This window comes from Phytohabitans flavus (genome assembly GCF_011764545.1).
GTDB lineage: Bacteria > Actinomycetota > Actinomycetes > Mycobacteriales > Micromonosporaceae > Phytohabitans > Phytohabitans flavus.
The window spans coordinates 3,023,715-3,081,385 of sequence record NZ_AP022870.1; the positions used below are offsets into that span (position 1 = coordinate 3,023,715).

A 57,671-nucleotide genomic window follows, 5' to 3' on the forward strand; every position below is an offset into this window, starting at 1 on the left:
TACGGCCCGCTGTCGCCGGCCCAGCGCCTCGCCTTCGTCCGGGGCGCGCTGGCACTGCGCCGGGTCGACCCGGCAGACCCGAGGACCGACGAGCAGAGCTTCGGCGCCTGGCTGGCCGCGCACGGCCAGGGCGAGCGGGCGGTCACCGCGCTGTGGGACCTGGTCGGCGTGGCCACCCTGAACGCGCGGGCGGCGGAGGCCTCGCTGGCCCTGGCCGCCACCGTCTTCCAGATCGGGCTGCTCACGGAAACCGCGGCCGCCGACATCGGCTGGTCCGCCGTGCCGCTGTCGCGCCTGCACGAGGAGCCGGCCCGGGCCCACCTGGCCGCGGCCGGCGCGCGCGTGCTGACCGGCGCGAAGGTACTGGCCATCACGCCGCACGGCGATCGATGGCTGATCCAGTCGCGAGAGGGGGACCACATGGTCGACCAGGTCGTGCTCGCCGTCCCGCCGGAGGCGGCCGAACGCCTGCTGCCACCGGGTAGCGCGCCGCTGCCCGACGGGTGGGCGCGGCAGTTGGGCAGCGCACCGATCGTCAACGCGCACGTGGTGTACGACCGGGCAGTGCTGTCCGCGCCGTTCGTGGCCGGGATCGACACCCCGATCCAGTGGGTGTTCGACCGCACCGCGCAGTCCGGCCTCGCCACCGGGCAGTACCTGGCCGTCTCGATATCGGCCGCCGACGACCTCGTCGACCTGCCCACCGCCACCCTGCGCGAGCGGTTGCTGCCGGCGCTGGCCGCGCTCCTGCCGCGGGCCCGGCAGGCCACCGTCACCGACTTCTTCGTCACCCGGGAGCGGCACGCCACGTTCCGCCCGGCACCCGGCAGCGCCCGGTCGCGGCCGGGCGCCGTGACCGCCGCGCCGGGGCTCTTCCTCGCCGGTGCGTGGACCGCCACCGGCTGGCCGGCCACGATGGAGGGCGCGGTGCGCAGCGGCGAGACGGCCGCCGAAGCGCTGCTGGCCAGACACTCACCCAGCTTTCGCCCACGGAAGGTCACGGCTTGATGCACCCCACGAAAACGCAGGGCAAGGCGGGGCGTTTCCGCGGGGACCCCGCGACCGCGCCGCCGACCACGCTTCGGCAGAGCCGGGACATCGTCACCCCGGCACTGAGCGCGGCGCTGGAACGCCTCGACGAGACAAGCCGCGCCCAGGCCCGGTACCACCTGGGCTGGACCACCGCGGACGGCGAGACGTCCACCGGCGAGGGCGGCAAGGCGGTACGGCCGGCGCTGGCGCTGCTGTCCGCCCGAGCCGTGGGTGCCCCCGCCGAGGTGGGCCTGCCCGGTGCGATCGCCGTCGAGCTCGTACACAACTTCTCGCTGCTGCACGACGACGTGATGGACGGTGACACGCTGCGCCGCCACCGCCGCACGGTGTGGGCCGTGTGGGGTACGCCCAGCGCGATCCTGACCGGCGACGCGCTGCTGGCGCTGGCCCAGGAGGTGCTGCTGGAGTCCGGTTCGCCGTACGCGGCCGACGCCGGCAGGCTGCTGGCGTCCGCGACCCGCGACCTGGTCCGTGGCCAGGTGCGGGACCTCGCCTTCGAGAGCCGCACCGACGTCACCTTGGACGAGTGCCTGGACATGGTGGCCGGCAAGACCGGTGCCCTGCTCTCGGCGAGCGCGGCGATCGGCGCGGTCCTGGCCGGCGCCCCGGCCGCCACCACCGGCGCCCTCGCCGCCTTCGGCGCCCACGTGGGCATCGCCTTCCAGATCGTCGACGACCTGCTGGGCATCTGGGGCGACCCGGCGCTCACCGGCAAGCCGGTCTTCTCCGACCTGTGCGCGCGCAAGAAGACGCTGCCCATGACGTACGCGGCCAGCCAGCCTGGCCCGGCCGGTGAGCGGCTCGCCGAGTGGCTGGCCAGCGCCGAGAAGGCGGACGAGGCGGCGCTGCCCGAGATCGCCGCGCTCGTGGCAGCCGCGGGCGGGAAGGACTGGGCCACCGAGGAGGCGGGGCGGCGCCTGCGCCTCGCCGAGTCTGCGCTCGCCGCCGTACCGATCCCGGATCCGCCGCGCGACGAGCTTGTCGCGCTCGGCCGTTTCATCGTCACCCGGGAGGCGTGATGACCCAGGATCTCGTTTCGGCTCCCGCGGTTCCGGCGGACGACCGCACCACGGTGGCGCTCGACCGGGCGGTGGCGCACCTGCGCGGCCTCCAGGACGACGCCGGCTGGTGGAAGGGCGAGCTGGAGACCAACGTGACGATGGACGCCGAGGACCTGCTGCTGCGCGAGTTCCTCGGCATCCGCGGCGAGCGGGAGACGGCGGAGGCGGCCCGGTGGATCCGGTCCCAGCAGCGGGACGACGGCACCTGGGCGACCTTCTACGGCGGCCCGGCCGACCTGTCCACCACGGTCGAGGCGTGGGTGGCGCTGCGGCTCGCCGGCGACCCTCCCGACGCGCCGCACATGAAGCGGGCCAGCGGCTTCGTCGTCGCGTCCGGCGGGCTGGAGCGCAGCCGCGTGTTCACCCGGATCTGGCTTGCCCTCTTCGGGCTGTGGCCGTGGGACCAGCTGCCCGAGCTCCCACCAGAAATGATCTTCCTGCCCAGGTGGTTTCCGCTCAACGTCTACGACTGGGCCTGCTGGGCCCGGCAGACGGTCGTGCCGCTGACCATCGTCGGCGCGCTGCGCCCGGTGCGGCCCCTGCCGTTCGGCATCGACGAGCTGCGTACGGGCAGGACGGTGCCCGCCGAACTTACGTGGACCGTCGCCGGGGCGTTCCACCGCCTGGACCGGGTACTGCACCTGTACGCCCGCCGCCCGATCCGGCCGCTGCGCCGGCGCGCCCTGCGCCGGGCCGCGCAGTGGATCCTGGCCCGCCAGGAGTCGGACGGGTCGTGGGGCGGCATCCAGCCACCGTGGGTGTACTCGCTGCTCGCCCTGCACCTGCTCGGCTACCCGCTGGACCATCCCGCGCTGCGGGCCGGCCTCGACGGCCTCGACGGCTTCACCATCCGCGAGGAGACGCCGGACGGATGGGTACGCCGGCTGGAGGCGTGCCAGTCGCCGGTCTGGGATACCGGGCTGGCCATGACCGCTTTGCTCGACGCCGGCGTACCGTCCGACGACCCGGCGGTCGTACGCGCCGCCGACTGGCTGCTGGACGAGGAGATCCGGGTGCCGGGCGACTGGGCGGTACGCCGGCCGCGGCTGCCCACGGGCGGCTGGGCGTTCGAGTTCGCCAACGACGGTTACCCGGACACCGACGACACCGCCGAGATCGTGCTGGCGCTGCGGCGCACCGCGTACCCGGACCGGGTCCGGTTGCGCGCGGCCGTCGACCGGGGCGTGGCCTGGACCGTCGGCATGCGCTCGCGGGACGGCGGCTGGGCGGCGTTCGACGCGGACAACACCCGTACGCTGGCGAACAAGCTGCCGTTCTGCGACTTCGGCGAGGTCATCGACCCGCCGTCCGCCGATGTCACGGCGCACGTGGTCGAGATGCTCGCCGCCGAGGGCCGGTCCGGCGGGGCGGCGTGCCGTGGCGGGGTGGCCTGGCTGCTGCGGGCGCAGGAGCCGGACGGGTCGTGGTTCGGCCGCTGGGGGGCCAACTACCTGTACGGGACCGGCGCCGCCGTACCCGCGCTGGTGGCCGCCGGCATCGACCCGGCCTTAGCGCCGGTGCGCCGCGCCGTACGGTGGCTCGAAGCGCACCAGAACCCGGACGGCGGCTGGGGCGAGGACCTGCGCTCGTACGCCGATCCCGCCATGGCCGGCCGCGGCACGTCCACCGCCTCGCAGACCGCCTGGGCACTGCTGGCCCTGCTCGCCGCCGGGGAAACCTCGTCCACAGTGGAGCGCGGCGTACGCTTCCTCGTCGACACCCAGCGACCGGACGGCACGTGGGACGAGCCGCAGTTCACCGGCACCGGTTTCCCCGGCGACTTCTTCATCAACTACCACCTGTACCGGCTCGTCTTCCCGGTCTCCGCGCTCGGCCGGTACCTGGCGGGGCGCCCGTGACCGGCACGGCCACCGTCTACACGCCGCTGCTCGTCGAGCGGGCGGCCCTGCTCGGCGCCCCCGCGAACCTGCGCGTCGTGCGTACCGGCATGGGTCCCAAGCGCGCGCGGGCGGTGCCCGCCCCCGCCGGACCGACCGTCGTCGCCGGGGTTTGTGGCGGCCACACGTGGGAGCTCGTGGCCGGCGACCTGGTGGTGGCGAGCGAGGTACGCGGCGGCGACGCCGTCGTGCCGTGCCCTTCCGCGCCGCTGCTCGCCGGTGCACTGCGCCGCCTCGGGCTGGGAGTCCACACCGGACCGATCCGGTCCAGCCCGCATGTGCTCAAAGGTCCGGCGGGCGCGGACGCCGTCGACATGGAGTCGGCCTGGCTCGCGCCGCCCGGGGAAACCCCGTTCACCGTCGTGCGCGCGGTGGTCGACACGCCGGAACATCCACTGTGGAGATTCGGTACCCCGGCACGGGGCGTGCGGGCCCTGCGCGCGCTGCGCCGCGCGGTACCGGCACTCCAGCAATGGGCGGCGGCGACCGGCTACCGGGAGCTGCGGGTGGCCGACCAGCCCTCGTTCGACGGCGCCGACCTGGTCCTTGTCGCCGGCCGGGCAAGCTCGCCGGAGACCCGGCGGCTCGTCGCGGCCGCCCTGCACGACCGCCTGCCGGTACACCTCGTGGACGACGTCCGGCGGGTGGACCTGCGCTGGCTGGCCGGCGCCCGCCGGGTGGACATCACCGCCGCGGCGTCGGCGCCGCCGGGGCTCGTCGACGACCTCATCCGCTGCCTGTCCGGCCTCGGGCCGGTGACAGTGCGTTTCACGCTCTCCAGGGAGGTGATTTGACGATGGCGATGCCGCTGCGTCAGACGATCCGGCTCGGTAGCTACCTGCTCAAGCAGAGGCTGCTGCGCAGGGACAAGTTCGCCCTGCTCGTCGAGCTGGAACCGCTGTTCGCCTGCAACCTCAAGTGCGCCGGATGCGGCAAGATCGCTCAGCCCGCGTCACTGCTCAAGCAGCGGATGCCGGTGGAGCAGGCGGTCGCCGCGATCGAGGAGAGCGGCGCGCCGATGGTCTCGATCGCGGGTGGTGAGCCGCTGATGCACCCCCAGATCGACGAGATCACCCGCCAGCTCCTGGACCGCAAGAAGATCGTGTTCCTCTGTACCAACGCGCTGCTGCTGCCCAAGCACATGCAGAGGTTCACGCCGCACCGCGACTTCGCGTGGATGGTGCACATCGACGGGCTGCGCGAGCGGCACGACGCCTCGGTCGCCAAGGAGGGCGGCTTCGACGCCGCGGTCGCGGCGATCCGGCAGGCCAAAGCGGCCGGCTTCCGGGTGATGACCAACACGACGTTCTTCAGCACCGACACCCCGCAGGACGTGGTGGGCGTGCTGGACTACCTCAACGACGAGCTCGGCGTCGACAACATGCAGATCTCGCCGGCGTACGCGTACGAGAAGGCACCCGACCAGGAGCACTGGCTCGGCGTGGACGAGACCCGGGCGCTGTTCCGGAAGGCGTTCGGCGACGGGCGGCGCAAGCGGTGGCGGCTCAACCACTCCCCCGTGTTCCTCGACTTCCTGGAGGGCAAGCGGGAGCTGGACTGCACGGCGTGGGGCATCCCGTCGTACTCGCTGCTCGGCTGGCAGCGGCCGTGCTACCTGCTCGACGACGGGTACGCCAAGACGTACCGGGAGCTGGTCGAGGAGACCGACTGGTCCGCGTTCGGCCGGGGTAAGGACCCGCGGTGCGCCAACTGCATGGCGCACTGCGGGTACGAGCCGACCGCCGTGATCGCGACGATGGGCTCGCTGAAGGAGTCGCTGCGCGCCGCCGCGGGCTAGGCTGGCGCCGCGTCCGGACGCTCACTGTCGGGTTGGAGGGCGTACGGCACCGGGGCGCCGGGGATCAGCCACCGGGCGAGCACCGCGGCGGCGGGCAGGACCGCGAGCAGGACGCCGGGCTGGAACGACGCCGCCGTGCTGTACGGGTCCGCGCCGACGAGCGCGCGCAGCAGCATGCCGGGCACGATCCCCGCGTAGAGCGCGACCGGGGCGAGGACGAACGGCGCCAGCACCGCGGCGACGGCCCAGCCGCCCCGGTGTGCCGCGCGGCCCGGCTCGGCCAGGGCGAGCGCCCCGGCGCCGACCGCGAAGAGTCCGGCGCCGGCCGCCCCGGCCAGGAGCATGACGCCCTGGCCGACCCCTGTGGCGGACGTGGCGAAGCCGGCGGCGGCGGTCGCGGCGGCGGGCACGACCGCGAGCCTGGCGGCGAGCGCGGGGCGGACGGGTCGACGGCGGGCCGCTGCCGCCGCGAACGCGGCCAGCACGACGAACATCGCGGGCACGACGCCGAGGACGACCGTGAGCCCCGCCGGGACCGCGATGTCCGGCCGGAGGTCGGCCTGGGCGACGAGGAGTGGTCCGCACGCGGCGGCCACCACCGCGGCCACGGCGAGTGACCGCCGTACGGCCGTCGCTTCCGTTGCGCCGAGGTGGGCGTGTGGACCGGGGACCCACCACGCGAGCCCGGCGGCGATCACCGCGGCGGCGGCACCCGGGCCGATCGACAGCAGCACATCGTCCACGACGGCCTGGCGGGCGAGCACGAGCTGGGCGGCGAGCAGCCAACCGCCGACGAGGAACGCGGCGAGCGTGGCACCCCGGCGGCGGGCGGCGGCGACCCGTACGCCCAGGACCGCGAGGATCACCGCGGCCCAGCGCAGCTCGTCGCCGGTCTCGGGGGTCACCACCGACAGCGACCGCAGCAGCGAGGACGCGTACACCCAAGCGGCGAGCCCGACCACGACGGCGACGCACCCGACGGCGGCCGTGGTGCGGGCCGGCGCCCAGCCGGGCGAGTCCGCCGTTGGGATCCCGGCGGATACGCGCGAGCGAGCGGCGAGGCCGAAACCGTATGCGGTCACCATGGCGCCCAGGAGGAGCAGGGCGCCCACGAGGCTCTCCTCGGCGTTGATCTCGCCGATGCCGAACGGTCCGCGGTCGAAGCGGGTATCCATGACGGTGGTGAGCGGGTCGAAGAACATGCCGTCGTAGTCCCGCCCCGGGGAGACCGCGCGACCCACGGTCCACGAGAGGACGGCCATCAGCGGCAGGCCGAACGCCACGAGCGGGATCGCCGCGACCCAGCCCCGCCGGGCCGTAACCAGCAGGACGCCGGCGAGCAGCGGGGTCGTCAGCGCGACGAACACCAGCGAGGCGCCGACATAACCCTGCGGCAGGGTCGGCCCCGAGAACGCGAGCAGCGGCACGGTCCGGTAGGCGAGGTAGCCCAGCGCGGCACCGGTCGTGACGACGCCGGCGACGGCTACAGGGTTTGCCGTGGGCACCGTCGACCGCCGGCCGATCAGGTAGCACAGCGGCACGAACGCCCAGGCGAGCAGCATGCCCAGGGGCAGGTTCGGCGACGCGGAGAAGTCGGAGACCTGGTTGGACAGCGAGCGGCCGCTCTCGCTCACGTACCCGAAAAGGTTGAACCGCACCGGCCACAGGTGCATGACGAGCAGGCTCAGCACCGCGAACACGGCGGCCGGGCGCAGCCGCGCACCGAACCCCGGCAGCAGCTCCCGCCAGCCGCGCAGCCCGCTGCCGTCGTCCGGCGCCGGGCTCAGCGCGAGGCTCAGCGCGAACGTGAACCGCCGCAGGCCGGATCCCGGCTCGTCGCGCAGCACCGCCAGCTCGGCCGTCCACTCACGACACTGCTCCTCCCGCAGTGCCGGCGGCCAGCGCCGCGCCGCGCTGTGCACCAGCGCTCCGACGAGGCCGTCGAGGGCGTGGCGCTCCCCCGCGCTCATGCCGGACCCGGATTCACACTCGGCCGCGGGGCCACGCGCCGCCCGCGGCCGCCGGTCGCGATGCCGAGCTTCTGGTACAGCTCGGCGACGCCCTCGCGGGCCACGACGACGCCCTCCGGGGTGAGCCGGTAGTAGCGGCGGGCCGGCCGCGACGCGTCGGGGTCGGGCTGCTCCCACTCCGCCCGCACCCAGCCGGCGTCGCGCAGCCGGGCGAGGATCGGGTAGAGGGTGCCGCTGGGCATGTCGGTGGCCTTCATCAGGTCCAGGCCATACCGGTCGGCCGCCGGATCCTCCAGGAACGCGGCGAGCACCTTGGCCACGCCGGCGGTCACCCGCACCTCACCGGCCATGGACGTCACCCCGTCGAGGGCCGCTCCGTATCCGAGACATGTCGGTATTCTACATAGCCCCTTGACGTTCGCCAGCCCCCTCTTCCCGGTGACGCCTCGGCCCGCCGGGCCGGCTCCGGCGCGTCGTGGAAGCGCGCCGGGTGCGCAATTCGCCCCGGCCTGCCGGTCGCGGAAAATAGCCTGGGCGGATGGGCCGGGTAGGGATGCTGGCCAGGCAGACCCCGGCCGGGCGGGAGCGGTACGTCGACTTCCTGCGCGCGCTGGCCATCTGCCTCGTGGTGCTGGGCCACTGGCTGGTCACCGTCATCGCGTACGGCGCCTCCGGGAAGGTCACCGGCTTCAACGCGCTGGTCGACCTCGTCTGGGCCCGGCCGCTGACCTGGCTGTTCCAGGTGATCCCGGTGTTCTTCCTGGTCGGCGGCTTCGCCAACGCCGCCTCGCTGACCAGCGGCCGGGCCCGCGGGACTACCGCCACGCAGTGGCTGCTGGACCGCAGCGGCCGACTGGTCCGCCCCACCACAGTGCTGGTGGTCATCCTCGCGGTGGGCGCCGCGGTGGGGTCGCTGGCCGGCGCGGACCGGGTCGAGATCCGTACGGTCGTGCAGTTCGCGACGATCCCGCTGTGGTTCCTCATCGCCTATTTCGCGGTGGTGGCGCTCACGCCGGTCATGTACCGGCTGCACCAGCGCTTCGGGTTCGCCGTCGTCGCGGTGCTGGTGGTGCTCGTCGCCCTGGGTGACGTCGCGCGCCTGGTCCACCACGGCGCGCTGGCCGGGGGCGGCTACATCTTCGGGTGGCTCGCCCTCCACCAGGTCGGGTTCGCCTGGTACGACTCCCACGCCGGTGAGACCAGAAAGGTCCGCCGGCTTCCGATGAACCGGACTGCCGCCGTCCTCATTCTCGTCGTCGGCGCCGCCGCAGTATCGCTGCTCACCTTCGCCGGCCCGTACCAGGTCAGCATGATCAACATTCCGGGCGAACACCTGCACAACACGTCGCCGCCCACGCTGGCGCTGCTCGCCCTCGCCGCCGCCCAGCTCGGGCTCATCCTGCTGCTCCGCGAGCCCGCCGAACGGATGGTGCACCGGCCCGGCCCGTGGCGTGCGGTGGTCGCCATGAACGCGGTCGTCCTCACCGTCTTCCTGTGGCACATGAGCGCCGTGGTGCTGCTCGTCGGCGTGTTGAACCTCGCCCACTGGCTGCCCCCGACCTCGGTCGGGACCGGTACGTGGTGGGCGTGGCGGGTGCCCTGGCTGCTCGTGCTGGCCGTGATCCTGGCCGGACTGACCGCGATCTTCGGGCGGGTCGAGGCCCGCGCCACCCATCCGCCCTCGGGGCAACGAGCCGGGTGGCCCGCGCCCACCCTCCGTACCGTCCTGACGGTCGCCGGCTACGCCGGTGTGGTGGCGGGCCTGGCCATCAACAGCGCCGCGTCGAGGTCCACCCCCGAACCGCTCGGCCTACCGCTCGCCGCGCTTGTCGCCTACCTGGCCGGCGCGGCAATCCTGCGCCTGCTGAGATCGGGCAAGCCCCGCCGACCGTAACGGCCTCTTGTTTGGCACTGAACCGGGATGACCACTGGCGACCGGCCAGTGGATCATGGTGCTGAGGTCAGGACGTGTGGCGAAGGGTGAGCGATGACCACGATCGACCTGCTGATCGAAATCGGACTACCGGCCGTCAGCCTCGGGGTCTGGATACTCGCCAACACAGCCGCCCGGATCTACACCCGCCCAGCCGCCGTCGCACCGGCGCCGGCGACGATGGATTTCCCGGGCCCGGAGTCTCCGGCCGTGGTCGGCCTGATCGCGGACGGGTGGCGGATCAGCACCGGCGACGCCGCCGCGGCCACCCTGCTCGACCTGGCCGCACGCGGGTACGTCGAGCTGCGCCAGAACAGCGCCGACGCCCGCCACACCACCGTGCACCTCACTCGCCGTGAGCCCGGCGACCTGAACGAGTACGAGCTACAGGTCTACAACTGGGTCGCGCAGCGGTCGACGAACGGGGTCGTACCGCTGACCGCCCTTGCCTTCACCGACGCCGGCCGTTACGCCACCTGGGCGCGGCGGGTCAACCGGTACGTGGTCGAGGAGGCCCAGCGCCTCGGGCTTTCCCGCCCCCGCTACTCGCGGGCGATGATCGCCGCGCTCGTCGTGCTCGCCGGCCTGGTAGCGGCGGGCATCGCGGTGAGCGCCATGCACGTCGCGGTCCGGCTCGGCGACCCGGCGGAGCGCACCGGGCAGTACCTCTCGGGGCTCGGCGCCTGGGTCATGGCCTTCGCGATCATCAGCGCCGGCGCGCGGAGCAAGGGCGGCCAGCGGGACACCACCGCGGGGCGGGCCGCCGCCGCGCGCTGGCTCGGCGTACGGGAGTGGCTGGCCGGGCACGAGTCGTTCGCCGACCTGCCGCCCTCGGCCGTCGCGGTCTGGCACCGGTACCTCGCGTACGGCGTCGCGCTCGGCAAGAGCCGGGTGGCGTCGGAGGTCATCGACCTCGGGATGTCGGACCACCGGCGGATCTGGTCGTCGTACACCGGCCGGTGGCGGCAGGTCGACGTCAGCTATCCCCGGTACGGGCTGCGGGTCGGGCAGGCGCTGGGCTGGCCGATCGGCCACGTGATCATCACCGCCTGGATCGGCATACCAATGCTCGTGTACGGCCGTGAGGTGTCCGCCGCGTTCCAGCTCTTCGGGCTCGCCCTGCTCACCTACGGTGCGTACCTCGTCGTGCGGGTGACCGTCGCGCTCGCCACACCGGTGTCCGTCACGGGCCAGGTGATCTGGCGCGGGACCTGGAAGACGAAGCAGGTGGGCGGCGGCGACAGCGAGCCCAGCCGGACGGTCCCCGCGAACTACCACCTGGTCATCGACGACGGCCACAGCGACCGGACCCGGGCCTGGATCCTGCCGGCCGAGCTCGCGGACGGGTTCCGCATCGGGGACGTGGTCACCGCGAAAGCGCGGCTCTGGACCCGCCGGGTCGTCAAGGTCACGCAGCTACGCGCGGAGCGGCGCGGCCCGCACGACGACCTGCCGGAGACCGGCGAGGTGGTGGCGCGCGCGACGGTCCGAACCCGCGCCGTTCCCCCGCCGCAACAACTGCTCACCACCGCCGAGGTCGGCCAGGCATTCGGGCAGGCGGTGACCGTGGAGTTCAAGCGTGCGTCGAAGGACAACCCGGTGCGCACGGCCGAGTTCAGGGACGGCAGCGGCCGCAACATCCTCAACGTCGAGGTCTTGGAGGGCGCACCGGGCGACATGACCATCGGCATGAGCCGGATGATGGACAAGCCCCTGCCCGGGATCGCCGACCAGGCCTACGCCGGCACCAACCGCCTCGTCGGCCGCCGCGGCGGCGTCACGGTGATCCTCCGGCTCAAGGGCCACGCCAAAGGCAACGACCCGGCCCGCCTCTCCGGCCTGCTCGTCACCGCCCTCAGCCGCCTACAGACCACCGCTCCGATCACGTAGAGACCTTCGGGAGTCGGGGCCGTCTGGGTCCGTCCACAATGGTGAGTGCCGGCTCACAGCTTGATGAAAGATATGAGCTACCGCGACGCCCGCGGTGGTCCGGACCACAACGGACATCGCGGTAGCTCAAATGTCCATTGTGGAACAGCTCACCGCGAGGCGGCGGGGCCCCACCCCGCAGAGGTAGTACGGATGCCATCCGGACAGGCGGCGGAAGACCGGACGGACACGACGGGGCGGACGCGACGTGACGCGGACGCCCGTATCGCCCGGAAAAATCCGGCTATGAACGGTGTTGTGCGGCCCGTGCTCGGGTAGCTGACACAAGACCGCAGAAAGCTAGCCGCTTACTGGAGGTGAGTGAAATGGCTAGCATGTCGCGCTACGACACGGGCATGCAAGACCACCCGGACGTAGCCGAGATGCGGGACCGATACGAACGCATGACCGACAGCAGTCCGGCGTCGATAGTTGACGGGCTTGTACTGCTTGCGGGTGCGTGGCTGGCGATCTCTCCATGGGTCGTCCACTTCGATACCACCACGCCGGACCTGCGGATCAGTAACCTGATCCTCGGCCTGATCGTGGCGGCCATCGGACTTGGCCTCACCATCGTGCCTCGACGGATATTCCGGCTTAGCTGGGCGGTATTCGTCATCGGCGCGTGGGTTGTCGTATCGCCCTGGGTGATCCAGCAGTCCTCTGTTCCAGTGGGGAACTGGCTCAACAACGTCATCACCGGTGGCGTGACCGCCCTGCTCGGTATCGCCGCGGCCGTCATGATGGCCGCGTCGCGCCTGCAGAGCCGACCGCAGACCAGCGGTCGGCGGTACGAGGGCGCTCCGCGCTCTCAGGCGGGCCCGCGCTACGAGTCTGCCCAGCGCACCTCTGAGGCTGGTCAGCCCACTGCGGCTGGACAGCGCTCCGAGGCTGGTCAGCGAGCAGAGGCCGGCCAGCGGCGTTGACCGGTGGCCGCGGGGAGGCGGTGTACCACAGCCGCCTCCCCGCAAGCCCACCGTCCCGCGACCTGCCCGCTGCCTTACCCCCACAGGGCAGCGAGCAGGTCACGGCGAAGGTGGTCGATGTGACCCGCGGCTCCGGTGCCGTAGACGAACCGGTCCGGGCGCAGGATCACGAGCTGGCTGCGATGGTGGTGCAGCCATTCGGTGACGGCGCCGGTCGCGTCCACCACGTCGATGTGCTCGACCGCATCGCCGAGCCGGCCGAAGGGCAGGCTCTCCGGGTCGGTACCGCTCGGATGCACCGTGACGAACCGGACCGGCAGGCCGCGCCACGGGGCACCGAACGCGCCGGGTGGGCCGAGGACGGCGAACCCGGCGCCCAGCTCCTCGTCGAGCAGGTGCGGGTCGGGACGTTTCGCGCTCGCGACGTACGGCTGGGGAAACATCGTGCCGACCGGGTCGCGCCGGCGCCCGCCCGCCATGAGCCCGCGCTGGTACGCCGGCACCGGCTTGAACTCGAAGTGACGCACGAAGCGCCGTACCCGGGGAATCGCCTGCACCGCGCGCAGCGCGGAGTCCCGCGCCCAGGCGGCGAACCGGTTGCGGGCCAGGAACACCCGTCCGAGCCGGACGCTCGTCTGGGCCATCGCCACGGTGTGCGGGCGGCGTTCGGTCTCGTACGTGTCGAGCAGGCGCGCGTCCGCGCCACCGGAGAGCACCAGCGCCAGCTTCCAGGAGAGGTTGGCGGCGTCGCGCAGGCCACTGCACAGGCCCTGCCCCATGAACGGCGGCATCTGGTGCGCCGCGTCGCCGAGCAGGAAGACCCGCTCGTGCCGCCAGCGCTGGGCGATCAGGTGGTGGAAAACGTAGGTAGCGGCCCGGGTGACGGTGAACCCAGCCGGGTCCACGTAGGGCTCGAGGAGCGGTGTGACCGCCTGCGGCCGCGAGAAGGTCTCCTCGGTCTCGCCAGGGCGGAGCATGAACTCCATGCGGTAGCTGCCGCGCGCCCCCGGCGACACGAAGGCGGGCCGCTGCCAGTCGCAGACGAACGTGGTGTGCGGCACCCGTACCGCATCCGGTACGACGTCGCCGGAGACGGCCAGCCACGGCTCGGCGTAGCTGGCGCCGTCGAGCGGGATGCCGGTCGCCTGGCGGGTGGTGCTGCGGGCGCCGTCGCAGCCGAGGACGTACCGCGCTCGCACCGTCCAGCTCTCTCCCGTGCGCACACCGCGCAGGGTCAGCGTGACCCACTCGTCGTCCTGCCGCAGGCTGACCAGCTCGGTACCCTGGCGGAACTCGACGTGCGCGAACCGGTCCAGGCCCCGGCGCAGGGTCTGCTCCAGCAGCGGCTGGTCGAAGAAGTGCAGTGGGCGGTGCCCGTAGCCGAAGTCGATCTCGGAGAGGGCGACGCTGGCGAAGACGCGCCCTGCCCGGTTGACGTACTCCACAAGGGACGGCGGGTACGTGTCCCGGCTGATCTGCTCCAGCAGCCCCGCCTGCTGGTAGATGCGCAGCGCCTCGTCGTCGCAGGAGAAGGCGCGGGGCTGGCCGTGCGCTGCCTCGCTGCGCTCGACGACAAGCGTGCTGATACCGCGTACGCCGAGCAGGTTGGCGGTCAGCGCGCCGACCGGGCCGCACCCGATCACCGCGACGTCGACCTGCCGGACCGGTTCGCCGGCCGGCGGCGGAGCTGTGGGCATGGTGGTGTCCTCTCGACGTGGGCACCACCACCACATCAGCCGGGCGCGGAAGGTTCGTGGAGATCTCGTGGAGGCCGGTCGGTGAAGCGGGCGCCCACCAGCGCGTTGCCCTGTTCCGCCGCGAGCCGGGCACCGGTCTCGAGCGCCGCCGGATCGCCGGTGGCGAGGCCGCGGATCCGGTACAGCTCGGCGGCCAGGACCCGCTCGCCGACCCGATCGGCGACGGCCAGCGCCTCCTGCGCCACCGCCGCCGCGGCCGCGGTCTGTCCGGCGGACAGGTACGCCTCGGCGGTCGCGCAGAGCGTGATAGTGCGGGTGGCGCGCAGCCCGAGGCGGTAGATGTCGTCGGCCGCGGCGCGCATGGCGGCCAGTCGACTGTGGTCGCCGCTGTGCACGGCGACCCATTCGGCCAGAAACGCGCCGACGGTCACGAAATGCGGCAGCCCGTCCGCCGCACCGATCCGCCGGCACCGCAACGCCGCGGCCTCCACCGCGGGGACGTCGTACTCCTGCATGCCCATCCAGCCCGCGTAGAGCACCGCGTTCGCCCGCCCGTACGGGTCGTCGAGGCGCTCCGCGAGCCGCTCGGCCTCGGCGAGGTCGGCCCGACCACCGGCGGTGTCGCCGCGCAGCGACCGCACGAGCGCCCGGAACTCGTAGGTGGCCAGCACCGGTCGCCGGCCAAGCTGCCGGCCGAGCACGGCGGTGTCGACGGTACGAAGGTGGTCGATCGCGGTGGTGAGGTGCCGCTCCGCCTCGACAAGCCGGCCGGTGAAGTAGCCGACCGAGCCGAGCAGGTACTCCCCCGCCGCGACAAGGCTGGCGTCGTCGGCCGTGTCCACGAGGCGCCGCGCCAGCTCGCTACACGTCGCGTACTCGGCCCGGTTGGCGGCCAGCTCGCCCAGCGCCCACAGCGCCGGCCGCACGTCGGCCTCGGGCCCGACCAGACCCAGCAGCTCGCGGGCCCGGGCGCAGGCTTGATCCATCGCGTCGCTGCCGACCCCGGCGGTCATCTGGAGCAGGGAGGCGCGGTGCAGCTGTACCTCGAGCTCCGTCCGCGCGTCCGAGGGCGCGCGGGTGGCGAGCCGCTCGGCGGCACGGTCCAGGTGGGCGAGGGCATCCTCGTACGCCAGCCGCCGGGTCGCGTCGTCCGCGGCGGTCAGCGTCCAACGTAGACAGTCCTCACCGTGGCCGAGACCCGTCGCGCACCCGTAGTGGTAGGCCAGCTCCGCCGGGGCCGCCCCGCCCAACCGCTCGTACACCGTGGCCAGCCGGGCGTGCAGCGCCGCGCGCCGGGGTGGCGGCAGCTCGGCGTAGGCGACCTCGGCGAAGAGCGGATGGCGGTACCGCACCTCGCCCGGCCCGGCCTCGGCCACAAGCTCGGCGGTGTACGCGGCGGCCAGCGCCTCGGCGACGTCGGGTCCGGCCAGCGCCAGTACCTCGGCCAGCACCTGCGCGGGAAGCTCGTGACCGGCGACGGCGAGCAGGTCGAGGCACTTGCGCGCCGGGCCGGGCAGGGCATCGAAGCGCAGCCGGACGGTGTCCCGGATCGTCGACGGCGGCCGCGTGTCCGCGGGGTCGGTGCCGGCGCGGAGCAGTTCGGTGATGAAGAACGGGTTGCCACCGGTGCGCTCCCGCAGCCGGGTCGCCACCCCGTCGGCCGGTACCGCGCCGGTGCGGTCGCGCACGAGGGTGGCCACGGCGGCGGTGTCCAATCCGGACAGTGCGAGCCGGGTGAAGCCGGGTACGCGGGCCAGTTCGGCGAGCGCTGCTCCCACGGCGGCGTCGTGTGCGTACGGCCGGAGCGTGGCGACGACGAGCGCCCGGGTGCCGGCCATGACCGTGGCGAGGAACCGCAGCAGCAGCAACGAGTCCGGGTCGGCCGCGTGCAGGTCGTCCAGGACGATCAGCAACCCGCGCTGCCCGGCCACCGCCCGTACCAGCGCCGCCACCGCCTCATACGCGCGGTATCGCGCCGCCGGATCGGTCCCGGATCCCTGGCCCGGCTCGATCGCGAAGCTGTCCAGAGGGCTCGCCGAGCCGGCGGCGCCGGCCTGCGGCATGGCACCCAGCTCGCGTACGACCTGGCGCCAGAGCCAGAACGGCGGTGTCCGGCCGGCGTCCGGGCAGCGGCCCCACACCACCGGTACGCCCCGCGCCGCCGCCCGCTCGCCGACGGCTGTGGCGAGGCTCGTCTTGCCGATCCCCGGCTCACCGACGATCGCGGCCACCCGCCCGGTACCGCCCGACGCGGCGTCCAGCTCCCGCGCCAGCAGTGCCAGCTCGCCGTCCCGCCCGACCTGCGCTACTGCTACCGCTGCCGCGGGCCGCGCCGGAGGTTCCGGTGCCGCCTGCGTGAGGATCAGCTGGTGCGCCTCGCGCAGCCGCTCGCCGGGGTCGAGCCCGTACTCGCCGGCGAGGATCCGCCGCCCCTCGTCGTACGCCGCCAGCGCCTCGGTCTGCCGCCCGGACCTGTAGAGCGCCAGCATCAGCTGCGCTCGAGCGCCCTCCCGCAGCGGATGCGCCACGACGAACCGCCGCAGCTCGGCTAGTAGCCCAGCGTCCCGGCCGGCCATCGCGGCCGCGGTGAGCCGCCCCTCCTCCGCGCTGATCCGGGCGTCGGCCAGGCGGCGCGCCTCGGGACGCAGCGCGGCGAGGTCCGCCACCCCGGCCATCGGCTCCCCGCGCCACAGCGCGAGGGCCGCGTCGTACCCGCGCTCAGCCGTCGTCGCCTCCCCGCCGGCCAGGGCGGAGGCCGCCGCGGTGACAAGCCGGTCGAACCGGACCGCGTCGATCTCGTCCGGGGCGACGCTCAGCTCGTACCCCTGGGGATGCCGGCGCAGGACCTGGCCGCCTCCCTCGGAGCGGTCCGGCTCCACAGCGCGGCGCAGGCCAGCGACGTACGTGCGCAGCGTGGTCGGGCCACTCGCCGGCGGGCGGCCGTCCCACAGCGCGTCCACCAGCCAGTCGGTGGAGACGAACTGGTTCGGCCGGAGCAGGAAGAGGGTCAGCAGGGCCCGCTGCTTCGGCCCGCCCAACGGCACCGCGCGCCCGTCCCGGACCACCTCCGGCAGACCCAGCACCCGAAACTGCACGCCACCCACCAACGCCCCGACCAAGATCCGGTCCCTGAGTATGGCACTGTCCGGGATCGGACAGTTGATCTGCCGTACGCGGCCTGGTGTGTAGTTCGTGCAGCTACGATGCTGCAACAGTGCCGAGCAGCACCGACGACACTGCTGTCCTCATCGTGCCCAGTTGGCCGGAGCCCAAAGACGGAAACGGCCAGGAGCCGTGGACTCCGACGGCTCACGACCTTCCCGCCGAGCCGGAGCCACTGACCAACCCTCGACTGACCACGCTGGCCTGGCTGGCACCGGCGCTGGTGGCGTTGGGCATCGGGGCGTTCCGCCTCGGCAACCCCGCGCTGAGCGAAGACGAGCTGGCCACCTGGGGCATGGTCACCGCGTCGTGGGCCGACTTCCGCAGCGTCGTGGCCAATGTGGACCTCACCGTCGCGCCGTACTACGCGCTGCTGCACCTCTGGGTCGCCCTGGTCGGCGACGCCGACTGGCTGCTGCGCCTGCCGTCGGTGCTCTTCGCCGCCGGGGCCACCGGCCTTGTCGCGGCGATCGGCATCCGGCTCGGCGGCCGCCGCGTCGGGCTGAGCGCCGGGCTGCTCTTCGCGGTGCTGCCAGGCGTGTCCCGGTACGCCCAGGAGGCCAGGCCGTACGCGCTGGTGCTGCTGGCCGCCGCCGGGTCGACGTACCTGCTGCTCCGGTTGCTCGACCGTCCTCGCTGGCCGGTCTACCTCGGTTACCTCGGGATGGTCGTGCTGCTCGGGCTCGCCCACGTGGTGGCGCTCCTGCTGCTGCTCGCCCACGGCCTCCTCGTCGCCGGGGAGCGCTCCTGGCGTTCGTTCCTGGCGTGGCTCGGCGTCGCCTCGATCGGTGGCGCGCTCGTGCTGCCACTTGTGCTCGCCGGGCGCGCGCAGAGCGGCAGCCAGCTCGGCTGGGTGCCGCCGCTGACCTGGGCCCGTCTGGCGGAGACACCAGAGCGGCTGTTCGGCACCACGGTCATCGCGGGCGCCGTCATGGCACTGGCGCTGACCGCGATGTCCATGCGGCCGCTCGTGCGGGCGGCGACGCTGTGGGCGCTGGCGCCGGCGGCCGGCCTGGCCGCGGCCGCCCTGATCACCCCGCTGTGGGTGCCGCGCTACCTGCTCTTCGTCCTGCCGGCCTGGGCGCTGCTCGCCGCGCTCGCGTTGCACCGGCTCACCATCCTCCGTTGCCTGGTGGTCGTGCTGGGCATCGGCCTGCTGGCCGCGCCCGCGCAGGCCACCATCCGCACCGGGTACGGCCACGACTTCGCCAGCCGGGACATCGCCCTTGTCATCCGGGCCAACCGGCTGCCCGGTGACGCCGTCCTCTTCGGCCCGTTCTCGGACGGCGACCAGCGGACCAGCCGGGACGCCTTCATGCGGTACCTCGACGGGGACGAGCGGCCGGACGACAAGCTGATGGTGCGTCCACCTCGGACCCAGGGCAGCCTCGGCGCGCAGGAGTGCCCCGACCTGGACGTCCCCTCCTGTTTCGGCAAGCCGGACCGGGTGTGGGTGGTGCGCAAGGGCACGTACAGCAACGTTATGGTGGACATCGGCGCTGCCAAGGAGCAGCTGCTCCGCCAGGACTTCGTCCAGTCGAGACTGTGGCCTCTCAAGGGCTTCACCGTCGCCCTCTACACCCGCAAGCCGGCCCTCTAGCGTTCGGGACACCATGACGGCGACGCGCGACGACCCGTTCATCGACGAGATGCCCACCGTCACGCTCCCCCAGGTCGGCTCGCCCGCCGACACGCTGGTCCTCGAAGTGTCCACTTCGGAGACCGCCACGGCGGGGGGTGGCGACGAGAGCCGTGCCCGAGGCGTCGTGGCGATGCCACCGGGCAGCGACACGGCCGTGCTCCTGGCGCCGCCGAGCGACGCCGAGACACTGATCTACCGCCATCGCCGGCTGTCGATCCTAATCGTCGCCTCGCTGATCAGCTTCGGGTCGCTGGTGGTCAGTCAGGCGATGTTCGTCCGGCTGTCGCCGTGGCTGAACCTGTTCCTGCTCGCTTTCGCCTTCACGATGGCGTATTACCTGATCTCGCTCGCGGTGAACATCGGGACGCCCGGCTTCGACATGGCGCGGCACCGGCGGCTTGTCGAGGAGTGGGCCCCGGAGCAGTACCCGTCCGTCGACGTCTTCCTGCCGGTCTGCGGCGAGGCCATCCCGGTACTGCACAACACCTGGCGGCACGTGCACCGGATGGCCGCCTACTATCCCGGCCGGGTGCACGTCTACGTCCTGGACGACTCGGCGTCCACCGAGCGCGAGGCGCTCGCCCTCGGCTTCGGCTTCGTCTACCAGCGACGGCCGAACCGCGGCTGGTACAAGAAGGCCGGCAACCTGCGGTACGCGTACCAGCGCACGCTGGGCGAGCACATCCTCGTGCTGGACGCGGACTTCACACCCCGCGCGGACATGCTCGAACAGCTGCTCCCCTACCTGGACACCGACCCCGAACTCGGGATCGTGCAGTCGCCGCAGTACTTCCGGGTCAGCCGCGACCAGGGCTGGCTGGAGCGCGGCGCGGCCGCCGTGCAGGAGCTGTTCTACCGCTCGGTGCAGGTGTCCCGGCAGCGCCACGAGGCGGCGATCTGCGTGGGCAGCTGCGCCCTGTACCGCCGGTCCGCCCTCGACGAGATGGGCGGTTCCACGCTTATCGAGCACTCCGAGGACGTGCACACCGGCTTCGACGTGCGCCGGCGCGGCTGGCGGGTGCGGTACGTGCCGGTGCCGCTCGCGGTCGGCCTCTGCCCCAGCGACCTGAACTCCTTCTTCACCCAGCAGTACCGCTGGTGCGCCGGCTCGATGAGCCTGCTCAGCTCCACGAAGTTCTGGAACCTGCCGATGGGCATCCGGCAGCGGCTCTCGTACTTCTCCGGTTTCTGCTACTACCTCCACACCGCACTGTTCACGTTCGTCGGTCCGCTGGTCCCGATCGTGCTGCTGGTGTTCTACGCGGACGCGATCCGGCTCGAGCACTACCTGCTGCTCGTGCCCAGCATGGTGTACAACTTCCTGGTCTTCCCGCTCTGGCACCGCACCAGGTACCGCTTCGAGACCTGGACCGTGAAGATGGTGTACGGCTGGTCGCACGCGTTCGCCATCTGGGACCTGCTGCGCCAGCAGACGATGGGCTGGCAGCCGACCGGCGACACGACCAGGAAGGCGCGCACGGTGCGGCTGCGGATCGGCATCGCCGTGTGGGGGCTGGGCACGGCGCTGGTCTGGACGCTGACGGCCGCGTACCGGATGCAGACCGTCGACCTCGCGACCTTCACGCCCGCCTTCCTGACCGGTTCGGTGTACCTCGCCGCGGTGCTCCAGGCGCTGCTCGTCGATCCGGTCCGCGACGTACCGCGCAAGGCCGAGCCGGAACTCGATCCGGTCCGCGACGTACCGCGCAAGGCCGAGCCGCGATGAGAAGCCGGCACCTGTTCGTCGCGATGTCGGTCTTCGTGGCCGCGGTCTTCGGCTACGCGGCCCTGGGCGCGCGCGACGCCGCCCAGCCCGGCCCGGAGGCGGCGACGAGCACCGCCGCACCGCAGGCCTCGCCGACGGTCTCGGCCGCTCCCACCGAGGTCCCGATCTACGACGTGCGACACCTGATCAAGCCGGCCGGAAACTACCTCGGTGTGTCGATCGGGGGCGCGCCGCAGGACATGAGCCGGGTCGACGCGTTCGTCAAGCGGTCCGGCGCCAAGCCGAACATGATCACGATCTTCGAGAGCTTCGACGACGACTTCGCCGCCAGCGAGGTCCGCGCCATCTACCAGTACGGCGCGCTGCCGATCGTCCGGTGGGAGCCGTTCCGGCAGCGGCTCGCCCACATCGCGGCCGGCCGTTACGACGACTACCTGGTCGAGTTCGCGACCGAGGTGAAGCGGGTCAACGTGCCGATCGCGCTGACCATCGCCCACGAGATGAACGGCAACTGGTACACGTGGGGCACCCGGCAGAACACGGCGAAGGACTTCGTCGCCGCGTGGCGGCACATCCACGGCGTGTTCCAGCAGGTCGGTGCCACGAACGTGATCTGGACCTGGACCCCGAACGTCGTCAACTACCTGCCCGAGGCGCCGCTGCGGGGGTACTGGCCGGGACCGGCCTACGTGGACTGGGTCGGCATCGACGGCTACTTCGTCACCGAGGGCGACCGGACCTTCGAGACCCTGTTCGGCCCCACCATCAAGGAAGTCCGGAAGTTCACCGACAAACCGGTCCTGATCGTCGAGACCGGCTCCGAAGCGGGCTCGATGCGGGCCAAGGTGGTGACCGACCTGTTCACGACGGTGAGCCGGCGAAAGGACGTCATCGGCTTCGTCTACTTCAACACGCACGGCTCGCGAAACTGGATCATCGACCAGGATCCGCGCGCGCTGGCCGTCTTCCGTACCCACAAGAGCCGCGCCGACTTCGGGTTTCCCGTCCGCTAGCCGGCACTGTAGCCAACCGGACCGCGCGGACTATGGCCTGCGGTGCCGTGGTCTGCGAATCTTTTGGGCGTACCCCCTGATGGTCGTTCTTCCCGGACGTGTCGTGTGAGGCGTGATGACGATCCTGCCCCTGCGGGTGACGGTGGCTCCGGAGCGGGCGGACGCGGCCCCGGGTGACGCCCTCACCTTCGACGTGACCGTCCGCAACGCGAGCGACATCGTGGAGCACTACGGCGTCGAGTTCCTCGGCCTGCCCGACGGCGCGACAGTGCGCACCGAGCCCGACGTGGCCAAGCTGCGCCCCGGGGAGTCGGCCAGCATGTCCGTCCGGATCGGACTGCCCGTCCAGCCGCCCGCCCCGGCCGGTACGTACGTGGCCGGCGCGCTGGTGCGTTCCAAGTACCGGCCGGAGGTCTCTCGCTGCGTCGAGGTGCCGATCGAGCTGGCATCCGTCCAGCAGATCGCCGTGCGGGCCACGCCCGAGGTGGTCACCGGCGGCCGGTCCGCGCGGTACACGATCGAGGTGTCCAACGACGGCAACTCCCCCGTCCGGCTGTACCTGAACGCCACGGACCCCGAGCGCCGGGTCACCGCCCTCTTCGAACCGCCAAGCCTCGACCTGCCGCCCGCCATGTCCGCGCGGGCGCTGCTGTCGGTGCGCGCCCCGCTTCCGTGGAATAGGGAGAAGCAACGCCAGCTGACGATCACGGCGAGCCCGGACCAGAAGGGCGGCGCGTCCGGGGCCGGCACGGCGACGTTCGTGCAGAAGCCGCGGTTCGCGTCCAAGTTCGCCAAGGTCGCCGGGATCGGTGCGGCCGTGCTGTTGCTGGCCGCCGCCGTGGCCGTGCCGACGTTGCTGGCGCGGACCGGGGAGAAGGACCCTGTCGAGGCGGCACAGACCGGGCCGGTGGCCACCCCGCCCGCGGTGGCGCCGAGCGTCGCTCCGCCCGCGGAGCCCACCTCCGCACCGACATCGGCCCCGCCGGCGGAGCCCACCGCGGCCGCGCCCTCCGAGTCGGCGCCCCGGCGAACGCCTCCGCGTCGGCGCCGCCGCCCGGGGGCGGACCGCGCGTGGTCGACCTGACCGCTCCCGGCGACGGTGTGCTGCCCAGCGACGCCTTCCGCGACCATGGCTTCCTGGTCAGCGCCGACCCCGGCAAGATCTCGGTACCCGGCTGCGAAGCCGCCACGGCGGCTGCGGTGTTCACCGATCCGGACGGCCGGAAGTTCCTCACCTCGTCCAACGCGGACGACGCCGGGAAGTGCCACAGCGTCCCGCTGATGATCGACTTCCTCCAGGGCCGGCCGGCGGGCGCGGTCGAGCTGACCCCGCTGACCAAGGACGCCCTGGTGATGGAGGTCGGCTACGCGGACCTGTCCCTGTCGACCGAGACGACACTGACGGTGCGCGCAGACAAGGCCCGCGCGCGCGGCGGCGTCGACTACGTCCTGGTACGCCCGAAGTCCGCCGACGGCGCCGCGACCGCCCCGGTAGCACTGACCTCGCTACGAATCGCCCCGCTGAGCTGACCACTAGAGATCTTTCAGGGTCGAGGTCACATTCGTTCCTTGAGACAGGTATGTGCCCCGGTCCGCGTCAGTCACAGACCGTATGCTCCCGCGGGCACCGCGCAGGCCGGCGGCTCGCTAACGCTCGCCGAGATCCCCGACCTCCGCTGCCACGTCCGCGGTCCAAGCCCAACCCCGATCCGGGACCGCCGTCGGACGAGGAGCAAGAGGTTGCTCCGCTTCCCTAGAGTGGCCGCGCAGACCCGCTCCCTCGATCGACGCGGTCGGGCGCGAGAGATCGTGGTATCGAACTGCCCCCAGAGAGCCTGTCGCAGAATCGCCAGATTCGCTTGAAATGAGGGTCTCGTTGACCCTCGCCGGCCGCCGTTCGGCGGCCAGCGGCGGACACAGCCGTGTTTTTCTCGACACACGCTGTAGTCGGGCAATTTTGCGACAGGCTCCAGAGGGGCAGCTAAGTACCACGATCTGCCAGACGGCGGCCCGTCGTAGCGTCGATCAAGGCAAACCGAGCGCCCTTGGCCGCATGCCTGGCTTGGATGGCCCCGCGCGCTGCTCCTGCCAACCGGCGCTGGTCAACCCGTCGAGCTGGGTCAAGGTTCGGCCGGAGCACGGACCCGGCAGCGAAGGTCGTGGTCGGCCCGACCACGACCCCGGGGGTGAGCCTGCCCAACCGCGAAGGGTGAGGCCGCGGGAGCGAGGGCCGGAGGCCCAGATTCGCGTTGACGAGGATCGAACCTCCACACAAAGACCGATCAAGGCCGATGGTCGTAGATTTCCTTGATCGACGTAAGCAGCACGGTGTCGCGCTGCGATTGTGTCGAGAAATTGCCCCTGGAGAGGCAATTTCTCACCACGGACAAGCAGAGCACCCATCGATCAAGGCCACGGGCTTGGACCGCGGACCTGGCAGCGTAGGTCGGGGAACTCGGCGAGCGCCAGCGAGCCGCCGACCGCAGCGGTGCCCGCGGGAGCATACGGTCAGCGACTGACACGGACCGGGGCAGGAAGATCTCTTGACGGTCAGGCCGTGCCGGTGATCTGGTCCCAGAAGAGCGCCACGGCCAGGCCCAGCAGGCACAGCGCGCCCAGCGCGATCAGCAGCCAGATCAGCCACTGGCTGCGCCGCGGCGGCGCTACCGGTGGCGGTCCCAGGGCTACGGCCTGGGGCTGGGCTTGGCGCATCGCGTGCCCGCAGCGTTCGCAGCGGATCCTGGCCGGCTCGTTGGGGTACCCGCAGGCGCGGCACTGTAGCTGGCCCGGCAGTACCGGTGGCGCGGCGGGGGTGGCGGCGTACGTGGCCGGCGGGAACTGGCGGGTGTCGCCGACCCGCTGCGCCGAGGCGACCATGCCGGTGTTGTCCTCACGCTCGTCCGGCGAGCGCGGGACCGCGCGGGGGGTCTCCTCCTCGACCGGCGTGCGCAGGAACATCAGCGGGTAGCCGCAGTTGGGGCAGAGCTGGTCGCGGTCCGGGTTTACCGGGGAGCCGCAGTCGGGGCAGGGCAGCTGGCGGGCGGCGCCGTACCGGTTAGCCATCGGCGTTACCTCCGGACACCGGGCGGGCGCGGCCCTGCGCCTTGGTGGGCTGGAAACGTACGTCGAGCTGCACCTGGGCGCCCAGTGGCAGCTCGCTCTGGAGGAAGCCGAGCACCTGCCGTTCGGTGAGGTGTCCGGTGTGGTCCATCTGTACGACCACGACCGGGTTCTCGTCCGGGACGGTGTCGTTGCGGCCGTAGATGCCGCCTACGTCGATCACCGTCACCCGCGCGCCGGTCGCGGCCTCCAGCAGGGCCTCCACGCCGTACCGGGTGCCGCGCCAGCCCAGCAGCCGGCCGACCTCGCGCACCATCGAGCGGCGGTACTCCGCCGGGTCGGTCGGCTCCAGCTCGACGCCCAGCCAGGTACCGAGAAATTGGAGCATCTCCGGGCTGGCGAGGCCGGTGTCCATCTGGTGCTCGACGCTGTCGATGCGCTCCCGGACCGAGTCGGCCACCTCCTCGAAGGCCGACACGAAGCCGCGCAGCACCGGATCCTGCGCCATCGCGCGCGGCAGCTGGTCCACAAGCCAGGTCATTGCTGCACCACCACCCGGTGCTCGTACGACATGAACAGCGCCTCGGGCAGCAACCGCAGCCGCTGCTCGACCTGGTCGAGGGTGCGCTTGCGGCGCAGGTCGGCGGAGAAGAAGTGCACCGCCTCGACCCCCTGCACACCGAACGAGCCGTGCAGGACGCTGTACACGTCGCCGAGGCGCAGGTCGGTGTCGAACGGCCAGCCCTGCCCGCTCGGGCCGCCGGTGAGCGGGTTCAGGTACTCGTACAGGGCACGCTCGGCCCGCTCGCGGACCGTCTCGGTGCGCACGCCGGGTCCGGCGCGCACCTCGGAGACCACCTTGACGCCCTGGTAGCGCGGCGACTCGATGCGCAGCCGCATGGTGAGCAGCCGCCGTGGCTCCAGGTACGCCTTGATCTGCTCTTCCAGCTCCTCGGTGATCCGCAGGTCGTCGAGGGTCAGCAGCTCGGGGGCGACGTCCACGCGCGGTACCACCAGCAGGCGGGCCGGCTCACCGGGTCCGGCGGGCGGCAGGCAGCGGGCCCGGGCGACGCTGGGCGCCGCGTCCAGCGTGAGCCGCTCGACGTCCTCGGCGGTGACCGCCCGGCGCCCGCCGCGCAGCAGCAGCGGCCCACGGACCTTGGCGTTCTCCACCGTCTCCGCGTCGACGCCGCCGGTACTGGGATCCAGGTTGGTCACCGAAGCGACGAACGGGATCGAGGTGTGCAGGACGTTGAGCCGCTCGGCGGCGACGTTGCCGCGCCGGCCACCGCCGAACCTGTACCCGGTGATGTAGATCTGCGCGTCGATCGGCGGGATCGCGCCGTGCTGCCACACCTGGCCGGTGCGGTCGAGCACCCGGGGACCGAAACGGATCTCGCCGGTGGCGCCGGAGAAGGTGTACACCCGGTCGTCGGCGGTGGCGTCCGCGAGATCGGCGACCTCGGTCCACTCCTCCTCCACGGGCTCGCCGGTACGTTCGTGGCGCGGCAGGACGATCTTGACCGTCTCGTCGGGGCGCCGCGGCAGTACGGGTACCCGGCGCACCTGGAAGACCTGTCCGGGGCGGCCGTTGCTGGTGCCGAGGAGCTCGAGCGGGGCGGGCTCGGCGTGGTGGGCCGGTACCGCGCCACCGAGCGCCACCGCGGACAGTGACTCCAGCTCGGGCGGGTTCGCGTACTCCGGCTGCCCCTCGACCGCCTGGACCAGCCGGCAGCGCAACCAGTGCGCGCGCCTCGGGCCGATGGCGAGCGCCTCGTGCCGTGCGGGAAGCAGCAGCGTGACCTGGCCGGGGCTGTTGAAGCCGGCGCTGGTGTCTTCGAGGATGCGCACCGAACGCCACTGCTGGCCGTCCCACGCCTCCCAGACCCGGGGCGGGCGGCGCGGGTCGACGCCGGCGCCCTCGGGACCGGTGGCGACATCGAGGCGCAGCAGGTTGCCCGCGGCCGAGTCGGCGAGTCCGAAGTAGACGGCCTCGTCCGGCCGCAGGTTCGGAAACAACCGCACCGAGGAGGACTCGCGCCGCAGCTCCTCCCAGTGGTCGGCGTACCGGTCGCCGGTGTGCGTCATGCAGGCGGTCAGCCGGGGCGGCGTCACCTGCATCTCCGCGTCGGTCAGGAAGATGACCGGCTCCTCGTCGTCCCGGCGTTCCGTGCTGACCTGGGTCCCGGCCGGGATCCGGACCGGCTCGGTGCGCGGCGCGGTCAGCCGGAACAGCAGGTCCACCCGCGCCGGTACGGCGGAGAACAGCTCGACGCCGACGAGTTCGAGGAACTTCACGTAGAGCCGGTCGGGCACCTGGTTGAGCCGGTACAGCGTCATCTCGGTCATCCAGGCGAACAGCTCGATCAGCGCCACGCCGGGATCGGAGACGTTGTGGTCGGTCCACTCCGGACAGAGCCGCGTGATCCGCCGCTTCGCCTCGTCGACGATGTCCTGAAACCGGCGATCATCCAGGTCGGGAGCGGGCAGACTCATGGGGCGGGCTCCTCGAAGGGGATCGTGTAGAACGGGAACACCAGGTTGCGGACGTCGTTGGTGGCCCGGATGCGGTACCCGATGGTGATCGACACCTGGCCGTTCTCCTGGTCACCCGTGGCGATGACCGACTCCAGGGCGATGCGCGGCTCCCAGCGGTCGAGAGCCTCCCGGACGGCCTGCTCGATGAGCCCGAGCGTGCCGGCGTTGATCGGGGCGAAGAGCAGCTCCCAGATCGCGCAGCCGAAGTCGGGCCGCATGACCCGCTCCCCCGGCACCGTGGACAGGATCATCCGGATCGACGCGTCCAGCTCCTCCACGCCGGTGACCAGCCGTACCGAACCGGTCCGGGTGATGGCCGCGGGGAACGCCCACCCGCTGCCGATGAAGTCGTCGCGCCGCATGGGTCAGCCGACCAGTACGTCCGTGGAGCCGCCGGTGATCGTCCCGACCGGCAGGTCGGCGGGATCGTTGCAGGTCGCCACCTGGTCGCCGACCCGGGCCAGGGGCTTGCCGTTGACCAGTACCGTCGTCGAACCGATGATCACTTGACCCTGGTTGGTGGGCGGCCGGCTGAAGGTGGCCGGCGGCGGGGCGATGTGCGGGGGCATGTTCTGCGCGACGCTGCCCTGCACCGCGGCGGGCAGGCCGTTGATCATCACGTCGGTGGACAGGCCGCTCATCAGGCGCCCGCTGAAGGGCATCGGGGTCGGGGTGGGCACCGGGCCGCCCGGCGACGGCACCATCAGGATGTGCGTGTCCGTACCCATGACCGGGTCGTTCTGGCGGGCGGCGGGCTGAGGCATCAGTTCAACCTGATCGGCTTGCCGGACGCGGTCAGCGGCCCGGACGAGTTGATTTCCACCTGGGCGCCGGAGAGCAGCAGCTTCTGCGTCGCCTTGATCTCGATCTGCGAGGCGGACACCACGAGCTTCTGATCGCCGGTCAGCGTGGACTCCGACTTCTCCAGCGTTATCTCGCACGGGCTGTTGCCCAGCGACAGCGAGACCGACGGCTTGTCGTCGTCCAGGGTCAGCCGGGAGTCCTTCCGGCTGACCAGCAGCCGCTGTTTGATCGACCCGCCGGAGGCGGCGTCGGGCATCGGGGGCGTGTCCTGCCTGTTCCACAAGCCACCGAGGACCACAGGACGCGCGTGGTCGTCGAGCTCGAAGCCGACCAGGACCTCGTCGTCGACCTCCGGCAGCCATTGCAGGCCCCGCTCCTTGCCACCGCCGGGTGTGGCGATCCGCGCCCACGCGCTCTCGTCGTCGGCGGACAGGGTCGGGAACTGCACGCGTACCCGGCCGAGCTTCTCCGGGTCGTCGTTGTTGGTGACGATGCCGACCACGAGCCCGCCCCAGCCCCGGCGGCCCTGGGCGGTACCGGTCAGGTCGGCCAGCCCGCCCGGCTCCTTCCCACCGCAGATGAACCGGGTCACGTACGGCCGCCCGGTGCCGTAGGTGTGCTCGACCCCGGTCACCCGCCAGTTGCCGGTCAGCCGGGAGCCAACGCCCGCGATGTGGATCTTCGCGCCGGCCGCGATCTGCGGGTCACCGGCCGCCTCGCCCTGAAGTACCGCCTCCTCGCCGGATGCCCGCAGCAGCAGCGACGAGGCCAGCGCGTCCGCCTCGGACTGGTCGGTCACCGGAAACTGGCCGGCGTTCCGCTTGATCCGCCCGAACGCGCGCTGCGCCGCGCTCGCCAACTCCTGCGCCGCCGGGGCGTCCGTACCGTGGTCGGGCTCGGTGGCCCGCCCCTGGATCGCCTCCTTGCCGAGCGGGTCCCAGCCGCGGATCTGCACCTCGTCGCAGCGCTCGGCCGAGGAGAAGCGGGCGGAGAATTTCGACAGGTTCTGCCCGTAGTGCAGCCTCGGTGGTGTGGCGCTGGACCGGGGCGTCCGCTTGAAGTGGAAGGTGCGCTCGCTGATCCACAGGTCGTACCCGATCCGCGCGGCCCGGCGGCGCAGGAACGCGTAGTCGGTCTCGCCGGCCTGGAGCACGTAGTCGTGCACCGCGCCGGTACCGTCCACATCGGTGTCCAGCCCGTACTCGCCGGCGATGCGGCTGGCGATGTCGGCGTCGGTGACCCGCTGGAAGCTGCGCGACTTCGGCTCCCGCGACAGCCGGTGGGTCAGGTCGAACCCGGTAAGCACAAGCTCGTGCCGCCCGGAGGAGCCCGGCTCGACGGCGATCGCGGTGACCTCGCCGGAGGTGACGACCGTCGGGTCGCCCTCCGCGCGGAACGCGATGTCCAGCCGGGTACCGATGGTGAAGGTGCCCCGGTCGAAGAGCTCGAAGTGCGGGTCGTCGAAGTGCACGGCGAAGTAGTCCGGCAGGTGCACCGACTCCTCGACGCGGACCAGCGTGACGCGCGGGTACATCTCCGGGGCCAGCGGTCGCCCGTCCACGGTGAGCACGACGCCGTCGAGGCGCTTGGTCGCCTCAGCCACGGCGGCGCACCGGAAGCTCGGGGATGACCAACAGCGAGCCGGGCTCCAGCGCGAACGGGTCGACCACGCTGTTCGCCTCGGCGATCAGCCGCCACCGGGTCGGGTCGCCGTAGTGCTGCGCGGCCACCCGGTCCAGCGTCTCGCCGAACCCGAGGCGGTGGACGGTGTGCAACGTCGGCGTGTGCGAGGTCGGGTTCTGTAGCGGCCGCTCGGCCTCGTCCTTGTACTGCTTGAGCGCCAGGTCCGCCTTTGCCCGCAACGGCATCCCGTCGCTGGCGAAGAACGTGAACTTGATCTGCAGCCGTTCCACGATCGCCTTGAACGAGTGCAGCTTGCCCCAGTGGAACTCCACCCAGGGCGGCCGCGCCTTGTTGCGCTGGCGGTCGGAACCGGCCAGCGCGGGGTCGACCTTCAGCAGGTCGAGCAGCTTGTTGGTGTGGTTGGTGACGTCCTCGCCCTTGGCCGTGGTGTCCAGGGTCAGGCTGAGCGTGAGCGTGCCGGGCTGGCCGGCCTGGAAGCGCAGCTCGGGGCGTTTCCGCCCTTGTTCTCCGACGCGTTCCAGGTGTTCGACTTGGTGATGGTCAGCTCAGCCGGGTTGAACAGGCAGTCGATCCTGGTCCCCCGCTCGGTGCGCAGGAACGCCTTCACCGGCGCGCTGGGTGCGCTCATCAGAACATCCCTGCCCATCGGCCGCCGCGGCGCTCGATCTCGCGCAGCAGCCGCTGTTCGACGATCTCCACGACCCGGTCCGGGTCGAGGGCGGCCTTCGCCGCGGTGGCCGCGCCCGTGACGCCCGAGACCGCGTCGGAAACGGCGCCGGTCGCCTGGGCCGCCACTCCGCCGGCCTGGTCGACGGCCTGCTGCGCGAGCCCGGAAGCGCCCGACAGCGCACCTTCCGCCGTGTCCATCGCGCCGGTGGCGGCGCTCTGGGCGTCGGACGCGAACCCGGACACGGCGGCGAGCGGGCTGGCGGCCGCCTCCAGCACCGCGGCGCGCGCCGCCCGGGTCGCGACGTCACCGATCGCGCCGAGGCCACCGCCGACGGGGAGCTGGTCGACGATGCCCGCGGCGGCGGAACCGGCGTCGCCGACCGCCGAGCGGGCCTGCCCGATCAGCCCGCCCGCCTCGGACATGCGCTCCCTGCCGGCGGCAAGCGCCGACCGCTCGTCGTCGTCCAAAAGGGACGACGCACCACCGAGGAAGAACCGGGGACGGCGTACCGGGCTGCGGGTGTGCGTCAGCTCGTGGGCGAGTACGGCCGACGCCAGCGGTCCGTGCGCCGGCGGGGCCGGCAGGTGCACGACGGTCCCGGTGGTGGCGCCGAGCGCGCCGGCCGCGGCGAGCGCCTGCCGGGTCGCCGGTCCGGTCGTGAACAGCGGCGGCCGGGCACGCCCGGTGATCGCCGACGCCATCGCGTGGAACGCGGTGGGCAGCGGTCGGGGCGTTTCAAGCGGCCGCGCGGCCACGGCCGCCTCCCACCGCTCACGCGGCGAGGCCTTGTCGCCAAGGGGTGAACCAACCGATCCGCTCGAACCAAGCCGCCGGCTCGAACCGGGCCGCCCGCTTGAACCAACGGGTCCGCCCGCACCGGCGAGTCCGCCGCCGAGGGTGACCGCGCCGGAGGGGTCAGGCTCGCTACCGGGCGGCAGCGGCGCCGCGCCAACCACGCGGAGGTACTCCACGGGATGTGGGGCGTGGACGACGGGCCCAGCCGCCGGCCGTGTCGCCAGCGCCGCGCTCTGATGGCTCGGCTCTCCCCCGAGCGCTCTCGGAAGCGGGGTGTCCGCCGTGCGCGGGATGCCGGTTGTCAGCCGACTCGCACCGCTCGTCGTCGCGAGGCCGGGCCGCGCACCGCTTTGGGTCGCCATCGTGAAGCCGGGCCGGGCAGCGCTCAGGGTCGCTGTCGTGAGGCCCGGCCGGGCAGCGCTCAGGGTCGCTGTCGGGGAGCCGACCTCCGCGGGCGTGCCGCCCGGTGCGATGCCGCGTGTTCCGGCGAATCCGCCGCCGCCGACCGTCAAGCTATCCACGATCCCGGGGCGGACGGTGACCGCGTCGGTCGCTGCTTCGCGGTCCGGGGCGGGTGCCAGCTCAGCGGGGCGTAACGACGCAAGGCCGCCCGGCGCGATGCCATGGGTGCTGGCCGGCGCGATGCCGTGCGTGCCGGCGACCGCCAAGCCTTCCGTGATTCCGGGACGGACGGTGACCGCGTCGACCCCTGGCCCGCGCCGCACTCCGCGGCCGGCTGCCGGCGCTGCCTCACGGCCGGGTGCTGGCGTCGCCTGTGCCAGCGGCGCGGGGCGTAGCGGGGAGAGGCTGGCCAGGGCCGTAGCCGGCCGTGCGGCGGGCATGCGCAGGTCGTGCCCCGGCCGCACCTCCGGCCCGGTGGCCGTCGCGCGGGCCAGCGGCGACCTGAGCACGATGCCGCGGCGGGCATGCGAGTGCCGGTCCACGATCGAGCGCCGCGCGGTGGCAGCCGGCGCGGCCTTGGTCCGCAGGACCCCGGGCGAGGCAGTGGCGGGCGAGGCGGTGGTGGGCGCGTCGACGGAACGCTGGAACGTGCGGCGCCACCAGCGCATCAGCGACCACGGCCGGCGGACCGGCAGGGCGTCCACCAGGTCCGCGGAGACGCCACCGGACCGGCGGGCGGGCAGCCGGTCGCTCAGCAGCCGGCCGACCAGCCGCCGTACCACCCGGCGCAGCGTGCGCGGGCGGCCGCCGTCACTTGCTGGTGCGGAAGCCACTGTGGCACACCTCCAGCTCCTCGATGGCGAGGTCGCGGGACGACGCGGCGAGCCGGGGGCCGGTCCACTTCACCGGCCTGGCCTCGAGGATGGTCCAGGTACGCATGGGGCGGCCGGCGGCGTCGAGCACGCTGATCCGGCCGTTGCGCGGCTTGACCTTGTTGCCGTTTTCGGTCAGGCCCTCGCCCGACGCGGACAGCAGCCACTCGAAGAGCGCGTCGGTGTCGGTGAGCCCCCGCTTCAGCACGATGTTCGGCCACTTCATCCGGCCCAGCAGCTTGTGCGTGTAGCTGTTCTGCCCGCCCTCGGCCAGCTCCTCCACGTCGATCTGCACCGACAGGCCGGAGACCTCGGTGAACGCGCCAATCTTCGTGCCGTCGATCTCGAACGTGAACTTGCCGACGAACGGTGGGTCGACCGTGTGCGCCTTAGCCACCTTGCACTCCTTGCCACGCGCGTTCGTTCAGGCCGCCGACCTCCTGGAGCATGCGGATGCGGTCACCGTGTTCCAGGTCGAGCAGCCGGTCCAGATCCCAGTGCAGGTGGTACGCCAGGAAGGCGATCTCCCGCCACAGCTCGTCGTGGGCGTAGTGCCCTAGCCCACCTCCACGGACGCCGTCGGGAAAGGGGCGCCCGGCTCCAGGGCGTCGAGGATGCTGGGGTCCTGGAAGTTGATGATCCGGTACAGGTCCTGGAGGTAGCCGAAGTCGCTGACGAACAGCGACTCGATGGTCTTGGTGGTGACCCGCTGTACCGTGCCGAGCTCGGTGACCACGCGGGAGAGCACGATGACCGTCGCGTACGCCTCGTTTTCCTTGACCCGGCCGTCGCGCAGTGGCTCGATCTCGTCCCGGGCGCAGGCCAGCCGCATGATGCCGGTACGGTGCAACGTCCCGTTCTCGTCGACGAAGCCCTTCGGCAGCGTAAACGGGAACTCGGTCCGCAAGCTCATGCCCGGTGGAGCCCTTCGTGGGTGATGGTGACCTTCTCGGTCGCCACCTCGTTGCTGCCGGCGTCGAGCTCGGCGCCGGTCCACTTGGAGACCCAGCCGCGCTCGAAGTTCCAGCGGGCGACCTCCTTCTTCTGCGAGTCCTTGATGACGATCGAGCCGTCGCGGCGGGCCGCGTCGACATCGCCGTCCTCGACCTGCTTGCGCCACTCCCACAGGGCCTTGGACTCGTCGATCCGGCGCTCCAGGGTGATGTCGCTCCACTTCATCGCCCCGGGGACCTTCCGGATGATCATCTTGCCGTCTTTGGTGGCTTCCTTGTACTCGATCGTCTCGGTCTCCGACTCGACGCCGGAGCACTTGCGGAAGCTCGCCATCTCGACCCCGCCGATCTCAAGGACGAAATTGAAGGTTGTCATCAAGTCAGGCATCAGAGCCTCCTATCACTCGGTCGCGGCTCCGCCGCCTTGCCACTGGCTGATCCGGAAGATGACGAACTCGGCGGGCTTCACCGGGGCGATGCCGACCTCGACGATGAGCTTGCCCTCGTCCACAGAGGACGCAGGGTTGTTGCTCTCGTCGCACAGGACGTAGAACGCCTGTTCCGGGGTCGCGCCGACGAGCGCGCCCTGCGACCACAGGCCACGCAGGAACGACGTGATGTTCCGCTTGACCCGCTGCCACAGGTCGAAGTCGTTCGGCTCGAACACCGCCCACTGGGTACCTCGGCGGATCGACTCCTCGATGTAGTTGAACAGCCGCCGGACGTTGATGTACCGCCAGCTCGGGTCGGTCTTGGCCAGCGTGCGCGCGCCCCAGATCTTGGTGCCGTAGCTGCCGAACGAGCGGATGCAGTTGATCCCCTCGGGGTTCAGCAGGTCCTGCTCGCCGGCGGTGACCTCGTTTTCGAGCCGCACGATGCCGCGTAGCGCCTCGTTCGCCGGCGCCTTCCACACACCGCGGAGGCCGTCGGTGCGGGACCAGACACCGGCCACGTGCCCGGCGGTCGGCACGGTCTGGTACAGCTCGCCGTTGGTGGCGCCGGGCCGGGCCAGCGGGTTGGTCACCACCACGTTCGGGTAGTAGAGCGCGGCGAACGCCGAGTCGCGGGCGAGCCGGGAGCGCCAGTCCAGTGCCTGGGTGGCGTTCAGCCCGGGCGGGGTGTCCAGGATCGCCATCTTGTTGTGGCTGGCGTCGCAGTAGTCGATGAGCTGCTTCTGCGCGGCGAGGAACATCTCCTCGTCGATCGAGCCGTCGTCCCGGGTCGCGACGGTCACCAGGTCGGGGATGGCCACCATCGTGACGTTTTCGGCGATGGCCAGGCCCTGGTAGCCGGTGCGCTCGCTCTCGCTGCCGGCCAGGTCGTCCGGCGTCACCGAGACGGCGGAGACCGGCGGCGCCTGGAGCGTGTAGCGGCCGGCCGCGGGAGTGCGCTCGGCCAGCGACGTACCCTGCACCGGCTGAAGCTCGATGCGCAGGAGCTTCGACCGGTCGTTGACGGTCTTCTCCACGGTCTTGGCGTTGCGGCCGCCGAACTGGATGCCGCCGAGCTCCTCGCGCAGCTGACCGTCCTCGTACACCCGCAGCGTGTACTCGCCGCCGCCCTTGGCCGGCGGCGCACCGCCGTCTCCGTCGCCGTCGGCCGGCGGTACCACCTCGACCTCGAGGTTAGCGCCCGCGGCCAGCGCGGACAGCCGCATGCTGGGTGTCTGCGGGTTGTCGGCGGCGGGCAGGGTCAGCGTCGGCCGGGCGCCGTCCGAGCCGTTGGCGCCGGGGATCCGGCAGATGTAAGCGGCGGTGCCGCCGTTCTCGAAGAAGCCGCGCACCGCGTGCGGCAGTACGGCGCCGCGGACGAAGCCGCCGTAGACCCGCTCGTACTGCGGCCAGCTCGTGACGAGCTGCGGCTTCACGCCGGCGGGGTCGGTGGGATCGCCCTGTTCGCGGTCGTACCGTTCGGTGAAGCCGACGAACGCGGCGACCGCTGTCCCCACCCCCTCGATGGGCATGGAGCCGCTCGGCTGCTCCTCGATGTAGACGCCCGGGGCTCCGTACGACGCGGCCATGGTGACCCCTTCGTTGTCAAGCCTGCACCGCGCTGGTCAGCAGCGCGGGGTCAAGATCGGATTCGTAGAACTCGCCGTAGTGCAACGGCGGAAAGACGCGCATCCTCGGGTGGGTGGCCGAGCAGGCGACCACCTTGACGGCCGGGAACCGGTGCACGATCTCGTGCACGAGCGCGTCGGTGCTGCTCTTGTCCAGGTCCAGCACGATGACGTCGGGCAGCGCCTCGAGCAGCCGCGCGAGCACATCAGTACCCGCGGTGTCCATCAGCTCGATCCCGTCCACTCGCAGGATGTCCTCCAGTCCGAGGCGGTGCAAGGCGCTGAAGTCCCCCATCAGGACCCGGGTCATCGCCACACCTCCCCGGAGCGTTCGCCGCCCCGGCGCTGAGCGTGCCTCGTACTCCCTGGTGGACATAAGGAGCGGCGGTGCAGCCGAAGGTGCACAGCCACTTCGGACACTTGCCCGTACGGCGTCCCGCGGTCGATGGTGGACATCGGGAGGGTTCGCCAAGTGAAGTCATCCGTACGGGAGCCGCTGACCGACGGGCCAGCGTCCGAGCCGGTGCGTGCCGTCGCGCCGCTCGCCCGTACACAAGCCGAGCCCGCACCACCGACCGCTGCCCCCGCACCGCCGACCACCGCCTTCGCCGGGAGCAACGCGGCGATCCAGCGGCTCGTGTCCGGCCGGGCGCCGCGGGCCGCCCCGCTCGGGGTGCTGTCCGCCGGCGGCAACCGGGCCATGCACCACCTGCACCGCGCCACGGTCCAGCCGAAGCTCAGCGTGAGCCAGCCGGGCGACCGGTTCGAGAGGCAGGCCGACGCGGTCGCCGCCCAGGTCACGCTCGGCGAGCCGGTGGCCGGACCGGCGCCCACGATCTCGCGGCTGGCGGCGCCCTCGGCCGCGGCGGGCGACCCGGGACCTCCCGGGCTGGAGGCGCTGCTCGCGAATCCCGGGCCGGGCACCCCGATCCCGCCCGACGTACGCGCCCAGATAGAACCGCATCTCGGCTTCGCCCTCGGCGACGTGCAGGTGCACTCGAACACGGCGGCCCAGCTCGCGGCGGCGCAGCTCGGCGCCCGGGCGTTCACCTCCGGCGGCCACATCTTCCTCGGCAGCGGCGAGTCGGCCACCGACCTGCCGCTGATGGCGCACGAGGCCACCCACGTCGTGCAGCAGCAGACGGTCGGCGTGTACCGGCTCCAGCGCAGCTCGGACAGCATCCTGCCGGACTTCATCATGGACGGCGTCCGCGACCTCGCCCGTTCGGTGCCCGGGTACGACATGCTGACCGTCGTCGCCGGCTACGACCCGATCGCCAACCGCACGGTGGACCGCAGCCCGGAAAACCTCGTCCGCGGTGTCATGGGGCTGGTGCCGTTCGGCAGCGTCGTGGCGAACAAGCTGCTGGAGCTCGGCATCCTCCAGGACGCGTTCCGGATGATCGACTCGGGCCTGACCGCGAACAACCTGACGCTGGACCGGATCCAGCGGGAGATCGACCAGGCCTGGAACGAGCTGTCCATCGACAACGGTATCGACGGCAACGTCGCGGTGATCACCCGCCACGTCGACGGCCTCCGCAACGACGCGCTCGCCTTCGTACGCGGCATCCTCGACCAGATCGTGCAGCTCATCCGGGACGCGGCGGTCGGGCTGGCGGAGACCTACCTGGTCGGCTCGCCGGTGTGGGAGCTGACGAAGAAGGTCCTGCACCACGACCCGCTGCGCGGTACGCCGGTCACCGCTCCCACCGTCGAGATCCTGGCCGACTTCCTCACCCTGATCGGCAAGCAGCAGGCGCTGGCGCAGATGCAGGAGCGCGGCACGCTCCAGAAGACCGCGGACTGGCTCGACGTACAGGTCAGCCGGTTCATGTCGCTGATCGCGGAGCTGCTCGCGCTCTTCGAGGCGGGCTGGGACGCGATCCAGCCGGAAAACATCGCGAACCTCGCCGACAACCTCAGCAAGCTCGCCCGCGACGCGATCGGACTCGTACAGCGGGTCGGCGCGTTCGCCGGCGAGGTCGCCGCCACCGTACTGAAGCTGATCAAGGACGCGCTGCTCGACTGGCTGTCCCGCGAGGCGGCCGAGATGCGCGGGTTCCGGCTGTTGACGGTGATCCTCGGGCAGGACCCGTTCACCGGCCAGGCCGTGGCGCGGAGCGCGGAAAACCTGATCGGCGGGTTCATCGCGCTGCTGCCGGGCGGCGAGGAGACCTACCGGAAGCTGGCCGAGGCGGGCGTGATCGCGGACGCGGGCGCGCAGATCGAGGGCGCCATGGGGCGCCTCGGCATCTCGCTCGACATGATCACCGGGACGTTCCTGTCGATCTGGAACTCCCTGAGCCTCGAAGACCTGGTGAACCCGGTCGCCGCGTTCATGCGGGTGCTGGACAAGTTCGGCGAGCCGCTGGGCCGGATCGTCGCGTTCGTCGTCGAGGTCGTCAAGGTCGTCATCACGCTGATCCTCAAGCTGATGAACTTCCCGTCGGACCTCCTGGGCAGCATCATCAGCAACGCGATGGCCGCCATCGAGGACATCAAGCGCGACCCCGTCGCCTTCCTGCTCAACATGATCGAGGCGCTGAAGGCTGGCTTCGTCGCCTTCCTCGACAAGGTGCTCGACTACCTGCTGAGCGGCCTCGCCGACTGGCTCTTCCGCGGGCTCGGCGCCATGGGCATCCAGAAGCCGCCGGATCTCTCGTTCAAGTCGATCCTCGAACTTGTCCTTCAGGTCCTCGACATCACCGCCGACAAGCTGTGGGAGAAGCTGGGCAAGCACATCGGCCAGGACGTGGTGCAGAAGATCCGCTCCGGGATCGCGATGGCGGGCGAGGCGTTCGACTTCATCAAGGACGTCCAGGAGAACGGCGTCGCCGCGATCTGGAAGCACATCGAGAGCCAGCTCGGCAACCTCTGGGACACGCTGCTGAACATGGCCAAGGACTGGATCGTCACCACGATCATCGAGCGGGCCACGGCCAAGCTGCTGTCCATGCTGGACCCGACCGGCATCATGGCCGTCGTCAACAGCGCCATCGCGTTCTTCAACGCGGTGCAGTCGGTGATCGAGTACGTCCGCGAGATCCTCGCGATCGTCAACGACTATGTCACCACGCTGGCGGCGGTCGCGGCCGGCAACATCACGGCCGGCGCCCAGAAGGTCGAACGCGGCCTGGCCAACGCGGTCCCGGTCGCGATCGGCTTCCTGGCGAACCAGGCCGGGCTGGGCAACGTGCCGGAAAAGCTGGTCGAGCTGATCGGGCAGCTGCGGGAGCTGGTCGACGGGGCCCTGGACTGGCTGTTCGAACAAGCCATGCGGCTGGGACGGGCGGCCCTGAACGCCCTCGGCATGGGCGGCCCGGCCCAGGCAGACCCGGCCGCGGCGGCCAACAACCCTGATGCGATCAACGAGCCTGTCCCGCTCGGCGGCGTGACGCACCATCTGATGAACGACGGCCCGGGCGGTGCCCTGGTCCTGCACTCCGAGCCGACGCTGGTCAACTCGATTGCCGATCCGGCGCTGCAGGCGCTGGTGGGCAGGTACAACGCGGCCACGTCCGTCGCGGCCCAGCGCCGGGAGGCCGAGGCCGTCGCCAGATGGATCGCCGCGAACAACCCGACGGGCAACCCTGGAGGCAGCGCCCCGGGACTCGGCCAGGTCCAGCGGCACGGCTCCAAGCAGTCGGGCTTGATCAACACCAACGTACCGCTGTGGTCCCTGCAATCGGAACACGTCCTGCCGTTCGACATCATCCGCGGGCTTTGGGACGTGATCGGAACGCACAGCCACGTGGTCGACCGCTCGGACCTCAACAGCGAGGATCGGGGCTTGACCACGATCATGATCTATCGGGACGCGGCAGTGAAGAAAGACTCCCGCGAGCGCTCGCGGCGTAGTCAACTGGCGAACGACTTCGAAGCTATGGGCGAGCGCTACTGGAATCGTCCGGACGCTGGCGAGGAGGCGGTCGAGCAAGTGCTGCGCAGGTGGGTACTCCGGGCTCTCAGGCGCGAACAGTCGTGGTACGAGGACCTGACCTGGACCGTCGTCCAAGAAGAGCACGCGGAGCAGATCGGCCCGGACACGCACGGCTCGCGGCGGGCCGAGGCCGCGCCGCTTCCGCCGCTGGCCGACATCCGAAGCGCCGCGCAGCAGGAGGTCGAAGACGCGACGACGATCCTGGACGCGGCAATCGCGGAGGGCCGACGGTCTTAATCTCGTACGAGCCGGCCCGTTCGGCCGTTCCGGCACGGTCGGGGTTCCTCTTCAATGCAATGTGGGTGACTCTGTACTGGGTGGAGGTTTGGTGGACTACGCGCTCGGCGTGGATCTCGGCACGACGTACACGGCGGCGGCCGTGCGGCTGGACGGCCGGGCTCAGATCGTGCGGCTCGGCAGTCGCCGGGCGGAGATCCCGTCGCTGGTGTTCGTGCGCGAGGACGGGGTCGTGCTCGTCGGGGACGCCGCGGAGCGGCGTGGCGCGGACGAGCCGGTCCGGCTGGCGCGGGAGTTCAAGCGGCGCCTCGGTGACCCCGTGCCCGTGCTGGTCGGCGGGTCGCCGTACTCGGCGCACGCCCTCATGGCCCGGGTCCTGGAGCACGTCTACCAGACCGTCCTGCGGCAGAACGAGGGACCGCCGTCGGTCGTCTGCGTAACCCACCCGGCCAACTGGGGACCGTACAAGCGCGAGCTGCTCATGCAGGCCGTGCAGATGGCCGACGTGCCGGACGTCCAGCTGCGGCCCGAGCCGGAGGCGGCGGCGGTGCAGTACGCCGCGCAGGAGCGGGTCAAGCCCGGTGAGATCGTCGCGGTGTACGACCTGGGTGGCGGCACGTTCGACGCGGCGGTGCTGCGCAAGACCGAGACGGGCTTCGAGCTCCTGGGCGAGCCGGCCGGCATCGAGCAGCTAGGCGGCGTCGACTTCGACGAGGCCGTGCTCAACCACGTCATGGAGGTGCTCGGCGAGCGCGTCGACGGGCTCGACCCGGAGCAGCCGGCCGTGCGCGAGGCGCTCACGAAGCTGCGCCGCGACTGCGTGACGGCCAAAGAGGACCTTTCCGAGGACACCGAGGTACTCATCCCGGTGGCGCTCCCCGCGCTGCACACCCGGGTACGCCTCAACCGCTCGGAGTTCGAGGCGATGATCGGGCCGGTGCTGGCCGAGACGACCCAGGCGTTGCGGCGGGCGCTGCGCTCCGCCGGGGTCTCCGCCACCGACCTGCGCTCGATCCTCCTGGCCGGCGGGTCGTCGCGGATCCCGCTGGTCAGCGAGCTGCTGTCCACGCAGTTCGAGAAGCCCTTGGCGCTCGACGGCGACCCGGCGCACAACGTGGCGCTCGGTGCCGCGCTGTCGGCCGGGCTCGCGTCCTCCCCGCGCCGCGCCACCACCGCACGGATGCCGGTCGCCGCGCCGCCAACGCCTCCACCGGCAACGCCCATGGGCGCAATGCCCGCACCGGCAACGCACACACCGCCACACGCGCCGCCAACGCCCGCACCGCCAACGCCCATGCCCGCGCCGGCGACGCACATGACGACAGCGAGCATGCCGACCGTGCAAATGGGGGCGACGCCCGCACCGACGGCACCCCCGCCGGTAGTACCCGTGCCGGCCACGCACGTACCGGCAACGCCCCTGCCGGCACCGCCGACGCCGCGCGTACCGCCGCCGCCGGTGCCGATGGTCCCCGGGCCGACCACGCCAGCCCGCGCGCCCATGAACCAGGCCCCGGCGATGGCGCCGGTCGTGAAGGTCGAGACCGCACCGGCCGCGGCCAGCACCGCGAAGGTGGCGCCGCCCGCACCGATGGGCGCCGCGCCGCCGCGCGGTACCGCGCCGGGCGTGCCGGTGCAGGCTCCCGGCGGCCCGCCGCTGCCACCACCGCCGTTCGTCCCGGGCGGGCGGACCACGCCCGGGGGTCCGCCGCCGATACCACCGATTGGTGACGCGGCGGCGAAGCGGCGCCGCACCCGCGGGACGCTCGCTGTCGTCGCCTCCGCCGTCGCGGTGCTCCTCGTCGTCACCGTCGCGTGGGTGCTGATCAACAACGCGGACAGCGGCGGAAACCAGGCCACCGAGGGGCCCGCGCCCACCTGGACGCGGCTGGCCGACCTGCCCGTGCGGGTCGACAGCGCCGCGGTGGCCGCGTACGACAGGAAGATCTGGGTGGCCGGCGGGCTGACCAACAACGGCGACACCAAGCTGGACAAGACGTTCGTGTACGACCCGGCTAGCGACAAGTGGACCGAGGGACCGAAGCTGCCGCGACCCATCAGCCACGCCTCGCTCGTGGCGACGGACGGCGGCCTGTACTTCCTGGCGGGCTGGATCCAGGCGGGCGGCTCGAAGCAGGTGCTGAAGCTGAGCAGCGACGGAAGCAAATGGGAGCAGTACATCGACCTGCCGGAAAACCGGGTCGACGGCGCCGCCGCGTACGACGGTGCGGGCATCATCTTCGCGGGCGGGAGCCGGCCCGGCGGGGTGGCGTCGGACTCGATCTTCTCCCTCCGTGACGGCGCCTGGACGGAGATCGGGAAACTCTCCGTACCCCGGCAGAAGCTCGCGTCCGCGTCGAACGGGGTGGACACGGTCTGGTTCCTGGGCGGCCGCCGGATCGACAGCGACGTGACGTACGGCAACATCGACATGGTCTCGAACAACACGCCCGCACTCGTACCGCAGGGTCAGCAGGCGCGCATCGACCCGCCGACCGACAGCGGCGCGGGGGTCTTCGTCGACGGCTCCGGCATGTGCCTTGTCGGTGGCAAGTCGCCGGGCAACGTCTTCCAGTCCTGGTGGTGCGACCAGCCGGGCGGCGCGGCGAAGCTGCCGAAGCTGGACCCGCCCCGCGCCGGGCTGGGCGTGGCCAAGATCGGCCGTACCGTCTACATCGTCGGCGGCTACAGCGAAACGGTGCAGGGCATGACCAATGTGGAGGCTTACACCCCGCCGGCGGAGTAACAGCCGGGTCAGTACCAGTTGGGGTGGCCTTCGCGGGCGCCCGAAGCGGTGAGAAGCGTCTCGCCGGAGCCGTCGACCCGCGCGACCATGATCGTTGGGCGGTGCAGCTCGCCCCGGACGAAGGCGAACCATTTGCCATCCGGTGACCAGGCCGGGTCCATGTCGCGCTGCGGATCGCTGGTGAGCCGGTGCGGGTTGGAGCCGTCCGCCCCGATGATCCAGATGTCCGAGGTGCCGGGGCCGGTCTCCCGGGTGTACAGCACGAACTTTCCGTCCGGGGACGGCGCCGGATCGTTCACCGGCCCGGCCTGTGGCCCGGCGATCAGGCGCCCCGGCTCGCTGGGCTTGGCGACGTCGAGCGCGTAGATCTGCCGCGTCCCGTCCCGCTTGACCCAGTAGGTGATGTGCCGGCCGTCGGCCATCCAGGTCGGGTCGTCCTTCTCGTCGGTGGAACGGGTGAGCTGGGTCGGCGCCGACCCGCCCGGCTCCACCACGAAGATCTGGTTGACCCCGGCCACCGACCGGGTGAAGGCCAGCCTCTTGTCGTCCATCGACCACGTCACCCGGCCGCCGGACACGTTCTCGATGATCTTGGTGAGGCCGCTGCCGTCGGCGTTGACGGTGTACGTGTTGTTCACGTCGTTCTCGTTGCGGTTGAACACGATGCGCTTGCGGTCGTGTGACCACTTTGGACTGGCGTCGCTTCCACTGTCCGTGATCTGCCGGCGCGCGTCGCTGCCCGGGGTGAGCACGAAGACGCTGCTGCGGCGTTCCGGCGGGTTGTCGGCGCCGGTGTCCACCCGGATCAGGATCGGATCGGTGGGATACGGCGGGGCGGGCGCGGTGCCGGCGTCGACCGGAGTCTCATCGCCGCGGATGGGCCCGCAGGCCGCCGTACCAGCCACCACAAGCACCGCCGCGGCGACCGCGAGCCGGTTCACGCGCCGACGCCGGGGGTGGCGCGGACGGTGAGCTTTTCGGTCGGCGGGCCGGCCGTCGCGCGCAGCGCCGCGTCCACGGTGACCGTGACGACGAGGTCCAGGCCGGGCTTCAGCTGGCCGCCCAGCGCCGACCAGAAGTCCGAGTTCTCACTGCCGTCGCCGCCGCGCAGGTGCAGGCTGGGCAGCGGCCGCACCGAGGCGAACACACCCTGGAGGTACTGGGCCTCGATCACCGGGTGCAGCAGCAGCGCGGCCAGCAGGTCACCGAGCAGCGAATGCTCGTCGCGCGCCTCGCTGGTCCAGGCCGTCACCAGGTACCGGCAGTCGACGCGGGGCAGCGGGTCGCGCCGGAACCGCCGGCCGTCCGCCTCCTCGACGATCACCTCGCCGTAGTCGCGCTCGCTCAGGTTGGGCCGGATGTCCCAGAGGTAGAGGTCGACCGTGGGCCGTGAGGAGAGCGACGCCGCCCACTCGCCGTCCGGGGCCTCGAAGGCGATGTCGACGTCGCGGGCCGGCAGCGGTACGACCTCGCGCAGGAACGCTTCGAGCGTCTCATCGAGCAGGTGCAGCATTGGTGTCTCGATTCACCAGGTCGAAGTAGCGGTCGAACTCCTTCTCGGTGCGCAGCCGCCCCAGCTTCTGGAACTCGCGCTTCACCGACAGCACAGCATGGCGCATGGTGATCGGGCTGTCCTCGGCGGCGGCGAGGAACGCCGCGCCGAGCGCCGCGTTGCTGATCACACCGCCGGTGATCTTGAACTGGCGGGCCAGGAAGTCCAGGTCCAGATCGGACGCCGGTGCGCTGGGCGGGAAGGCGCGGGCCCAGATGGCGCGCCGCTCGTTCTCCTCCGGCGCGGTGAAGTCGACGGCCACCGAGATGCGCCGCAGGAACGCCGGATCGATGTTCCGCTGGAGGTTGGTGGCGAGCACCACGAGCCCTTCGTACGTCTCCAGCCGCTGCAACAGGTAGGCGACCTCGATGTTGGCGTACCTGTCGTGCGCGTCGCTGACCTCGGACCGCTTCCCGAACAGCGCGTCCGCCTCGTCGAAGAACAGCACCAGATCGCCGGCGGCGGCCGCGCCGAAGATGCGTTCGAGGTTTTTCTCGGTCTCGCCGATGTACTTGCTGACCACCGCGGACAGGTCCACTTTGTACAGATCGAGGCCGAGGTCGCCGGCGACCACCTCGGCGGCGAGCGTCTTGCCGGTACCCGACGGCCCGGCGAAGAGCGCGACCACGCCGGCCGACGGCAGCGGGCTGAACTGCCACTGGCCGTACACCGTCTCGCGGCCGCGGTGCCGGGCGGCCAGCTCCCGCAGCTGCGCGGCCTCCTCGGCGGGCAGGATCAGGTCGTCCCAGCCGCGCCGTGGCCGGACGCGCACGGCGACCCCGTCGAGGTGGCCTCCGGCCAGGCGGCGGACCGCGGGGGCGACCTGCCCACCGTCGGCGGTGGCCGCGGCGGCGACGAGGCGCAGCTGCTCGCGGCTGAGCCGGTACGCGGGGTCGGGTGCCCGGCCCAACGCCCGCTGCCAGTCGTCGGCGTCGGCCTCGCCGTCGGTCACCCGGATCTCCCGCCACGGCAGGTCCGGCACCGCCTCCAGCGGCTGCTCCCCCGCCGACGACAGCACCCAGTCGAGGTGCCCGGCGCGCGCGACGATGTCCCGCCCAGCCGCGCTCAGCGGAGCCGCCAGCTCGAGGACCGCGACAAGGTTGCCGATCGTGGCCTCGCGTACGACGGCCTCCCACGCGGCGGAGGTCTCCGGCGGCCGGCTGACCAGCATGCCCGCACCCGGCCGGTGCTCCGACACCGCCCGCAACCGGCTGTCCCGGTCACCGCCGTGCACAAGCAACAGGCCGCCCGCCCCGGCCGCTGAGTCGGCGACGGCGGCGATCGTGGTACCCGGTGGAAGTGCCTCGTCCGGCGATGGATCACCGCGCAGGTGCCAGATCAAGCGGGCGGCGGGCTCGCCGTAGAGGTTGGCCCAAGGCCCCTCCCCGCCGGGCCGGGCCAGCCCGGCCCGGCGAAGGCCGCCGCCGGGCGCGAGTGCGCGCTCGGCGACGTGCCCGTCCGGCTCGGCGAAGATCCGGGCCAGGGTGGCCAGCGTCAGCCGAGGCAGCTGCACCGAGTCCTGGACGTAGCAGACGAGCCGCTGGCGGGCGGGCGACATCTCGACGGCGACGAGCAGCGCGAGCACCTCGGCCTCGCCGGGCCCGAGCTGGGCCGCGCGGGCCACGTCGGCGAACGGCGACCGGAGCCGCAGCCGGGCGGCGAACTCGCGGCGTGCCTTGCGCACCTGCGGCGCGAGGGTCTGGCGCACCGTGGCGACCCGCTCCGCGACAGGTCCGTCCAGGCCGGGCAGGGACGCCAGCACGCGGTCGACCTCTTCGTCGCCGACGAAGAGCCCGGCGAAGTCGCGCGGCGGGCGGCCCTCGCCGAGCCGGCAGATCAGCGCCTCGCGTTGCAGCAGGGTGTCTGCCAGGGTGGCCCAGGGCTCCGCCAGCGCGGCCACCGGGTCAGATCACGCCCTCGCGCGTGGCCACCGCGACCGCCTGCGCGCGGGTCCGGCAGTTCAGCTTGGTGAGCACGTCGTGCACGACGTTCTTGACCGTGCGCTCGGAGAAGCGCAGGTCTTCGGCGATGCCGCGGGTGTCCATCCCGTCGGCGAGCAGCCGCAGCACGGACCGCTCGCGCGGGTTGAGCCGGGTGGGGCCCAGGTGCGAGCTCTGGGTGACGTGCAGCAGCAGGCGGGTGAGCATGTCACCCGGCAGGGCGACGGCGCCGGCGACGACGGCACGCAGGGTGGCGATCAGCGTGTCAGGGGTCAATGTGGAGTGTGGCAGCACGGCACCGACGCCGGCGTCGACGATCTCCCGGACCGCCTGCTCGTCGACGTCGCGCACGGTGGCAACAAGCCGGGTGTTGTTGCCTTCCGCGAGCCGGACCGCCCGGCGCAGGGTGGGCCCCGCGTACTCGAACAGGAGGATGTCGAGGCCGGCCAACACCGGCTCCGGCGCCAGCGTGGCGCTCTCGCCACGAACCACGAAGTCAGCCTGCTGGAGGCACGCGGCCATGCCCCGGCGCACGATGGCATGGCTGTCGTCTATCCAGACTGTCGGCGGCCCTGGAGAAATCATGGAGTCCCCCTGCAAGGCGAGGCCAGCGGCAGTGGCCACAGCACATGATGCGCACGCCGAGTCGATCAAAACAATAGCCTGTCCGCTTCTGTCGTAGATCCAACTCACCTGCCCTTTCCGCTGCCCATTAGGGCAGCATGATGATTTCTATGCAGGGTGGACCAGGCGTCCTAGGCTCGTAACCATGCCGAGGTTCTCTGCCGAACAGATCTACGGCTTCGCCCGGCGCGCGGGGTTCAGCCCGGACGAGGCGGCGACCATGACCGCCATCGCCCTGGCCGAGTCCAACGGCAACAGCCGCGCCCACAACCCGCACGGCGAAGACTCGCGTGGACTGTGGCAGATCAACGGTCGGGCGCATCCCGACCTTGTGGACAAGTACGACCTCTACGACCCGCTGCAGAACGCGAAGGCGGCGTACGCGGTGTCGCGCCAGGGCGAGGACATATCACCGTGGACGGTCACCCACGGCGGCAACGGTGCGCGGTACCTGCGGTACCGCCAGGACGCGCAGAACGCGGCGATCGCGTACGGCGACGGCGGCGGGCGCGGCGTCTGGACCGGCACCCCGGGGTACGGCCATCGGGTCCCGGCCGCCGCACCGGGTGGTGGCGGAGCTGACCCCCGCCCGATGGGGCCGGTGGCGGCGGTGGCGACGATAAAAATGCCGCGTTGGAGACATTCCTGCGGGTTGCCGAAGCGCAAGTGGGTGACCCGTATGTGTTCGGTGCCGAGGTAAAGCTCGACGACGACGATCCGGATGTTTTCGATTGTTCCGAATTCACCCAATGGGCGGCGCATCAGGCCGGCGGAAAACTGCCGGACGGCGCCACCGCGCAATACCTGTACCTGAAAGAACGAGGTTTGCTGATCCCGGTCGACAAGGCCAAGGACACGCCCGGGGCGCTGCTGTTCTCCTTCGACCGCGAGCCCCGGCCGGGCGACGGCCGCACCCCAGGGGCGCACGTGGCGATCAGCCTGGGCGACGGCAAGGTGGTCGAGGCGGCAAACCGCAAGGCGGGCGTCCGCGAGGCCAACGCCGGAGACAGGTTCGAGTACGCGGCGGTCATCCCCGGCATCTCCGACGGCAGCGTGAAGCCGCGCGCCGCCCCGGAGCCACTACCGGCCCCGGACCCGGCTCCCGCGCCGGAGCCGCCGGTCACGCCGGTCGCGGCCCCACCCCCGCCGCCCGAGCTGGGCGGGCCGGACACCGACCGCGACGGGCTCAGCGACGCGTTCGAACGCCGCCGAGGGCTGGACCCGCTGCGCTCCGACACCGACGGCGACAACCTCAGCGACGCGCAGGAGCTCGTCGTGCACCGCACCGACGCGCGCCGGGCGGACAGCGACGGCGACCAGCTCAACGACGCGTTCGAGCTGGCGCAGGGGCTCAACCCGCTGTCGCCGGACACCGACGCCGACGGAAACCTGGACGGCGGCCTTCCCGCGATGCGCACGGACGCGGACGGGGACCGCGTAGACGACGCCCTGGAACGGGTACTCGGCCTCAACCCCGCGCTGAGCGACAGCGACTCGGACGGCTTCGGCGACGGGCTGGAGTACCACGCCGGCTCGAACCCGCTGAGCATCGTGGACAATCCGCTGATGCACCGTCCTCTCCCCGGCGCGCAGCCCGGCCAGGCCCCGTTGGGCGACGATCCGACAACGGTCTTCACCGGTACGGCGCCGGTACCCGCGCCGAACCCGGCGGGTGCGCCCCCCGGCGCCCTACCGGTCCAGCCCGATGAGATCCTGCCGTGACCCTTGAGTTCAAGCTCAGCTCGACACCGATCACGCTGGCTCCCGGAGTCGAGACGCGGGTCCCGCTTGAGGTGCACAACCGCGCGTCCACCCCGCTGGCGGTACGGGTCTCGGTGGCCCGCGGCCGGGCCGCCGCCTGGGCGTACGTGGAGCCGCCCGACATCACTGTGGACGCCGGCGGGACGGCGGCCGCCGAGGTGGTCCTGGAGGTCCCCGCCGACCAGCCACCGAGCCCCGCGCTCGTGCCGTTCACCGTGCACGCCGTCGAGCTCGCGACGGGCGAGCCGGCCGGGTTCGCGAGCGGGCTGCTGACGGTCGCGGCACCGGTACCCGTGGTCGGGGACCTTGTCGCCCGCGACGGCAAGGCGCACACGTACGACCTGCGGCTGGCCAACGACGGGGCGACCGAGGCGGCGGTACGCGTCGCGGCCCAGCTCGACCCGCCGTCGGGCGTCGTCACCGTCGAGCCGAGCGACGTGCGGATCGAGCCGGGCGGTTCGGTGACGACGGTGGTCCAGGCAAAGCCGGGCAGACCCGTCATGGGCGCACCCAAGCCGTACTTCGTCGTCGTCAAGGTCACCGACGCGGCCGACCCCGACCGCCCGCCACTGCTGAACGCCACCGGCCGGGGCACCCGCAAGCCGTGGGTGGCCAACTGGCTCGCGGCCACGGTGGCGATCGTCCTCGCCCTCGGCATCACCGCGGTCATAGCGCTGTCCGGGATCCGCCCGCTGCTGCCCGGCGCCCGGCGCGCGGCGCCAGAGCCCGGTACGTCCGCGCCGGAGGTGGTCACCGTCGGCCGCCCGTACGCCCTGCTCGACGTCTTCCCGCACCGCGGCGAGGACGGCGGCCGGGCTGCCGCGGAGGCGGCCCAGGCGCGCCTCGCCGGCGCCGGCATGCCGGTACGGCTTGTCGACAGCCTCGCGTCGGATGTGCTCGCCGACCAGGGCACCGGCTTCTGGGTGCTGCTTCAGGACGGCTTCCCCAGCGCCGAGGCCGCGCAGGCATTCTGTACACAGTGGAAGGTCGTCGCCCCCAAGTGCCAGGTGGCCTCCTGACCGCGCCGGCGCGACGAGAGAGCCTGGGCGCGTGACTGCGCCCACCCGCACACCCACGACCACGCAGACAAACCAGGAAAATTGAGCTACCGCGATGTCCGCGGTGGTCCAGACCGTCGCTCCCGCGGCCTCACCCTCCGTCGTCACACAACCACACACGGCCGACTCGGCGGACCCGGGGCGCGCTCGACGCGGGCCTCTCAAGCTGGGCGCGCCAATGCGCCCAGCCCTCGCGCCTCGCGCGAATCGACTCTGGACAGGCGCCGACACGCGCCGCCCCGTACGACCGCTGGATTGACGCCCACACGCCCATCGCTTGATCAAGCCCCACGACATGATCGAAGTCCGCCGCCGAAGGACGGCCCGGCGACGACAGTCGCCCTTGATCGACGAACGGCCTTGCCGTCCGTGGCGAGAAATCGCCCTTGGCGGGGCAATTTCTCACCACGGACGCATAGCCAGCCCGCGCGGCCGCCCTGATCAAGGACCAGCTCCGCGTCGAACGGCGCCGGAGCCGGGCGGGCCGCCAGCGGGTTGTCGGACATCGGACGCGGAGGGTAAGGCTGCGATGAGCCGCGGTCCACCAGCCGCCAGAGCGGCGCTTTCTGGCGGTTTGTCCGTTGGCCGCAAGGTCAGGTCAAGCCGCTCACCGGATCGTGGTATTTAGCTGTGCCTATAACAACAGTTCCGTACCACGATCCGCTTTCGCCGCCGCGAAGGGCGGGCATTTCGGTCGTGCTGGCCGCTCGGGTGCCCGCGCTGCGACTCGCCGGCCCGAAGGCGCCGTCCTGGCGCGGAGTCCGCGCGATCGTTCGCCCAGAACCCCCGGCGCCGCGGCGTGTCGCGCAGGTATCGGGCGAACGATGACCAGCTAGATCGCCACGCGTGGGGTTGGGCTTGGATCGCGGACCCGGCAGCGTAGGTCGGGGATCTCGGCGAGCGCCAGCGAGCCGCCGACCTGCGCGGTGCCCGCGGGAGCATACGGTCAGCGACTGACGCGGACCGGGGAAGAAATCCTAGCCGGCGACGGTGGCCAGGACGCCCTCGCAGCTGCGTACCGCCGCCCTCGCCGCAGTGCGCAGCTCGCGTGCCGAGAAGGGATGCTCGGCGATCACCTGCCACCGCGCGAGGGCCGCCCGCGCGGCCGTGGCGATCCGGGCCGGGGTCGCGTCGGCGGGCAGGCCGAGGCGGCTGTGCGCGGCGGCGCCCGCACCGCCGAGCAGCAGGTCCATCTCGGCCAGTTGCTCGTCGTTGCCGGGCAGCCGACCCGAGCGCAGCAGGTGCAGCAGGCGCAGCTCGACGAACTCGTGTGCGCTGGCCCGGATCCGCTCGGCGTCGGCGGCCAGCGGCGAGTCCGGCGGCAGGCACTCGTCCAGCACGGCCAGCGCCGAGCGGGCCTTGAGCACCTCGCTGCGGCCGACGAACTGCGCGGCGAACACCTCGCGGAGCCGCTCGATGCCGCTGTGGTCGACGAGCGCGCGGGCCAGGTCGGCCGAGTCGGCCACCTTGCCCTCGCGGATCAGGCTGATGGAGAGCCGTACGCCGAACAGGCCGAGCCGGTCGAGGGTACGGCGGCGGGCCGGCTCGGAGGCGCCGAAGCGGTCGGCGGTGAGCAGCAGCTCCACCACCTCCGACAGCGGCTCGGCGGCGACCTGGGCGAGCACCCGGTACTCCTCCTCGCGCAGCGTCGCCCCGGCCGCGCCGAGCAGGCCGGCCACCGGTACGACCACCGGGCACAGCCGGCGCAGCCGCTCGTCGGTGGCGTACCGGGCGGCCACCCGCGCGGCGGCCTCCATCGCGTCCAGGCGGCAGCCGCCGATCTCGTCGGCGCGCGACAGCACACCGACCGCGTTCACCGGGGTGCCGTGCGCCAGGCCGTCGCCGTGAAAGGACTCGAGGAACCGCACGTCACTGCCGTGCATGTGGCGCAGCAGGTAGACCACCGCGTCGGTCTGGGCGGACCGCTCCCCTCGGACTGGAGAAACGCGATCGTGCGCAGCGAGACGTCGGTGCTGAGCGAGGCGATGCCGGGGGTGTCGATCAGGGTGTGCCGGCGCAGCCGGGCGCTGGGCACCCGCACCTCGAGGTGGTCGACCTCCTCGGCGGGCCGGCCCAGCGAGATCTGCACAGCCCCCGCGACCCGCTGGAACGGGCGCTGCTCGGCGGCGCCGTCGCGCAGGTGTGCGGTGACCGCGTACGTCGGGCCGTCGGCGTACCAGGTGACGATGCGGGTGCACTCGCCCGCGTCGGTGGCGGCCAGCTCCTCACCGACGAGGGCATTGAGCAATGTGGACTTGCCCGCCTTGATCTTTCCGGCGATGGCCACCCGCAGCGGCTCGTCGATCCGGCGCCGCGCCTCGGCCAGCCGGTCGCGCAGGGTCGGGTCGGAAATCTCGGCCGACGCCCACTTCAGCAGCGTCCGGACCTCGTCGAGCAGCCGGCCACCGCCTGCCCCGCCCACGCCACGTCCGTACCCGTCGTCGGTCATACCGCGGCCAACTGTTCCAGGCGGCGCCCCTGCTCCGCCAGGGTCGCGGCGCGGCGGTGCCGCTCGTCCGGCGAGAGGGCCGCCGTTTCGCGTACGGCGGCGGCGGTGGCCGCGGCGGAGCGCTCCACCTCCTGCGCGCGGGCCGCGAACTCGTCGCGCAGGAACCGCTGGGTGCGCCGCACCGCTTCGCGCGAGTCGCGGCTGAGGTGGAAGCCGACGTCGTCGACGTAGCGGCGCAACTCGCTCTTGGCCTGCGCCTGGCGCTGCTGCACCTGCCGCTCGCGCTCCATCCGCATGAGGCGGCGGCCCAGCGTCATGCCGGCGAGCAGGCCCAGCGGCGCGGCGACCGCGACGCTGAACATGGCACCCATCGCGCCGAGGATGTAGAAGCCGCCGTAGCTGAGGCGTGCCGCGGTGAACGCCCCCACGAACTTCTGGAGGCCGCTCTTGTGGAAGCTGACGTCGAGCTCGTCGACCTTGCGCAGCGCCAGATCCGGTGACGGCAGGTCGACGTCGAGCCCGTCGTACTCGATGCCGAACTGCTCGGCCACGTCGCGGGCGAGCTGCTCGGTCCGGCTGACCAGCAGCATCAGGTTGTCCACGGCGGCCGCGGTGGCCTCCCGCGCAGCCCAGGCCTGGAAGTCGCGCCACGTGTCGCGCGGGTCGGACTCGTCCAGCAGCTCCTCGCCCTTGCGGACCATCAGCCGCAGCCGCTCGCGCAGGTCGTGGTCGATGTCGGCGGTGAGGTCCTGGATGCCGTCGCCGAGGACGGTCCGCCAGGATCCGCCGCCGAGCTGGGCACTGCGCCGGGACTTCTCGACGTAGCGCTGGGCGATCTGGGGTGCGGCGGCCGGGGCGGCGGCCGCGGCCTGCTCCGCCTGGACCCGCTCGCGCAGCTGGGCGACGACGAAGGCGAGCTCGTCGCGGGCCGCGGCCAGCCTGGACGCGACGGCGTCACCGAGGACCTCGCGACGCAACACGTCCACGAGCCGGGGGAACGCGGACTCCTCGTTGAGCGTGACGCTGTTCTTCGCGTGCGCGTGCATCCGCAGGAACGACGACACGGCCAGGATCGGGACGTCCAGGCCGGCGCGGGCCAGGTGGCCCTGGTTGATCTCCACGATGCGGCGCCACTCGGCGTACAGGTCGATCTTGGTCACCACGCAGAACACGCGGGGCAGCGCTCCAGCGTACGGCGGAGGAACTCGACCTCCGGCGCGGTGAGCTCCTGCGCGGCGTCGGTGACGAACAGGGCCGCGCCGGCCAGCGGCAGCATCGCGAGCGTGACGTTGCCCTGCGCGGAGTCCAGACCGCCGACCCCGGGCGTGTCGACAAAGGACAGGCCGGACTCGAGCAGCCGGCGGTCGAGGCGAACCTCCACACTGCGCGGTGCGGGCTCGTCCTCGCCGGTCGGAGCACCCTCCGTGACGTACCGGCGCAGGTCCTCGATCGCGAGCGGCACCGACTCCAGGGTGCCGTCCGGTCCGGGCAGCTGCCGGGTCGCCGAGGGCGGGCGGCCGAAGCGCAGCACCGTCGGCACGGCGGTGACGATGTCCGCGTCCACGGGGCAGATGTCGGTGCGCAACAGGGCGTTGACCAGCGTGCTCTTGCCCTGCTTGAACTCGCCCACCACCGCCACGACGACGTCGTCGGCGCGCAGCCGCTCGGCGGCGCGGTCGAGCCGCTCCGCCAGATCCGGTCGGTCGGCTTGGACGGCCAGCAGCCGAGCGTCGGCGAACTCCGCGAGAAGACCGTCGACCGGGCTGGCCCGCCGCGCCGCCGTGGGCGTCACCGTGGCCAACCGCTCCCCCACATCGTCCCCGCAGGCTGTACAAACCTTACGCGGCGAAGTCAACGGCTGCCTACGGCGCCCTCACTCCCCGGACGCCGGCCGGCGCGCTCGCTGCGGCACGACCGTGTACTTCGGATCGCGCGCCGAGGCGATCCCGCCCGCGTAGATGCCGAACCGGGTCGCCGCCGACGCGGCCAGCAAGGCGACGCCGGACAGTGCCGAGACGAGCCGGCTGTGCCGGCCGAGCACCGCGCCAGCCATCCCGGCGGCGCCGACCACCCGCCCGGCGCGTAGCAGCCGGCCGGCCCGCCCGGTCCGGTAGGGCTCGCTGAGCAGGTCGAGCCCCCGTTCGAGCCGCCGTATACCGGCGAGCTCCAGGGCCGCACCGGCGACGGCGAGCCGGCGAGCGGGCGCCGACTCGGCCAGCGGCGCGGCGATCAGGGCGGCACCGGCCCCGCTGGCCAGTGCGCTGCCGGCGAAGAGGCGCGGCAGGTACGGATACGCCTCGTGCCAGGACGGCACGGCGGTGTCGGCGAGCAGCACCGACGTGTACGTCGCCAGCGCGGGCGCCACCGCGGCGGCGGCGAACCCGGCGACCCGCCCGGCCGGCGGCAACACCGTCCGGACCAGACCCAAGGGCCGTGCCTGGGCAGCCATGGCACGACCTCGCTCGCCGCGGCCACACCGGACGCGGTACTGAACACGGCGATGATCCACGTCCCCATCGACAGCGGAGACGTTGGTTTCGCTACCCGCAGCAGGTGGTGGAAGCGGTCCGGCCGGCCGAGGTCGTGGATCAGGAGGGAGATGCTCGTGCCGATCGCGCCGAACGCGGTCGCCCGGCCGGCACGGCGTAACGCGGGACGCCCGGTCAGGTCGGCGCCAGCGGCCAGCAGTGCGGCACCGGCGGCGAGGCCACCGGTGAAGAGGTAGGCCGGGATCCCGCGCCCCCAGACGGGCGCCTTGATGATGGGCCGGCCGTAGTACGACGTGAACTCGGCCGGTGGCACTGTCGCCTGCTCGCCGCCCTCCTTCCGGCTCACGACGGCGACCGCCAGATGAACGCGGCCGCCACGGCGGCCGCCATGGTCAGCGCGGCGAGGCCCGCTTGCCGCCACATCCTGGGCAGGTCGCGGGTGGTGACCACCGGGTCGGGCGGCAGCCCGTACACCTCGGGCTCGTCGAGAAGCAGGAAGAACGCGCCGTCGCCACCGACGCCGTCGCCCGGGTCGTGGCCGTAGAGCCGCGCCTCCGGTACGCCGTCGGCGTGCAGCCGCTCGACCCGCCGCTCCGCCCGCTCGCGCAGCTCGTCGAGGCGCCCGTACTGGATCGACTCCGTGGGGCAGGCCTGGGCGCAGGCCGGCGTCATCCCCGCGCCGATGCGGTCGTAGCAGAGCGTGCACTTCCACGCCCGGCCGTCGTTCTCCCGCTTGTCGATCACGCCGTACGGGCACGCCGGTATGCAGTTTCCGCAGCCGTTGCAGATGTCCTCCTGCACCACGACAGTCTCGAACTCGGTGCGGAACAGCGCGCCCGTCGGGCAGACGTCGAGGCAGGCGGCGTGGGTGCAGTGCTTGCAGACGTCCGACATCATCAGCCAGCGGAAGTCGGAGCGCCCGTCCGCGCTGCCGTTCTGGCCGGGCGGGTGCGACCCGGGCATGCCCAGAAAATCCGGCGCGGGCCGCGGCTGCTCCACGAAGGCGACGTGACGCCAGGAGTTGGCGGTCAGCGCCCCCGTGTTGTCGAACGACATGCCGAGCAGGTTGAGCCCGTGACTGGGTACCTCGTTCCATTCCTTGCAGGCCACCTCGCACGCCTTGCAGCCGATGCAGACGCTCGTATCGGTGAAGAACCCCATCCGGTCCATGCCTCAGTCCTCCCGATGCGGGTCAGTGGTGACGATCGGGGACCGCCGCTCCGGCGTCACCCCGGCCCGCCGGTGGTACTCGGCGATGTAGTCGCGCAGTGCTGGGCCGGTGGGCCGCCGCCCGGGCCGGATGTCGCAGGTGCCGACCTTGTTCTCCTGGATCAGGACGTTCGGGTCGAGGACGATCCCGAACAGGTCGTTGGCCGAGTCGCCCCGGGTCAGCCCTTGGCCACCCCAGTGGTACGGCACCCAGATCTGGTGCAGCACCCGCCCGCCGACCCGCAGCGGCGTGATCCGCTCGGTGACCACCACCCGTGCCTCGATCGCCGACCGCAGGGTGACGAGGTGGGCCCAGCCGAGGTGCTCCAGCCCCCGCTCGGCCGCCAGCTCCGGCGACACCTCGACGAACATCGCCGGCTGTAGCTCCGCCAGGTAACGCAGGTTTCGGCTCATCCCGCCGGCGGTGTGGTGCTCGGTGAGCCGGCCGACCGCCAAGACGTACGGGAAGACGTCGCTGTGCGCCTCGGGCGGGCTCGGGTTGAGCTGGTTGTCCGGCCGCTGGTACGCCCGGCGGGCCGGGTTCGCCTGCTGCCCGTAGAGCGGGTTGCGGATCGGCGACTCGACCGGCTCGTAGTGCGTGGGCAGCGGCCCGTCGATCAGCCCGCTGGGCACGTACAGCCATGCCTTCCCGTCCGCCTGCATGATGAACGCGTCGTCCCCGGCGAGCCCCGCCGGACCTGTCGCGCCCTCGGGCGGGCGGTACTCCGGATGCTTGGTCGGCTCGAAGTCGGGCACGTCCGGCCCGATCCACTTGCCCTGCTTGTCGTCCCACCGGATGTACGCCTTGCGCTCGCTCCACGGCCGGCCCTGCGGATCGGCCGAGGCCCGGTTGTAGAGGATGCGGCGGTTCAACGGCCACGACCAGCCCCACTCGAGGGCAACCCAGCTCTGCTCGCTGCCGGGCTTGCGGCGCGCGGCCTGGTTCACACCGTCGGCGTACACCCCCGTGTAGATCCAGCAGCCGACCGCCGTCGATCCGTCATCCCGAGCCTGGACGTACGTCGACAGCGGTTTGCCGGTCGCCACCTCGTACCCGTTGAGTTCCTTGAGCACCGCCTCGGCGCTCGGGTCGCTCTCCGCACCGCTCTCCGGGTAGTCCCAGGTCAGGTCCAGGATCGCGCGGTCGCGGGCCTGCGTGGAGCCGGCCAGCTTCCGCCGGATGATCCGCCCGAGGTGGTAGAAGAACCACAGCTCGGAGCGGGCGTCGCCCGGTGGTTCGACCGCCTTTTCCCGCCACTGCAACAGCCGCTGAGTCTGGGTGAAGGTGCCCTCCTTCTCCACGTGCGAGGCCGCCGGGAGGAAGAACACCTCGGTGGCGCACCGTTCCGGTACCACCTCGCCGGTGGCCACCTCGGGTCCGTCCTTCCAGAACGTGGCGCTTTCGATCATGAAGAGGTCGCGGACCACCAGCCAGTCCAGGTTCGCCATGCCGAGTCGCTGCGCCCGGCCGTGCGCCGACCCGACCGCCGGGTTCTGGCCGAGCAGGAAATACCCCTTCACCGTGCCGTCGATCATGCTCAGCGCGGTCTCGTACGTGCCGTGGTCACCGGTCATCCGGGGCAGGTAGTCGTAGCAGTAGTCGTTGTCCGCCGTTGCCGCGTCGCCCCAGTACGCCTTGAGCAGGCTCGTCGCGTACGCGCGTGCGCTCGCCCAGAAGCCCTTCTGGTCCGGCGCGCTCATGCTGCCGACCCACGCGTCGAACGTGGGGTGCAGCGCGTGGTGCGGCATCGGCAGGTACCCGGGCAGCAGGTTGAACAGCGTCGGGACGTCGGTGGAGCCCTGGATGCTGGCGTGCCCGCGCAGGGCCAGGATCCCGCCGCCCGGCCGGCCCATGTTGCCCAGCAGCGCCTGGATGATCGCGCCGGTGCGGATGTACTGCACGCCGACGCTGTGCTGGGTCCAGCCCACCGAGTAGACGAGCGCGGTCGTGCGCTCCCGCCCGGAGTTGCGGGTCCACGCCTCGCACACCGCCTGGAACGCCTCCCGCGAGACCCCACACGTGGCCTCGACCACCTCAGGTGTGTACCGGGCGAAGTG

Annotated in this window: 48 protein-coding genes and 1 pseudogene (2 of these 49 cut by a window edge); 18 read left to right on the plus strand and 31 right to left on the minus strand. The window is 72.2% G+C overall.

The window, feature by feature from the left end; genetic code table 11:
* The 5 genes in view from hpnE to hpnH are tightly spaced (at most 2 nt apart) and all read left to right on the plus strand, a layout consistent with a single transcriptional unit that may run on beyond the window.
* Positions 1-1,008, plus strand: the 3' portion of a protein-coding gene (gene hpnE / locus Pflav_RS13190; RefSeq protein WP_173036437.1) for a hydroxysqualene dehydroxylase HpnE. Its footprint begins 342 nt before the window's first position; 1,008 of the gene's 1,350 nt are visible here — the last part of the coding sequence; its start codon lies beyond the left edge, outside the window; it ends in the stop codon at positions 1,006-1,008.
* Positions 1,008-2,072, plus strand: a complete 1,065-nt coding sequence (locus Pflav_RS13195) for a polyprenyl synthetase family protein (protein WP_173036438.1) — start codon at positions 1,008-1,010, stop codon at positions 2,070-2,072. The genes hpnE and Pflav_RS13195 overlap by 1 nt, the downstream gene beginning before the upstream one ends.
* Positions 2,072-3,973 carry a squalene--hopene cyclase gene (gene shc / locus Pflav_RS13200; protein WP_173036439.1) on the plus strand — a complete coding sequence of 634 codons (1,902 nt, stop codon included), beginning with the start codon at positions 2,072-2,074 and terminating at the stop codon, positions 3,971-3,973. Before Pflav_RS13195 ends, shc begins: the two co-directional genes overlap by 1 nt.
* Positions 3,970-4,806 carry a hypothetical protein gene (locus Pflav_RS13205; protein WP_232071335.1) on the plus strand — a complete coding sequence of 279 codons (837 nt, stop codon included), beginning with the start codon at positions 3,970-3,972 and terminating at the stop codon, positions 4,804-4,806. The genes shc and Pflav_RS13205 overlap by 4 nt, the downstream gene beginning before the upstream one ends.
* Positions 4,807-4,808: 2 nt before the next feature.
* On the plus strand, positions 4,809-5,810 hold the full coding sequence (gene hpnH, locus Pflav_RS13210; protein ID WP_173036440.1) for an adenosyl-hopene transferase HpnH: 1,002 nt from the start codon (positions 4,809-4,811) through the stop codon (positions 5,808-5,810).
* Here the strand turns inward: hpnH and Pflav_RS13215 are convergent.
* Positions 5,807-7,780: a hypothetical protein gene (locus Pflav_RS13215; RefSeq protein WP_173036441.1), complete on the minus strand. Its 1,974-nt coding sequence runs from the start codon at positions 7,778-7,780 to the stop codon at positions 5,807-5,809. The two genes, hpnH and Pflav_RS13215, sit on opposite strands and share 4 nt — an antisense overlap.
* On the minus strand, positions 7,777-8,130 hold the full coding sequence (locus Pflav_RS13220; protein WP_173036442.1) for a PadR family transcriptional regulator: 354 nt from the start codon (positions 8,128-8,130) through the stop codon (positions 7,777-7,779). Before Pflav_RS13220 ends, Pflav_RS13215 begins: the two co-directional genes overlap by 4 nt.
* A gap of 188 nt (positions 8,131-8,318) precedes the next feature.
* Here Pflav_RS13220 and Pflav_RS13225 point away from each other — a divergent pair, with 188 nt between their 5' ends.
* The 3 genes from Pflav_RS13225 to Pflav_RS13235 all read left to right on the plus strand — a co-directional run bounded on the left by Pflav_RS13225 (position 8,319) and on the right by Pflav_RS13235 (position 12,568).
* Positions 8,319-9,674 (plus strand): acyltransferase family protein, encoded by a 1,356-nt coding sequence (locus tag Pflav_RS13225; protein ID WP_173036443.1) that lies wholly within the window; start codon positions 8,319-8,321, stop codon positions 9,672-9,674.
* A 93-nt stretch (positions 9,675-9,767) separates the two neighbouring features.
* The gene (locus Pflav_RS13230; protein WP_173036444.1) at positions 9,768-11,603 is read left to right on the plus strand and encodes a DUF2207 family protein; all 1,836 of its coding nucleotides are present in this window, start codon (positions 9,768-9,770) and stop codon (positions 11,601-11,603) included.
* A 374-nt stretch (positions 11,604-11,977) separates the two neighbouring features.
* Complete coding sequence (locus Pflav_RS13235) at positions 11,978-12,568, plus strand: SPW repeat protein (RefSeq protein ID WP_197938416.1); 591 nt, start codon at positions 11,978-11,980, stop codon at positions 12,566-12,568.
* A gap of 74 nt (positions 12,569-12,642) precedes the next feature.
* Here Pflav_RS13235 and mhpA read toward each other — a convergent pair whose 3' ends face one another.
* Positions 12,643-14,265: a bifunctional 3-(3-hydroxy-phenyl)propionate/3-hydroxycinnamic acid hydroxylase MhpA gene (gene mhpA / locus Pflav_RS13240; RefSeq protein WP_173036446.1), complete on the minus strand. Its 1,623-nt coding sequence runs from the start codon at positions 14,263-14,265 to the stop codon at positions 12,643-12,645.
* A gap of 35 nt (positions 14,266-14,300) precedes the next feature.
* Positions 14,301-17,384, minus strand: coding sequence for an AfsR/SARP family transcriptional regulator (locus Pflav_RS13245; protein ID WP_232071337.1), 3,084 nt, complete (start codon positions 17,382-17,384; stop codon positions 14,301-14,303).
* Between the two features lie 95 nt (positions 17,385-17,479).
* Between Pflav_RS13245 and Pflav_RS13250 the strand changes: the two genes are divergently transcribed.
* From Pflav_RS13250 to Pflav_RS13270, 5 genes are all read left to right on the plus strand, one after another.
* Positions 17,480-19,027: a glycosyltransferase family 39 protein gene (locus Pflav_RS13250; protein WP_173036447.1), complete on the plus strand. Its 1,548-nt coding sequence runs from the start codon at positions 17,480-17,482 to the stop codon at positions 19,025-19,027.
* Positions 19,028-19,040: 13 nt separating this feature from the next.
* Entirely contained in the window at positions 19,041-20,795 is a 1,755-nt protein-coding gene (locus Pflav_RS13255) for a glycosyltransferase family 2 protein (RefSeq protein ID WP_197938420.1), read from the plus strand.
* Positions 20,792-21,808 carry a glycoside hydrolase family 26 protein gene (locus Pflav_RS13260; protein ID WP_173036448.1) on the plus strand — a complete coding sequence of 339 codons (1,017 nt, stop codon included), beginning with the start codon at positions 20,792-20,794 and terminating at the stop codon, positions 21,806-21,808. The genes Pflav_RS13255 and Pflav_RS13260 overlap by 4 nt, the downstream gene beginning before the upstream one ends.
* A 115-nt stretch (positions 21,809-21,923) precedes the next feature.
* Complete coding sequence (locus Pflav_RS13265) at positions 21,924-22,892, plus strand: COG1470 family protein (RefSeq protein ID WP_173036449.1); 969 nt, start codon at positions 21,924-21,926, stop codon at positions 22,890-22,892.
* Positions 22,880-23,338: a hypothetical protein gene (locus Pflav_RS13270; protein ID WP_173036450.1), complete on the plus strand. Its 459-nt coding sequence runs from the start codon at positions 22,880-22,882 to the stop codon at positions 23,336-23,338. The genes Pflav_RS13265 and Pflav_RS13270 overlap by 13 nt, the downstream gene beginning before the upstream one ends.
* A 1,020-nt stretch (positions 23,339-24,358) precedes the next feature.
* Here the strand turns inward: Pflav_RS13270 and Pflav_RS13275 are convergent.
* The 15 genes from Pflav_RS13275 to Pflav_RS13340 are packed head-to-tail and all read right to left on the minus strand — an operon-like array spanning position 24,359 to position 35,915.
* Positions 24,359-24,871, minus strand: a complete 513-nt coding sequence (locus tag Pflav_RS13275; protein ID WP_173036451.1) for a zinc-ribbon domain-containing protein — start codon at positions 24,869-24,871, stop codon at positions 24,359-24,361.
* Positions 24,864-25,409, minus strand: a complete 546-nt coding sequence (locus tag Pflav_RS13280) for a phage tail protein (protein WP_173036452.1) — start codon at positions 25,407-25,409, stop codon at positions 24,864-24,866. Before Pflav_RS13280 ends, Pflav_RS13275 begins: the two co-directional genes overlap by 8 nt.
* Positions 25,406-27,364 (minus strand): putative baseplate assembly protein, encoded by a 1,959-nt coding sequence (locus Pflav_RS13285; RefSeq protein ID WP_173036453.1) that lies wholly within the window; start codon positions 27,362-27,364, stop codon positions 25,406-25,408. Before Pflav_RS13285 ends, Pflav_RS13280 begins: the two co-directional genes overlap by 4 nt.
* Positions 27,361-27,768: a GPW/gp25 family protein gene (locus tag Pflav_RS13290; RefSeq protein WP_173036454.1), complete on the minus strand. Its 408-nt coding sequence runs from the start codon at positions 27,766-27,768 to the stop codon at positions 27,361-27,363. Before Pflav_RS13290 ends, Pflav_RS13285 begins: the two co-directional genes overlap by 4 nt.
* Positions 27,769-27,771: 3 nt before the next feature.
* A complete protein-coding gene (locus tag Pflav_RS13295; protein ID WP_173036455.1) occupies positions 27,772-28,170 on the minus strand; it encodes a PAAR domain-containing protein in 399 nt (132 codons plus the stop codon).
* Positions 28,170-29,813, minus strand: coding sequence for a VgrG-related protein (locus Pflav_RS13300; protein ID WP_173036456.1), 1,644 nt, complete (start codon positions 29,811-29,813; stop codon positions 28,170-28,172). Before Pflav_RS13300 ends, Pflav_RS13295 begins: the two co-directional genes overlap by 1 nt.
* On the minus strand, positions 29,806-30,375 hold the full coding sequence (locus Pflav_RS13305) for a CIS tube protein (RefSeq protein WP_332107869.1): 570 nt from the start codon (positions 30,373-30,375) through the stop codon (positions 29,806-29,808). The genes Pflav_RS13300 and Pflav_RS13305 overlap by 8 nt, the downstream gene beginning before the upstream one ends.
* The gene (locus Pflav_RS45375; protein WP_232071339.1) at positions 30,291-30,482 is read right to left on the minus strand and encodes a hypothetical protein; all 192 of its coding nucleotides are present in this window, start codon (positions 30,480-30,482) and stop codon (positions 30,291-30,293) included. The genes Pflav_RS13305 and Pflav_RS45375 overlap by 85 nt, the downstream gene beginning before the upstream one ends.
* Positions 30,482-32,554, minus strand: a complete 2,073-nt coding sequence (locus Pflav_RS13310) for a DUF4157 domain-containing protein (protein WP_173036457.1) — start codon at positions 32,552-32,554, stop codon at positions 30,482-30,484. The genes Pflav_RS45375 and Pflav_RS13310 overlap by 1 nt, the downstream gene beginning before the upstream one ends.
* Positions 32,532-32,990 (minus strand): phage tail protein, encoded by a 459-nt coding sequence (locus Pflav_RS13315; protein ID WP_173036458.1) that lies wholly within the window; start codon positions 32,988-32,990, stop codon positions 32,532-32,534. Before Pflav_RS13315 ends, Pflav_RS13310 begins: the two co-directional genes overlap by 23 nt.
* On the minus strand, positions 32,983-33,129 hold the full coding sequence (locus Pflav_RS48655) for a DUF6760 family protein (RefSeq protein WP_415624379.1): 147 nt from the start codon (positions 33,127-33,129) through the stop codon (positions 32,983-32,985). Before Pflav_RS48655 ends, Pflav_RS13315 begins: the two co-directional genes overlap by 8 nt.
* A gap of 20 nt (positions 33,130-33,149) precedes the next feature.
* Complete coding sequence (locus Pflav_RS13325; RefSeq protein ID WP_173036460.1) at positions 33,150-33,506, minus strand: hypothetical protein; 357 nt, start codon at positions 33,504-33,506, stop codon at positions 33,150-33,152.
* Complete coding sequence (locus tag Pflav_RS13330) at positions 33,503-33,934, minus strand: phage tail protein (protein WP_173036461.1); 432 nt, start codon at positions 33,932-33,934, stop codon at positions 33,503-33,505. The genes Pflav_RS13325 and Pflav_RS13330 overlap by 4 nt, the downstream gene beginning before the upstream one ends.
* Before the next feature lie 12 nt (positions 33,935-33,946).
* Positions 33,947-35,566, minus strand: coding sequence for a phage tail sheath family protein (locus Pflav_RS13335; RefSeq protein ID WP_173036462.1), 1,620 nt, complete (start codon positions 35,564-35,566; stop codon positions 33,947-33,949).
* Positions 35,567-35,582: 16 nt separating this feature from the next.
* On the minus strand, positions 35,583-35,915 hold the full coding sequence (locus tag Pflav_RS13340) for a response regulator (RefSeq protein WP_173036463.1): 333 nt from the start codon (positions 35,913-35,915) through the stop codon (positions 35,583-35,585).
* Between the two features lie 162 nt (positions 35,916-36,077).
* On the opposite strand from Pflav_RS13340, the gene Pflav_RS13345 reads away from it, so the two are divergent.
* Both Pflav_RS13345 and Pflav_RS13350 read left to right on the plus strand, forming a co-directional pair.
* Entirely contained in the window at positions 36,078-39,785 is a 3,708-nt protein-coding gene (locus tag Pflav_RS13345; RefSeq protein ID WP_173036464.1) for an eCIS core domain-containing protein, read from the plus strand.
* Positions 39,786-39,876: 91 nt separating this feature from the next.
* On the plus strand, positions 39,877-42,531 hold the full coding sequence (locus tag Pflav_RS13350; protein ID WP_173036465.1) for an Hsp70 family protein: 2,655 nt from the start codon (positions 39,877-39,879) through the stop codon (positions 42,529-42,531).
* Positions 42,532-42,539: 8 nt separating this feature from the next.
* Here Pflav_RS13350 and Pflav_RS13355 read toward each other — a convergent pair whose 3' ends face one another.
* From Pflav_RS13355 to Pflav_RS13370, 4 genes are read right to left on the minus strand one after another with little or no spacing between them, the layout of a single operon-like run.
* Positions 42,540-43,472: a TolB family protein gene (locus Pflav_RS13355; protein WP_173036466.1), complete on the minus strand. Its 933-nt coding sequence runs from the start codon at positions 43,470-43,472 to the stop codon at positions 42,540-42,542.
* Positions 43,469-44,044 carry a Pvc16 family protein gene (locus Pflav_RS13360; RefSeq protein ID WP_173036467.1) on the minus strand — a complete coding sequence of 192 codons (576 nt, stop codon included), beginning with the start codon at positions 44,042-44,044 and terminating at the stop codon, positions 43,469-43,471. The genes Pflav_RS13355 and Pflav_RS13360 overlap by 4 nt, the downstream gene beginning before the upstream one ends.
* Entirely contained in the window at positions 44,025-45,983 is a 1,959-nt protein-coding gene (locus tag Pflav_RS13365) for an ATP-binding protein (protein ID WP_232071341.1), read from the minus strand. The genes Pflav_RS13360 and Pflav_RS13365 overlap by 20 nt, the downstream gene beginning before the upstream one ends.
* 4 nt (positions 45,984-45,987) lie before the next feature.
* Complete coding sequence (locus tag Pflav_RS13370) at positions 45,988-46,557, minus strand: response regulator transcription factor (protein ID WP_173036468.1); 570 nt, start codon at positions 46,555-46,557, stop codon at positions 45,988-45,990.
* Positions 46,558-46,792: 235 nt separating this feature from the next.
* On the opposite strand from Pflav_RS13370, the gene Pflav_RS13375 reads away from it, so the two are divergent.
* The 3 genes from Pflav_RS13375 to Pflav_RS13385 are packed head-to-tail and all read left to right on the plus strand — an operon-like array spanning position 46,793 to position 49,427.
* The gene (locus tag Pflav_RS13375; RefSeq protein ID WP_173036469.1) at positions 46,793-47,347 is read left to right on the plus strand and encodes a transglycosylase SLT domain-containing protein; all 555 of its coding nucleotides are present in this window, start codon (positions 46,793-46,795) and stop codon (positions 47,345-47,347) included.
* Complete coding sequence (locus Pflav_RS13380; RefSeq protein ID WP_173036470.1) at positions 47,314-48,369, plus strand: NlpC/P60 family protein; 1,056 nt, start codon at positions 47,314-47,316, stop codon at positions 48,367-48,369. The genes Pflav_RS13375 and Pflav_RS13380 overlap by 34 nt, the downstream gene beginning before the upstream one ends.
* Positions 48,366-49,427 (plus strand): COG1470 family protein, encoded by a 1,062-nt coding sequence (locus Pflav_RS13385; protein ID WP_173036471.1) that lies wholly within the window; start codon positions 48,366-48,368, stop codon positions 49,425-49,427. The genes Pflav_RS13380 and Pflav_RS13385 overlap by 4 nt, the downstream gene beginning before the upstream one ends.
* A 1,016-nt stretch (positions 49,428-50,443) precedes the next feature.
* Here the strand turns inward: Pflav_RS13385 and Pflav_RS13390 are convergent.
* The 8 genes and pseudogenes from Pflav_RS13390 to fdh all read right to left on the minus strand — a co-directional run.
* Positions 50,444-51,370, minus strand: a complete 927-nt coding sequence (locus Pflav_RS13390; RefSeq protein ID WP_173032627.1) for a hypothetical protein — start codon at positions 51,368-51,370, stop codon at positions 50,444-50,446.
* A complete protein-coding gene (locus tag Pflav_RS13395) occupies positions 51,280-51,888 on the minus strand; it encodes a dynamin family protein (protein ID WP_173036472.1) in 609 nt (202 codons plus the stop codon). Before Pflav_RS13395 ends, Pflav_RS13390 begins: the two co-directional genes overlap by 91 nt.
* 23 nt (positions 51,889-51,911) lie before the next feature.
* Positions 51,912-53,075, minus strand: coding sequence for a hypothetical protein (locus Pflav_RS13400; RefSeq protein WP_173036473.1), 1,164 nt, complete (start codon positions 53,073-53,075; stop codon positions 51,912-51,914).
* Positions 53,072-53,728 carry a dynamin family protein gene (locus Pflav_RS13405; protein ID WP_173036474.1) on the minus strand — a complete coding sequence of 219 codons (657 nt, stop codon included), beginning with the start codon at positions 53,726-53,728 and terminating at the stop codon, positions 53,072-53,074. Before Pflav_RS13405 ends, Pflav_RS13400 begins: the two co-directional genes overlap by 4 nt.
* A 60-nt stretch (positions 53,729-53,788) precedes the next feature.
* Positions 53,789-54,364 carry a hypothetical protein gene (locus Pflav_RS48660; protein WP_415624413.1) on the minus strand — a complete coding sequence of 192 codons (576 nt, stop codon included), beginning with the start codon at positions 54,362-54,364 and terminating at the stop codon, positions 53,789-53,791.
* Between the two features lie 104 nt (positions 54,365-54,468).
* A pseudogene (nrfD, locus tag Pflav_RS48665) lies at positions 54,469-54,825 on the minus strand (NrfD/PsrC family molybdoenzyme membrane anchor subunit); the annotation flags it as partial.
* On the minus strand, positions 54,747-55,574 hold the full coding sequence (locus tag Pflav_RS13415; RefSeq protein ID WP_197938424.1) for a 4Fe-4S dicluster domain-containing protein: 828 nt from the start codon (positions 55,572-55,574) through the stop codon (positions 54,747-54,749). The pseudogene nrfD and the gene Pflav_RS13415, both read right to left, overlap by 79 nt.
* Before the next feature lie 3 nt (positions 55,575-55,577).
* Positions 55,578-57,671: the 3' portion of a formate dehydrogenase gene (gene fdh, locus Pflav_RS13420; RefSeq protein WP_173036475.1), read on the minus strand. Its footprint extends 1,173 nt past the window's final position; the window shows 2,094 of its 3,267 coding nt (coding positions 1,174-3,267); the start codon falls outside the window, past its right edge; its stop codon occupies positions 55,578-55,580.

Coding starts and splice junctions, on each gene's coding strand:
- Pflav_RS13195 (WP_173036438.1), top strand. CDS start 1,008: ATGCACCCCACGAAAACGCAGGGCAAGGCGGGGCGTTTCCGCGGGGAC.
- shc (WP_173036439.1), top strand. CDS start 2,072: ATGACCCAGGATCTCGTTTCGGCTCCCGCGGTTCCGGCGGACGACCGC.
- hpnH (WP_173036440.1), top strand. CDS start 4,809: ATGGCGATGCCGCTGCGTCAGACGATCCGGCTCGGTAGCTACCTGCTC.
- Pflav_RS13215 (WP_173036441.1), bottom strand. CDS start 7,780: ATGAGCGCGGGGGAGCGCCACGCCCTCGACGGCCTCGTCGGAGCGCTG.
- Pflav_RS13220 (WP_173036442.1), bottom strand. CDS start 8,130: ATGGCCGGTGAGGTGCGGGTGACCGCCGGCGTGGCCAAGGTGCTCGCC.
- Pflav_RS13225 (WP_173036443.1), top strand. CDS start 8,319: ATGGGCCGGGTAGGGATGCTGGCCAGGCAGACCCCGGCCGGGCGGGAG.
- Pflav_RS13230 (WP_173036444.1), top strand. CDS start 9,768: ATGACCACGATCGACCTGCTGATCGAAATCGGACTACCGGCCGTCAGC.
- Pflav_RS13235 (WP_197938416.1), top strand. CDS start 11,978: ATGTCGCGCTACGACACGGGCATGCAAGACCACCCGGACGTAGCCGAG.
- mhpA (WP_173036446.1), bottom strand. CDS start 14,265: ATGCCCACAGCTCCGCCGCCGGCCGGCGAACCGGTCCGGCAGGTCGAC.
- Pflav_RS13255 (WP_197938420.1), top strand. CDS start 19,041: ATGACGGCGACGCGCGACGACCCGTTCATCGACGAGATGCCCACCGTC.
- Pflav_RS13260 (WP_173036448.1), top strand. CDS start 20,792: ATGAGAAGCCGGCACCTGTTCGTCGCGATGTCGGTCTTCGTGGCCGCG.
- Pflav_RS13265 (WP_173036449.1), top strand. CDS start 21,924: ATGACGATCCTGCCCCTGCGGGTGACGGTGGCTCCGGAGCGGGCGGAC.
- Pflav_RS13275 (WP_173036451.1), bottom strand. CDS start 24,871: ATGGCTAACCGGTACGGCGCCGCCCGCCAGCTGCCCTGCCCCGACTGC.
- Pflav_RS13280 (WP_173036452.1), bottom strand. CDS start 25,409: ATGACCTGGCTTGTGGACCAGCTGCCGCGCGCGATGGCGCAGGATCCG.
- Pflav_RS13285 (WP_173036453.1), bottom strand. CDS start 27,364: ATGAGTCTGCCCGCTCCCGACCTGGATGATCGCCGGTTTCAGGACATC.
- Pflav_RS13290 (WP_173036454.1), bottom strand. CDS start 27,768: ATGCGGCGCGACGACTTCATCGGCAGCGGGTGGGCGTTCCCCGCGGCC.
- Pflav_RS13295 (WP_173036455.1), bottom strand. CDS start 28,170: ATGCCTCAGCCCGCCGCCCGCCAGAACGACCCGGTCATGGGTACGGAC.
- Pflav_RS45375 (WP_232071339.1), bottom strand. CDS start 30,482: ATGAGCGCACCCAGCGCGCCGGTGAAGGCGTTCCTGCGCACCGAGCGG.
- Pflav_RS13325 (WP_173036460.1), bottom strand. CDS start 33,506: ATGAGCTTGCGGACCGAGTTCCCGTTTACGCTGCCGAAGGGCTTCGTC.
- Pflav_RS13330 (WP_173036461.1), bottom strand. CDS start 33,934: ATGCCTGACTTGATGACAACCTTCAATTTCGTCCTTGAGATCGGCGGG.
- Pflav_RS13335 (WP_173036462.1), bottom strand. CDS start 35,566: ATGGCCGCGTCGTACGGAGCCCCGGGCGTCTACATCGAGGAGCAGCCG.
- Pflav_RS13340 (WP_173036463.1), bottom strand. CDS start 35,915: ATGACCCGGGTCCTGATGGGGGACTTCAGCGCCTTGCACCGCCTCGGA.
- Pflav_RS13360 (WP_173036467.1), bottom strand. CDS start 44,044: ATGCTGCACCTGCTCGATGAGACGCTCGAAGCGTTCCTGCGCGAGGTC.
- Pflav_RS13375 (WP_173036469.1), top strand. CDS start 46,793: ATGCCGAGGTTCTCTGCCGAACAGATCTACGGCTTCGCCCGGCGCGCG.
- Pflav_RS48660 (WP_415624413.1), bottom strand. CDS start 54,364: ATGGCTGCCCAGGCACGGCCCTTGGGTCTGGTCCGGACGGTGTTGCCG.
- Pflav_RS13415 (WP_197938424.1), bottom strand. CDS start 55,574: ATGGACCGGATGGGGTTCTTCACCGATACGAGCGTCTGCATCGGCTGC.